The sequence below is a fragment of the Mesobacillus persicus genome, assembly GCF_900109925.1.
In the GTDB taxonomy this organism is placed as follows: domain Bacteria; phylum Bacillota; class Bacilli; order Bacillales; family Cytobacillaceae; genus Mesobacillus_B; species Mesobacillus_B persicus.
In genome coordinates this window covers 230687-281999 of sequence record NZ_FOBW01000004.1, presented here as the reverse complement: position 1 = coordinate 281999, position 51313 = coordinate 230687, and the positions used below count along the sequence as shown (strand labels likewise).

Here is a 51313-nt window from a genome sequence, read left to right as displayed (position 1 = left end):
CGGTCCCTCAAAGGTTACTATAACTACTACTGTATCACGGACAATTTACAGGAAGTGGCGAACTTCTTAGACAGCATTAAGCGGATATTGTTCAAATGGATGAATAGAAGAAGCCAAAGGAAATCGTTCAGTTGGGATAAATTTAATTTATTCCTTAGTAAATATCCGTTGCCTAGACCCAGAATTAAAGTAAACATATATGATTTGAAGAAAAATATTAACTATATTCTGTGAATGATGATAGGAAGAGCCGTGTGCGATAGTACCGCACGCACGGTTCTGTGAGGAGTGAGGAACTTATTATCTATACTAGAAAACAAGTTCCCGCTTACTCGACCGGGAGTACGGAGCTGGGGAGACCCCACAGGCGCATTAGCGCCGAGGAGGCTCCCCGCAACGCCCGCGGAAAGCGAAGTGCCTGGAGCGTAAATCAATAGCTATCTTTAACAGAGCCAAAAATTAAAATAAAAAGCCTGAAATGAGTTCAATTCTCTCATTTCAGGCTTTTTCTGCAGTCTAACTTGAGGACCTGCTAAGGTCGCTAAATCACATTATTTTTAATCCGTCTTAAACTTATAACGTAAAACCGCTGCCAACCCAGCCCCATGGTTAAACTCCCCATCAGAGATCAAGGTTTTTAGCTCATCCATGCTCACACTTTGGAGCTTAATTTGTTCACTGCTTTCTAGCTGTTGTTGGGTTGCTGTTAACCCAGCGGCTGCGAATAAGAAAATTTCTTCGCTTGTTGAGCCAGGGGAAGGGTAAAAACTTCCTAATTCTAGCCAATGCTCTGCCACATAGCCAGTTTCTTCTTCGAGTTCGCGTTTTGCTGTTTCTAGCGGGGAAGCATCCGCGGCATCAATCGCTCCGGCTGGTAATTCCCATTGCCAACTCCCAAGAGAATGGCGGTATTGTTTTAAGCATAATACTTGATGGTCATTTGTGATGGGGAGAATGCAAACTCCTTTTGCGAATTGGACATAAGAAAAGGTCTTCTCTTCTCCATTCGGTAAGGTGACATCCTCAACCTTCACTTCAAAACGATCAACTTTTTGATTAGTAGATTTGTTTACTTTCCAAGTCAAGCTTCTCTTCAACTCCAATTCTACATTTAGCGATACCCTTTACTTGTCCAGATTAGTGTCATCCGGCTCCTTGATTAAGAACTTCAGGACATTCCTTAAAATGAAAGTTCGACTCAATCATTTCAATAAATAACTCAACAAACTCCGAGTCAAACTGCTTCCCGGCACATTCCCTTAACTCAACAATCGCCTCTTCAAACGTTTTGGTTGGTTGATATGGACGTTCGGTTGTCATTGCATCGAACGAGTCGATAATGCAAAGAATCCGAGCAAGTTTAGGAATGTTGTTTCCTTTTAGTCCATATGGATAGCCATTCCCATCATACCGTTCATGGTGGAGCTCCACAAGTGGAATCAGGTCTTCGTGTGTTTTATCCGTTGAAATGATTTCTTTTCCCCAGGTAACATGTTTTTTCATGATGTCCCATTCATGAGGTTCAAGCTTACCCTTTTTAGTTAGTATATCCCTAGGAATCTCAATTTTACCAATGTCGTGTACAAGGGCGCCAAGAATGAGCGTTTTCCTCTCATTAATACTTAGTTGAAGCTTGTTCGAGAAATCGACAGCATATTGATACACGCGTTTACTATGTCGATATGTGTAGACATCTTTTGATAAAAATATCTTCAATTGCTGCTCTGCTTCATCAAGGTCTTTTTCGAGATTCAGAGATTGTTGGGCAGTATAATCGAAATGCTGGTTATATATCTGAACCAAATTCTTTCCTTGATCCTTGGCACTATACAATGCCATATCTGCCTTATTAAGTAATTCTGACGTATTATAGGTCTCTTTTTCCCATTCGGCAATTCCAGCTGAAAAGGATAGGCATTCGTAGGGTAGAACTTCTACCCCATCGAAATAAGTATCATTGGTTGTTTTACGAAGATGGTTGATAAAAGACAGAGCGGCGTTGAGGCTTGTGTTTGGCATGATAATTGAAAACTCTTCGCCACCATATCTAGCGACAATAAAGTTCCTCGCCTCGGTCTCCTTTTTGATTAATGCCCCAAACTTCTTTAATAATTGGTCCCCTTGAATGTGTCCATATAAATCATTATATTTTTTAAAATCATCGATATCGAGGATGGCAACACATACAGGCTGTTCGATTTCCCTTGCGACTGAAAGTTCACTATCTAGTAATTCTTTGAAGTACCCATGATTATTTAATCCTGTTAAATAATCCTTATTCGCTTTGTTAGAAGCCTCATAATATAATTTCAAGTGCTGCTTGAAAGCTATAGATAGTAGTAAAGAGATACAGACAAAGAGAAACAGGCCGAATGTGTTTTGGGCACTTATTAATACAACGAGTACCAAAGAAAATAATAAAGTACTCACATATGTTGCAGCGGTACCTTTTAGCATTCCTTTTAATACTATAATAATATTTTCGGAACCAACCAAAAGAAAGTAAATCCCAATCAAAAGAACATTTAGTGTAAAGTAGCTACTTAATGCCAGGGTGTACGGTAAGAGGTCATTAAAGTCTATATTACCCTGCTCCCCACCAGTAAAAAGAAAAACATTGTAGGCACAGATAATCATTAATGAATATAGCCCAAAATTAAATATATGCTTCCACCATTTAGTTGTTCTTAGAGTGAAGATATATATTATAGAAAATAGTAAGGATGCGGTTAAAGTAACATTAAGTCCAAACATGAAAAGACTTGCCAAAAAGATTGAAGAATCCATAGATATACTATTTCCATGAGGAGGTAGTTCTAAAACGTTGTGGTTAGCTAGTAGTATAGCTCCAGTTAGAGTAAAGATGATATACCAATCATTTATTGTAAGTTGTGAGAAGCTATTTATAGAAATAAATGCAGAGATACCTAAAAAAGATATAATGAAAAGATAGTTATTTGCTGAATTTTTAAACAGACCCATTTTTTATCACTCACATATATAGTTTAAAAGAGAAGTTAGGAAACTCTTAACTTCTCTTTTATTTTACCATTAAATTAATCTGTAACCAGAAGTTAAAGCAATTAAAACTGAAGCAATAATAATTGCATTAAAAAACAGGTTTTTGCCGTTTAACTCTTGAACCTTTTTCTTCATCTTAGTTCACCTCCTTTTGTAGAGGGGAATTTATCTCTACACCATCTTTATCCTTTGCACTGTCTCCGATCATTAGATGTTGGATAAAAAGGAAGATACCAATGTTCATAATGACGTCACCGATTGAAATCACCTGTGTGCGCGGATAGGGAGGAGATAAAGGAATAATATCTCCTAAAAAGCCAAGTTTTGTAGTCTCGGTTAAAAGCATGTGTTTACCATACAAACCATGCTTTAATGCTTCAGTATAACTTGGATCTAATACTGTTGCCGCTTCAATGGATACTGGCATTCTACCACCATTTATAGCCATAACTAAAAAGTTAAGAAATACCCCTATAAAAATGATACTAAATCCAGGATAGTTTCGGTTAATATATAAAAATAGTAAACCAAGGATATAGACTAAGATAAATATGTAGCCGCTAAAATTACCAATCACTTCATATTTATTTTGAAGAAAATATATTCCTATTTGTAATAGTAATAATAGGGGAAAAACCCAACCCCATTTTAGCTTTAAATTAGATAGTCCACTTAAATTCCCTTTACGAAAAAGTCCAACGATAAACGATAAAATTATTCCATCAAATACCACTACGTAACCACCCATCAAGTGAAAAGTGTGAGAGTTCAGAAAACTAAATCTATAAAACGGCCATTGCTATACATATAAAATATAATAGATATAAGAAGGGACTTTTACAATTCCTTTTTTGAAATATTCATAAATTCGCTATATCTTTATTGTTAAATTATGAAAATAAACAATATAGGCTGATTAGGGACATGTCACCTCCGTCTTAAGCCCTAGAGACACCTACCATCTTGGACTGTGGAAAAGAGGAGAATTTTCGTGTATTGTGGAATTAATAAGGGAGTCTTCTAGCTATTATAAAAGAGTCCATTTATGAAAAACTTCACGGATAGACGAAACAATTGGTCCTTATCATACGTATGAAATACAAAGGAAACATAACGCAAGGAGTCGATACTCATGAATCCGTTCTTATCGTTTCTAATTCGATCGACGGTTGCTATTCCATCAGCCATTACAATATGGCTCATCAGTTTTTTTACTTTAAACAATACTTTTCTTGTCTCATCTGGAATTTCTTTAGCCGGTGGCGCACTCATTTATTGGCTAGTATCCATTTATACTGGCTCACGCTTCCTTAAAAAGAATGGATTGACACGCAAAGAATACCGCTATATTAAGAAGAATCTCGATGAAGGTAAGCGCAAAATATCGCGTTTGCATAAATCGCTGTTCTCCATTCGCCACTTGCCATCTCTTAAAGAAAGAGTCGAGCTTCTTCGGATGATTCGGAAAATCCATAATATGACGAAAAAAGAACCGAAACGATTTTATCAGGCAGAGCGGTTTTACTTTTCGCATTTGGATACAGTCCTTGAATTGACCGAAAGATATGCATTCCTATCCGCTCAGCCAAAAAGAAACCGTGAACTTGACTGGTCTTTAGCTGAAACGCGTTCAACTTTGTCGGAAATGAGTAAATTAATTGAAAGTGACCTTTACCGCGTTTTAGAGGAGGACATTGATGATTTGAATTTCGAAATCGATGTTGCCAAATATTCGATTAAAACGGTAACCGATTCGGTAAATGAGCTAGGTGGCAATAATGTCAACCAAACTTCAAAGGAAGAATCGAAAATAAAATCTGAGCAAGCCTCTGAAAAAAATTCAGAAGATAAAGGGCCGAAATATTTTATCAACACAAAAATAGAAGAAAAAGACGAAGTAAAGATTCCGTTAAGTCGAGAGTCTAAAGATAAGGACAATGATAGGAGGTTCAAGGAATGAGCGAAAAGAATCCAGATTTATTAAAAGATACCGACCATCTTATGAATGACCTTCTTCATAACCCGTTTGGTGGGGACAGTCCCGAGTTGGAACTACAGCCAGCGAAACAGTCTACGGATGCGAAGCCTGTGCGGTTAATTGATGTCATCCCTGAAGAAAACAAAGCGAAGGCCATTCAACTTGCAGAGCAGATTGATCCGAAAAACCACCAAGCGATGATTTCTTACGGAACCCAAGCCCAAGGAAAGCTACTGACATTCTCCCATACGATGCTTGAACATGTCCAAAAAGGGGATGTCGGTGAAGTTGGGGACATTATTAATGATCTAATGAAACGGTTGAAGGAAGTAGCCCCTGATGACTTGAAGCAAGAGAAAAAATCATTGTTCGGCCGAATGTTTGGGAAGATTTCAAAGTCAGTTCAAGAAGTGCTTTCAAAGTATCAGAAAACAAGCGCTCAGATTGATCGCATTAGCGTAAAATTAGATCGCAGTAAAAATGTCCTGTTATCCGACATCGGCATGCTTGAAAAACTGTATGAAAATAATAAAGAATACTTCAATGCGTTAAATATCTATATCGCGGCAGGGGAACTAAAGCTTGATGAACTAACAAACAAGACCATTCCGGATTTAAAGCGAGCAGCTCAGTCTACCAACGATCAAATGAAGTTTCAAGAAGTCAATGATATGATTCAGTTTGCCGATCGTTTGGATAAGCGACTGTATGATTTAAAATTAAGCCGAGAAATCACGATACAAAGTGCACCGCAGATCCGATTAATTCAAAATACGAACCAAGCTCTAGTTGAAAAAATCCAATCTTCAATCATGACGGCGATTCCATTATGGAAAAACCAAGTAGCGATTGCCTTAACTCTAATTAGACAACGTCATGCAGTTGAAGCACAAAAACAAGTGTCGAAAACAACCAATGAGCTTTTGTTAAAGAATGCCGAAATGCTGAAAAGCAACACGATTGAAACCGCAAAGGAAAACGAACGTGGGCTTGTTGACATTGAAACCCTAAAGAAGACTCAAGAAAACTTGATTACGACACTAGAAGAAACGATGCGCATTCAACAAGAAGGGCGCACCAAACGCCGCCAAGCCGAGCATGAACTAGCGAATATGGAGAATGAGTTAAAGCAGAAATTGCTTGAGATTAAGGGAGAATAATTCAATATAAAAAAGGGTTCCGAAGCGGCACGAGTGCTTCCGAACCCTTTTTTTATAAAAACTTAATCAATCCTTAGTAGCTAAAAGAGGTTTGAGTACAACCGATAACAACTTGAAAACACCAAACCCAAATATTCCTCCAACCGTATTTAAGATAAGGTCGTCAACATCAAAGCTTCCCACGCGGAAGAAATACTGCAAACACTCAACCGTAAGGGTAGCTAGAATAACAAGTAAAGTTGTATTCCAAAACTTCATATACCTTTTAAATAAAAGTGGCAGAAAAAACCCTAGAGGCATAAAGGCCAGGATGTTTCCAGCTAGATTTGTTACAACGATGCTCGTATTGATAGTGCCCGTTGCATTGATATATCTCATGATTGTATCAAAGGGGATTAGATTGTATTCGGTAAAATATTCGTTTTCACCATATCTAACTGTCTTCCGATATGAACTGAAAAACAATAGAATGGATGCGATCCCAATATAGACTAGAAATAACACATAGCATAGGCCTGATACAAATTTATTCCCTTTAAATTGCAGCAAAGATAACATCCTAAATCACCTATTCCCATAACATTAAGAATTTATTTTAACAGAAAAAAACCTTTTAGCAGAGTGCAAAATCCATTTTTAATAGAATTGTGATAAACTGATATTAAAATTTAAATTTTCAAAAGGTAGGTGTAATATATGAGCGAGGTTTTATCAAAAGAAACATTCTTCTATGCATTTAGTAAGGAGAATCAAGTGGCTAAAAAAGTTCCGTCTGGATCCACCGTACAGATAGAAACCTATGACTGTTTTCAAAATCAAATTCAATCGCAAGATACGCCATTTAATACGGTTGACTGGAATCGAGTCAACCCAGCGACCGGGTGCATCTATGTTGAAGATGCCCAACCAGGCGACATCTTAAAGGTGAGAATCGATGATATTGAGCTGGCCGAACAAGGGCTGTTGGCGACAGGTCCAGGATTAGGAGTCATGGGCCATCGCATCGAGAAATTCACAGTGAAAATGATTCCAATTGTTGACGGAAAAGCAGTCTTTAATGAGCGACTTCACTTGCCACTAAATCCAATGATTGGTGTCATTGGAGTGGCACCAGAAGATGCCGCTGTGAACAACGGGACACCTGGAGCACATGGTGGCAATATGGATACAACATTAATTACTACAGGTGCCACCCTGTATTTCCCAGTGTTCCAAGAGGGAGCTTTATTCGGACTTGGCGACTTGCATGCGGCAATGGGCGACGGAGAAATAGGGGTCTCCGGAATTGAAATCCCAGGCAAAGTCACCGTTACCTTGGATGTGATTAAAGGGAAGAGCATTCCTTATCCATTTGTTGAAAATGAAGAAGGAGTAGCTGTAATTGTTTCTAAGGAAACTCTCGACGAGGCAGCAAAGGCAGCGGTAGAAATATTTGCTGACACGTTGCTCCCGCACACAGATTTAACGTTAGCGGAACTGACCATGCTTTTTAGTGCAGCAGGACAAGTACAAGTATCGCAAATTGTTGACCCGTTAATGACAGCAAGGTTCTTTGTCCCGAAAGCTATTTTAGATGCTTATGGGGTAAAGCTATTTTAGGAAATAGTGTAAGAAAATTAAAAAAACAGTAATTCACTGTTGCCTAGTTGGATTTGGTAAGATACAATTGGTTTGGAATTAAAAATGAATATAAAGCAAAACCACAAGGGGAGCTTGAAGCTGAGAGTGGACAGTTACTACGACTGTTCTGACCCTTTGAACCTGATTTAGATAATACTAGCGCAGGGATGTGGAATTTTTTATAAAGTTCATTCGATTATTTAATGTAGAATGTAACTCCCCTTGAGGTTTGCTGATTACTTCTAAAAAGGGGAGTTTTTTGTATGAAAAAAATTAGTTTAGTAGCATTAATTGAGGCCGCGTTTTTTGCCGTGATTGCGGTCGTACTAGATTTATTACCTGCGATTACCATCGCACCAGCTGTTACAATCTCATTTTCAATGGTTCCCATCTTCATTCTTGCCTTTCGTTGGGGTTTCAGAGTAAGCCTTATTTCAGGTTTCCTGTGGGGGATCTTACAGCTGGTCACAGGTGATTTTTACTTTTTATCTGTTCTGCAATTTCTAATCGAGTATTTCATCGCCTTCGCCTTTATCGGTTTTGCGGGTCTTTTTCACCCTATTATCCAGAAATCATTACAAAAGGGAAAGAAACTATCCGTCTCCGTTTGGGTGGTCGTGGCCATCTTTGTGGGCAGTCTAGCAAGATATTTCTGGCATTTTGTTGCCGGTGTCATTTTCTGGGGAGACTATGCTCCGGAAGGAACGTCACCAGTGATGTACTCCTTAATTGTCAACGGCTTGGCCATGCTTGGGGCCGCAGTACTTTGCTCAATCGTCCTTGTCATTCTTATTTCGGCATCGAATAGGTTGATTATGAAAAAAGGCAATAGCTCTTTGACGACACAATAACTTTGTACTTTAATCAAACGTTTGATTAATAAAATTGATTATAAATACAAAAGGTGTCTAATCCCATGCACTAGGGGTTAGGCACCTTTTTCTATTCATTGTAGTCCCAGACAATTTTCCAATTGTCTTTATGCTTGGTCACATATACCTCTTGCTGAAAATTAAACTTTCCATATTTACCTTTGTAGTGTTGAGTGACGAGATATTTATAGGTCTTATCAAAAGGAGAACGGTCTTTTTCCATCTTCCATCCTTCTACTTTTTCTCCTTCCCCAATGGTGTATGTAAAGGTTTCAGCACCGAAGTGACCGATAAAGACATGGGTACGATCCTGGATATAGGCCGTCTTGGAGAATCTCTCTTGCATAAAAGGATGAAGCAATACCCACGAATTTGAGAATTCTCCCGCTGCCTCATAAGTATAAAAATCCTCAACTACTGCTTGGGCATCTCGCTCACTCGAAAACAGCCAAGACCCTAATCCAAATAAAAGCAGACAAATGACGAATATAATGATTAGTGGAAATAAGAATGGAGGGACTCGTCTTCTTCGCATGTATGGATCCCCCTAATGTAAGTTTTAGTATAAAAATCATATGAACAAGCAGTAGGATTTATGTTTTAAAGTCTTTTTTAGTTTAAAATTTGCTAATTGCCCCCCTGACATAGTCTATATTAATGGTGAATTTGACCAAAAATGAATAAACGGGTTAACTATTTGTATGGATATTGGTTGTTGAATACGGTATGGGGTATATTATATTCCTAGTACTGAGAAAAAAAGAAACCAGCGCACTCCACGCCGGTTTCAATCTTCAAATCTATTTAACATTTGATAAATACTGCCCAGCTACAAAACCTGTCTTTCGTCCGTATTGAATCTTATACCAAGACCCTGTTTTCTGTAGGACAGTGACCGTTTGGTTTCTTCTCACCGTACCGACAATCTTCCCTTTAGTAGACGCAGTCGAACGAATGTTTAATACATTCACATTGACTTTACCAGTCATCTTATTAGGTGCAGGCTTAGGTTTGTTTAACGTATACGCACTCGACGCGGTACCTTTGTTATTGCTACTATCCGCTGCGGTAATAACTATCGTGTATTTTCCGTTATTCACTTTACTAACGTTCCAAACGACAGCTTGATTACCTGCTGCTTTGTTCGAGTTGTTAAGCAAGGTGCTCAAAACTTTCCCCTTTGAATCTTTTACCTGAACCGTGACTTTCGCTGTCTCATTGGTAGCGAAGCTTACTTTAACTTGGTTCTTTTTCGTATCAAACGATGTTTTCACCGTTTTAATCGTTGGAGCCTTTGTATCCTTCTTCTTTGGGGCTACTTTAACAGGAGCTGGCTTATTCAAAGCATAAGAAACCAAAGCCGATCCTCGATTGTTGCTGCCATCGACTGCAATAATCCCAAAACTGTAATTTCCGTTATTCACTTTAGAAACATCCCAAGTCAGTGTTTGGTTCCCAGCAGCCCTTTGTAAATCCTTCACTAAAAAGCCTGTAATAGCTCCCTTTGGATCCTTTACATAAACAGATACTTTTGCTGCTTCATTAACCGCAAAGCTTAGATTGACCTGCTGTTTACTTGAATCAAGCGTTGTTTTCACGGACCCAATGGTAGGGGCTAATGTGTCTTTTACATCAGCTTCAGCCACTGGAGTCACAACCACGGGCGCAGACATAACCGGCTCTGTCACCGGCGTTGGTTCAACTGGAACCGGAGCTGTTACAACTGGTGCAGAAGCAGGCTCTACAACAACAGCCACTGGAGCAACTTGATAAACGCTGGTCACAGTTGTCTTATCGAAGTAAAAACCAAGGATTTCCTTATAGTTTTTTCCTAACTCACCAGCTTTTTTCGCCCCGTATTGGCTCATACCAATTCCATGTCCGAATCCGGCACCCGACACAAGAATTGAATCTCCTGAACTATCAATCTTGTTTACTAAATAACTTTTCATTATGGTTGTGCCGGTCATCGCTCTAATTCTTGAAGCCGGAACATCAATAAGCTTAAGCCGATTTAAAACCGCCTTTTCCTGTTCCTTCACTAAAAATTCAAGCGTGATGCTGCCTTTGCTAACGCGGCCACCCGAACCTTGTGCATGTAGAGATAAAGTAGGTACAGCAGCAATCTTGATGTCTTTACCGGAATAGCCGTTAGTCTTCAACCAGTTTTTGATATTAGTAATAACAGCCGTTTGTTCGCTCTCTTTAACTGTATTCCACCACAAGTTAGCCTTAGAAAGATCTAGCTTAGAAACATCAATCTGTTGCTTTTTTATGCTAAAATTCCAGGCTGTTTTAGGATCAAAAGGATCGTCTTTAATTACTAGGTAAGGAAGAGCAGCATTTCCCCATGCATTAAAGTTAGATTCTGTCTTGCCCCCATTGCTTGATGAAAATAATGCGGCGCTACCAATTGCTTTCCCACCGTAAGTAATGGCTTGTCCCACAGTAGACTGAACTGCTTCTGTTGATCGCTCATGCCAGGCGTATCCACTGTATACTTGATAACCTTGCGTATCATCAATTACGCGATTCGGATAGCCCATTGCATACGTCCGAGCAGTGACAGCCTGTGCCTTTAATGCTTCCATATTCCAGAGCGCAGGCATTTCCGCAGGAACAACACCCTTTAGGTAGTCTTCAAGACCAATAGAGTTAATTGGCCTAAGGTTCCCATTTTCTATTACAAACCTAAAAGTTCCTAGGTACGGACGGGTGTTGATAGAAACTGGCCCATTTCCTTGAAGGGGCTTGATGTCAATCGTCGTCCCACGACCGATTTCGCTTGTTCCTCTAAAAAGAACAATGTTTCCATTATTTATAGTTAGCCTGTACGATTGCTTCGCGACAAGCTTGGTATCTCCTAAATTAGTAGAATAGTCTACTTCAGGATTCAAAGTGATCTCTTTTACATTGCCAAGATAGTTTTTTAATGCAACCTGTAAAACGGGTTCCCCTGCGGCCTGAGCAGGAAGGTTTGGTATTAAAGATAGAATCAACATTAAAGTAATCCCAATCAATAGACCACGCTTAAACGCCTTCATTCCTTGACCCCTTCGCTATTTGATTTTTATAAAATCGGCTCTTTCAAGCTCAATTATCGTCGCGAAAGGTAGATTGGTAAAGTAGTTTTTATTTCCTTTTTTGAAAGTTTTGTAGATTTAGGGGCAATAAAATACCCGAAACATCTACTGGATATCCCGGGTAAGGTTTAAATGATTTTCATTTCAAGGGTGATAATTACAGAGGATAATTATTAAACATGTTCAGGTACATAACAAGGAGAATAATGTTTCCTACCGATTTTTATTCGTGAATCTCTATCGTCTTTCCCTTCACTTTCGGAATTGAAATTTCTAAAAGTCCATCCCGATAAGAAGCTTTGACTTTTCTTTCTTCAATAGGGTGCGGAAAGGAAAGTGTCCTGATAGAGCGCTGCAAGGATTCGCTGCGACGATAGACTTTGTTTTTATCGTCTTCCTCCGTTAGGATATCTTGTTTTTTAACCGAAATTGTTAAAGTATCTCCTATAATGTCGATTCCAATTTGTTCTTTTCTTACCCCTGGTAGTGCTGCAGTAACAAGATGTTTATCTCCCCGATCCTGAACATCTACCTGAAAGGACGACTTTGGAAATAACGGTTGCCGAAAGAACTCATCGATGTTTTCGAGAAGACCTTTTACAGGAGGTTCATTCAACAGTTCCTGAAATGGCTTAAACCATTTCCCAAATGGTTCCGGCTTTTCTGGTAATTTCGAATTATCAGGTCTCTTTGTCATAACCGCTCTACACTCCTTTATGCATAGTCGTTTTCTAATACCTTATGCATGTAGGCGTGGGTGGGTGCCTGCAATGGGGAGGTTAGGTCGAAAAAGAGCACAACCTAATTGCATAGGTAGTGCTCTCTGTTAAACTTATTCAGTAATGCCTAAATGTGCTTTAAGTTCATTTTGGATCCTTTGTTGTTCTTCCTCCGAAATAAGTTGATAAGAAATTCCGTCGATGTAAACCCCGCTGGCCTCAATCTTCATCTGTTCAATATTTCCTGCAGCACTACGGTAGTTACTTTGAATGCCGACCATTTCGTCAAATGTAACGTTAGTTTTTACGTTATTTCCAAGAGCATCAAAAATATTATCAAACTTTGTTAATGAACCAACGCTAACACCTTTGTTTATGACTCCCTGGATGACTTGTCGCTGGCGTGTTTGTCGTCCGAAATCACCAGAAGGATCTTGTTTTCTCATACGAACATAGGCAAGTGCTTCTTCACCATTTAAATTAATGTTTCCTTGTGCAAATTTAATCTTGTCTTCGGTGAATTCAAAACTGTTATTAACTTCTATACCCCCAACGGCATCTACAATATCCTGAAAGCCCTCCATATTCACTTTCACATAATAATCAATTGGAATATCGAGAAGGTTCTCTACCGTATCCATTGACATTTCTACGCCACCAAATGCGTAGGCATGATTGATTTTATCTAATGTATTCCGACCAATAATTTCAGTACGAGTATCACGGGGAATGCTTAACATTTTAATTGAGTTTTTCTTAGGGTTTACGGTTAAAGCTATAATGGTATCTGAGCGCCCTTTGTCCCCCTCGCGTTCGTCGACCCCTAGCATCAGTACTGAGAAAGGGTCGGCCTTTTCGAATGTAATAGGTCTAGGTTCTCGTTCCCTAGTTATAGGTTCATGCATCGTGTCTACTGCCGTTGTTAATGATCTATATACATTAAATACATAAGCTCCAATAGAAACAATTAATAGTAAGAAGATAATTGCAATTATACGTGGCCATTTTCTTTTCTTATTACGTTCAGCTCTCATTTTACTTCCTCCATAACTTTACATTTCCCATTCAAGCTTTAGAATATCAGAAAAGTATTCATTTGAATATAAGAAAAGTATGGTTATAGTCAAACTACTGCTATTTCTATTTTTATACTTCTATATAAACTGTTGCTTTTTTTATAGCGGATTAGCTATCAAGGAAGTATTGTATCTACAAACCGATGAGTTCATGCAGGGGATATGAACCTGACAGGAGAGTAATCAGTAATCTGAACGGAAATCAGTTTTTTATTTTTTATGGTAACTTTGCTATTATTAATTATACAATTGAACACCTAGTTTTCGTTTAAAAGGAATTAAATTTATGTATTAGTAATAAAAGTTAGTTGGTTTATTTTTAATTATTAAAAAGGTAGGAGGGAATGTGTATGGCTATATTAGTAACTGGTGGTGCTGGATATATTGGCAGTCATACTAGTGTAGAGTTGTTAAACAATGGGGAAGAAATTCTAATTGTTGATAACTTTTCAAATAGTAAACCAGAGGTACTAAATCGTATTAAAGAAATTACGGGGAGAGATTTCCGCTTTTATGAAGTGGATTTGCTTGACAAGCAAGCTCTACAAAGAGTTTTTACCGAAAACAAAGTTGAAGCTGTAATCCACTTTGCTGGGTTAAAGGCAGTAGGGGAATCAGTTTCAATCCCTCTAAGGTATTATCACAATAATATTACTAGTACACTAAATCTTTGTGAAGTAATGGACCATTATGGGGTAAAAAACCTTGTTTTTAGTTCCTCTGCAACTGTATATGGAATGCCTGAAAGGATGCCTATAACTGAGGATATGCCATTAAGCGCTACAAATCCTTATGGGCGTTCTAAGTTGATGATTGAAGAAATCTTACAAGATTTATCTGTTTCAGATAATAATTGGAGTATCGCTCTGTTACGATATTTTAATCCTATTGGAGCCCACGAAAGTGGTCGAATAGGTGAGGATCCAAGTGGGACCCCAAATAACCTTATGCCATATGTAACCCAAGTGGCTATAGGTAAACTAAAAGAACTAAAGGTATTTGGTAGTGATTATCCTACAGTTGATGGTACTGGAGTGAGGGATTATATTCATGTTGTAGATCTTGCCAAGGGGCACTTAAAAGCTCTTGAAAAGGTCATCAAATCAAATGGTATTGAAGCATACAACTTAGGAACCGGCAACGGGTATAGTGTATTAGAAATTGTCTCGGCACTAGAAAAAGTATCAGACAAGTCTATTCCATATAAATTAGTTGATAGAAGGCCAGGGGACATAGCTGTATGTTTTGCAGACCCTTCAAAGGCAATGAAAGAATTAGATTGGGTTGCTGTTAAGCAAATAGAGGATATGTGTAAAGATGCATGGAATTGGCAAAAACTGAACCCTAGCGGATATTAGGTTTTTTTTGTATATAATGGTGGTATTGAGTTCTGTTAATGTTTCTAAACGTTATTTATATAAAGTTGCTTAACTCCATGAATAGGATTTAGGCAACTTTTTTTATGCTTTCAGTCACAGTTACAATCAGTTAACTAATAGTAAGTACCTGTAATATAGAAAAAATATTGCAGGCATAATGAATATATATCTGCTATAAACTATGCAATTCCCATATTATGGTTGTTTTGTCACAAGGTTATTACATTAATATACAGTTTTATTGCATCAACCTATTTATATTATTATATACCAATGATATAATGACATAGGTTTTTGTAAGAATTTGTAGAAAAAAATCTAGTAAAGTTGGTGATAGAGTTGGAACCTAAACTAACTGTAATAATGGCCACATACAATGCTGATAAATATTTAGAGGAGGCTTTAAATAGCCTTCTAAACCAAACGTATACAAATTTTATAGTAAAGATAATTGATGATAATTCATCGGATAATACAGTTTCACTTATTAAAGAGTTGAATATTAAGGACGGTAGAATTCAACTTGTACAGACAAATGACAAGAATATTGGATTAACTAAGAACCTAAATATTTTAATAGAGTTGAGTGATACGGAATACATTGCAAGAATGGATGCAGATGATATCTCTCATCCTGAACGTTTTGAAAAACAAATTAGTTTTATGGAAAATAATAAGAATGTATCTGCTGTAGGAACATGGGCCTATAACATTGATGAGAACGGTGGAGAAATAGGGAAGAGGTATGTCCCAACTGACGTGGTTTCAATTGAGAATATGATTGGGAAAGCAAATCCTATGCTTCATCCAACAGTAATGATGAGAACGGAAAAGATAAAATCAGTTAATGGGTACAATGAGAAATATAGGTTAGCTCAAGATTATGATTTGTGGTACAGATGCCTTGCGGTTAATTTAGAGTTAGCCAATATACCGGAATTTTTATTTAGTTATAGAATGATAGATAACCATGTATCAAAACGCAAAATGAAACACCGTTTAATAGATGCTAAAATCCGATGGAATGGGACAAGAGCATTAAACTACGCATTGGCGAAACGGATCATTTATACTTCTATACCCGTAATACTTGGATTAATGCCTGATTTTCTAAAACGAGTTGCTTTAAAGTTTAGCAAACACATTGATCCACGACAGCGTTTAGGGGCAAAAGAAGAGTATCATTCAAAAATGGAGGCATAATATAGATGAGCTTTTCTTTATTAGTTGTGACTTTAATATCTTTATTAACAGCATTAGTAGTGACCCCTTTCATAATAAAATTAGCTTTTAAAATTGGCGCCACGGATAAACCGAATTATCGTAAGGTACACCAAAAAATCATGCCTAGAATTGGTGGAGTAGCCATTTTTATTGGATGTACAGTGGGTTTTCTAGCGAGTGGGGTGGAAAACGAAAAAATGCCTACTATATTAATAGGGGCACTTATTATTGTGGTTTTAGGAATTTTTGATGATAAGTTTGAACTCTCGGCTAAAATTAAGTTTGTCATTCAGTTGACAGTTGCCTCAATCGTTACTGCATCTGGCTTATTGATTGAGTTTATAAATATACCTACGTACGGAGTTGTAGAATTTGGATTATGGTCCTATCCATTGACGATATTTTGGATAGTAGCGGTTACTAACGCGATAAATCTGATTGATGGTTTGGACGGACTAGCAACGGGGATATCAGTTATCTCAATCTCAACAATTGCTGTATTAGCTGCAATGAGTGGTAATACCCTGGTACTAACCTTATCCCTCATCCTGATAGGAAGTTGCTTGGGTTTCTTATACTTTAACTTTAATCCTGCAAAGATTTTTCTTGGAGATACTGGTGCTCTTTTCTTAGGCTATAGTATTTCAATACTGTCTCTTCTGGGGTTATTTAAAAGTGCAACATTATTTAGTATTATAGTCCCGATAATTATATTAGGTGTACCAGTGTTTGATACTACCTTTGCGATTATCCGGAGAATAATAAACAAAAAACCTATATATGAACCTGATAAAGGACATTTACATCACCGTTTACTCTCACTTGGCTTTTCGCATAGGAACACAGTTTTGGTGATATATGGAATGAGTGTGATGTTCAGTTTTATAGCAATCATGTTTTCACGGACTACCTTGCTAGGTTCCATAATTCTGTTATTCTCTTTCTTAATTCTTCTAGAAATTATTGCAGAGATTGTGGGGCTCGTCAATGTAAGATACAGGCCATTTATTTCGTTTTACAGGAAAGTTTTTGGGAGGATTAAAGTTTAAATTCGTTATTTTAATGAAGTCTTTAATAAATTTTAGTTGAATATAGCTTCTAGAAAATGTCGACCCTTTAATTGGTAAATGTTGGTTTTAAATAACGTGATGTTATGATAATAAATTTAAGGGAAGTTAAAAAATTGATTAATAAGTTAAACACCCAATTTACAAGGAATATTACACTACTTATGACAGGGACAGCAATTGCACAAGTTCTTACGCTGTTAGCTGCGCCTGTTTTAAGTAGGTTATATACCCCTGCTTCATTTGGTATTTTGAGTTTATTCACGGCGATTATCAGTGTATTAACAAGTATTTCTACCTTCAAGTTCGAATTATCAATAGTTTTGCCGAAAAAAACAACTGATGCTTCACAGCTATTATATCTTTCTATTATTACTACAGCTGCTGTTAGTTTGTTATCACTCGTTATATCTTTTTCGTTGATTGATAGCGGCCTATTACAGCGTCTTAATATACAAGAAATTGAACCTTTTTTACTGTGGATACCAGTTTCAATTCTGTTAATTGGAATGTATAATAGTTTGAATTATTGGAGTACTAGAAAAAAGAGCTTTAAAAGACTATCTATTTCCCAGACCGTTAGGTCACTAGGTATTGTAGGTGGTCAATTAGCTGGTGGTTTATTAAAACTTGGTCCAGTAGGGTTGATTTTGGGGCAGATTTTAGGACAATTTCTAGCGACATTTATTTTATCTTCTCAAATTTTTAGGGAAGATAGGAGGATTTTTAATAGCCCAAAATTTATCAGAATGAAAGAGCTTTTTAAGGAATATAAGGAATTTCCGTTATATAATGCCCCGCAAGCATTTATTAATTCTATATCCCAGAATGCCCCGGCATTTATTCTTGCTTTATATTTTTCTCCGACAATTGTTGGTTTCTATGCAATTTGCATAAGGTTCTTGATGTTACCATTTAACTTAATTGGAGAGTCAGTAAGACGTGTTTACTTTCAAAAGGCAGCTGAGTTAGAAAATACTCAGGGAAATGTTTTTAATCTATTTAAGAAAGTTACATTAGGTCTTGCTGCAATTGCAGTAATTCCTATTTTTCTTTTAATAACATTCGGTCCTGATTTGTTTTCAGTAGTATTAGGAAGGGAATGGGAAGATGCAGGTATTTATGCGAGATGGATGGCGATAAGTCTCTTCGTTGGCTTTTTTAATATCCCCTCCATAGTGTCAATTCAAATGTATAAGCTTCAGAAATATTTATTATTTTATGAGGTTGGTCTATTGGTGTTTAGAGTGGTTGCTTTAGTTATTGGGGGGATAATAAATAACCCGTTAGTAAGCATAATAAGTTATAGCTTAGTGGGTTTTTTCTTTAATTCATTGTTAATTGCTTTTGTTTTTTATTATTTTAAAGTGAAATATCCCTATAGAGGAGGGAATTCAGAATGAAATTTGTTAGAAGTTCAATATATAAAATGAAAATTAAATCCCAAGGTGGCTCGCTGGAAAAATTAAAACTTATTGAGGATATCCAGTTTTTTCCTCCGGAAAAAATAACAGAAATCCAAGAAGAAAAGCTTAAAAAGATAATTCTTCATTCCTACTATAATGTGCCGTACTATAGACAATTGATGGATAACAAGGGGATTGTAGAAAATAACAAGGTAAATTTAAAAAGGTTTACTGATATACCAATATTAGAAAAATCAGACTTAATAGAACGCTTTGAGGAGCTTAAATCTAACGACCTCAAGAATAGAAAAAGCTTTGTTAATAGCTCTGGAGGTTCAACTGGAGAACCGGTTTCTTTTATTCAAGATAAAGAGTACTATGATTGGATGATGGCGGTAAAGTTCCTATTTAATAAGTGGGCTGGAATAGATTTTGGTGATAGCCTTATAAGGCTTTGGGGTTCAGAAAGGGATCTATTTGTTGGTAAAGAAACGCTTAAAACAATGGTCGGAAGATTAATTAAGAGTGAGAAATGGCTAAACGCTTTTAGAATGAACAATGAAGATATGGAAAAATTCTTAGATGAAATAAATAATATGAAACCCAACCATATCTTAGCTTATGTCGAAAGTATATATGAATTGGCTAGATATATTGAACTGAATAATAAAAAAGTATACTCCCCTGAATCGATTATGACTTCAGCAGGTACATTATATCCTCATATGCGAGATACAATAGAGAGGGTATTTGACACAGAAATATTTAACCGATATGGTTCGAGAGAGGTTGGAGATATTGCTTGTGAATGTAGTAACCACAATGGACTTCATATTTCTAGTCTCACACACTTTATTGAGGTAATAAATCCAGATGGTACTCCTGCGAAAAATGGAGTAGAAGGGGAGCTGATTGTTACTCCTTTAACAAACTTCTCAATGCCGTTGTTAAGGTATCGTATCGGTGATACAGGTACAATTAGTCGAGAAGTATGTAGTTGCGGTAGAGGATTTCCATTGCTTGAAAAAGTATCAGGGAGAATTACTGACAGGTTTATCCGTCCAGACGGTAGTATAGTAATCCCTATATATTTAATTCATATTGTAGGTGTAGTACTGTATGATAAATGGATAAGAAAGTTTCAAATCATACAGGAAGATTATAATGAAGTAAAGGTAAAAATAGTATTACAATCGCCTAATAACGATCCACATCTGGTTTATAAAAATCAGTTAAATGAGATTACTGATAAAATTAAATTTGTTATGGGTAAAGAATGTAATATTAGTTACGAGTTTGTTAACAATATCCCCCCTACTTCATCTGGGAAATACAGATATATTATCTCAAAGGTGGAAGGATAAATGGATAAAATAGATTTGGTAATAAGCTCTTTAAGAGGTGGGGGAGCTGAAAGAGTTTGTACTACGGTTGCTAATGAATTAGTAAGTAGGGGATTTAATGTTCGACTAACTGTCCTAAACTTAGAAAACTCTATTTACGATAGTCATCTCGATAATAAAGTTGAATTAGTTAATTTGAATAAGCCAAATGCAAGGAAAAGTGCTTTAAGTTTACTACAATTTTTAATCAAAAATAAGCCTAGTAAAATCTTAGTATTTAATCATGAGTTGGCTGTAATATTGGTGTTTTTTAGAACATTTTTTAAATTTAAATTTGAAATTATAGCTAGGAATATAAATGTGCTAAGTGTTAAAAGGAGTAATGAGCAATCGGTGTGGCATAAGTACTTTGTTCATATCATTATAAAAAGGTTATATAATAATGTTGACAAAGTTATTGCTCAGTCCAATGGTATGAAAGAAGATTTGGTTCAATATTACAATTTTAAACCTGAAAAAATTAATGTTATTAATAACCCAGTTTCTAATAAGTTGGAGAATTATGGGGATTCTTGTAGTGTAGTTAAAAAAAACGATGAAATATTGTTTGTCGGGAGACTGTCGAAACAAAAGGGAATACAAAATTTACTAGAAGCCTTAAAAATCTGTTTAAAAGAAGTGCCTGAATTAAAACTAAGGATAGTGGGAGAAGGTCCATTAGAAAAGGAAATTTCCAGCCTGATAAAAAAAATGGGTATTGAAAAAAGTGTTATTATGGAGGGATTCTGTAACGACATAGCACCCCATTATGCCAATGCAAAGGTAACTGTCCTTTCCTCGTTATATGAAGGATTCCCTAACGTATTAGTTGAGTCAATTTCAGTAGGAACCCCTGTCGTTTCTTTTGATTGTCCTTCTGGACCTAGTGAAATAATAAGGCATGATATTAACGGGTATTTGGTTGAATATTTAAATATTCAAGACTTAGCTAATAAAATAATGCTAGCACTTAGAAAAGAATGGGACATTGAGATAATAAAAAATTCCTCAACGCCGTTCAAAAAGGAAAGTATAGTGGATAAATATTTAGCAGTTTTGGAGGGTTCGGATGTTTTCTCAAAATAACTTTATTGGAAATAAGTACTTTTTATTACTGATGGGAATGGCTGTTTTATTTACATTTGGAATGGATGCGCCATTTTTTTATATTAACTGGTTTGCAGGGGTTATTTTGATTTTCTGTTTCTTTATTAAGATATATAAAGGGGATATTAATGTTAAAGTAAATATATTACCGTTTACTTTATTAACTTTTTGGGTATTATTCCCTTTGCTCTTTACATTTTTTGCAACTGATATTGGGCTGCATTTAAAGTACATTATAATATCTGTTTTTTATATAACAGTGTCTTATAGTCTGATAAAGCTGTTGTTAAATAATAAAGACAATTTACTTTTCTTTTTATTGAATGTAAATGTAATTTGGATATCGATTAGTATAATCACACTTGTTCTATTCTTTTTAGGTATCGTTACCTATGATAATGGGTATTTTTCAGGAATATTCTATAATAGAAATCAGTTTGCGGTATTAACAGCAAGTTTATCTGGGGTCCTTTTATACTTTTTGAAAGAATATGATTTTAAACAAAGAGTGGTTGCGATAGCTTTAGTATTCTTCTCTCTAGTATTAATTCTTATTAGCTCCTCGTTAAAGGGCCTGATAATTATATTGCTTTTAATAGCACTGTATGGATTTATAAGAGCTGATAGAAAACAAAAGATAAGCTTGGTTATTTTAGCAATAATAACATTGGTAACTATAATGGTAATTGATAATCCAATTTCTGAAAGGCTTAATAGATTTATTCTTGTTTTTTCGGATCCCAACCAACTTAAAGCAACAGAGAGTGCTTATAACAGAGTATGGCTTATAAAAGAAAGTTGGGGGATAGTTAAAGAGAACCCCTTCATGGGTGTAGGGGTAAATAATTCAATTCTAATGTTGTTCCCTCCTTATTTGTACTTTTTCGATAATACACCAGATATAGGAACATATTCACATAATAACTATTTGGAAATGTTACTGAATGGAGGTTTTATTACCCTAATTATATATTATCTGCCTATAGTTTATGTTCTCGTACAGTCAATTAAAAAATTAGGGATAAATTCAAGACTAAATATAGTAGTCGCTCTGCTGTTTTTGAAATTAATTATTGATTTTGCACAGGTAAGCTATTTCGATTTTGGTGTTATATTTTTTACTGTATTTGGATTCTTGATTTACTTCTTTAGTAATTATCAGGATGGAAATTTAAATAGGAATACATGAGGGATAAACATGATTAATGTATTATATGTTGTTTCAACATTAAAAAGATCTGGACCAATGCATATTCTTTTAAATATTGTGAAGTTTTTGGATAGAGATAAATTCAACCCTAGAATTTTAACAATGTCAGAAGAAAGTGGTGATAGCCTAAAGCCTGACTTTGAAAAAATGAATGTTGAAATTATTTCGTTTAGGCTTAGTAAAGGAAAAATAGATAGTAAATCTAAAATGTCTTATCTAAAAATTTTGGAGGATAAAAAAATTGACATTATTCATTCTCATGGTATTAGGGCGGATACTTTAGCGGTAATAAGTAAAACATATATCCCTACAGTATCAACACTTCATAATTATGTTTATTATGATTATCCTATGAGATACGGCAAACTTAAAGGTATGTTAATGGCCTATATGCATACCAAAATAATAAAGAAGGTAGACTATCCAATTTCGTGTTCGGAGAGTATAAGTAAAGAATATAGCACCAGAAAAATCAATACGTCATGCATACAAAATGGTGTGGACCAGCAAGTATATTTTCCTGTTGAAACTAATTCAAAAATAACACTCAGAAAAACCCTTGGTCTACCGATAAATAAAACTATAATTATTTCTGTAGGGCATATGTCAAAATTTAAAGATCCACAAACCATTATACAGGGTTTTATGTCAAGTGAGCATGCTGAGAAAGAAGGGCATATTCTTGTATTCCTAGGCGATGGTCCAGAATTAGATAAATGCAAAGTGCTTGCTAGAGATAAAGATAATATCCTTTTTCTTGGAAGAGTTAATAATGTGGTTGATTACCTAAGATGTGCAGATTATTTTGTGTCAGCATCTTTAGCGGAAGGGCTCCCAAATGCTACGTTGGAAGCCCTTGCATGTGGTATTCCGCCGATTTTATCAGACATCCATCCACATAAGGAAATATTAGGGTTGAACCCTAATGGTGGCTTCATTTTTAGGGTAGGGAATTCAGGATCATTATCAGCTGTTTTTAATAACCTTGATGGAAGTAAAGGTTTTTCAAATGAGGCTCTTTCTATAGTTGAAAATAGTTTGAATGCGAAAAACATGTCCAATCAATATCAAAAATTATATAAAAGGATAAGTAATTAAGCACATTAGTATGTAGTTAACTTTTACTTTAAGGCCAATTTTATCGGATCGTGTTAACAAAGAAGTTTATACGATAGAATTATTAGAGGAGGAAGTTCAAGTGAAAATACGTAAGGCTATTATCCCTGCGGCAGGGCTGGGTACTCGCTTCCTACCTGCAACTAAAGCTCAGCCAAAGGAAATGCTACCAATTGTTGATAAACCAACAATTCAGTATATTGTTGAAGAGGCTGTTGCGGCAGGAATTGAAGATATAATTATTGTGAGTGGCAGAGGAAAACGAGCTATAGAAGATCACTTTGATAAATCCTATGAACTTGAGGAGACCTTAGCCCAAAAGGAAAAATGGGATTTACTCAAAGAGGTTCAATCCATTTCAAACTTGGTTAACATCCATTACATTAGACAGAAGGAACCAAAAGGTCTTGGACATGCTATTTTTTGCGCTAATCGTTTTATTGGGAACGAACCTTTTGCTGTGCTTTTGGGCGATGATATTGTGCAGTCAGATAAACCATGTCTAAAACAGTTGATTGAAGTCTACGACCAATTTAAGACATCAATTGTGGGGGTTCAAAAGGTTCCAACGGAAGATGTATCTAAATACGGCATTATTGCGCCGAAACAAGAAAGTATTGATGATTCAGTAATTTCTATTGAAACACTAGTTGAAAAGCCATCGGAAAAAGAAGCACCTTCAAACTATGCTATCTTAGGGCGTTATATTTTGCGACCTGAAATTTTTAATATCCTAGCTACTTTGGAGCCTGGTGCTGGTGGTGAGATTCAACTTACGGATGCAATTAATCGGTTAAATGAAAATCAACCTGTACTAGCTTTTGAATTTGAAGGCAATCGCTATGATGTTGGGGATAAATTTGGTTTTGTAAAAGCTACTGTCGATTTTGCACTTACTAGAGAAGATTTACGGGAAGATGTAGTGAAGTATTTGAAAACAGTGGTAGACAACCAATTAATTAATCGCAGATAATATTCCGGAACCTTATTCTGCGGTTTCCGGGGTAAACAAGTGGAAAATACATTATTTTTCACTTGTTTATGTTGCAGAGATTTTACTTCCTAATTAGACGTAGGTATTGGTTTTAATTATAATTGTCCGGTAAATAAGTAATACAACTTTTACTGAAGTATCTGTAGGTGAGAGCTGACTTCAAGTGTAAATTCTTCTAGACTAACAATAATTTACTAGAATAGGAATAAATCTATACTACCTTCTACATTGAACTAGTTGTAGTATATAATAGGTTGATGATCGAATTAGGTTAACCAATGTTTCTATGAAAAGTTAAAATTGAAAATATGACTATAAATGATTAATAAAATAGCATTAAATACTTAATCTAAAGCACTTGAATAAATTATAAATTAGTTAGTAGGAGGATGAATGCGAATGTTTAAGATAGCAGTAGCAGGTACTGGCTATGTAGGGTTAGTAGCAGGAGTATGTTTTGCTGAGGTCGGACACCAAGTAACGTGTGTTGATATAGATGAAGAAAAAGTGGATTTAATGAAATCTGGTAATTCTCCAATCTATGAAGAGGGATTGGAAGAGTTAATGAAGAAGAATTATGTTGCCGGAAGAATCGACTATACTACAGATTATAAGTCTGCTTATAAGGATGCAGATGCAATTTTTATCGGAGTAGGTACTCCAGAGCAGCCAGATGGTTCTGCAAATCTTTCATATATAGCTACTGTTGCCAGGCAGATTGCGGAATCAATAGAAAAAGACTGTCTTGTTGTTGTAAAGTCTACTGTTCCTGTTGGCACAAATGATAAAGTTGAGCAGTTTATTAACGATTTTTTAGTCAATGATGTCAAAGTAGAAGTGGCGTCAAACCCTGAATTCTTGGCACAAGGATCTGCTGTACATGATACGCTTTATGCAGAACGAGTTATTATTGGAACGGAAAGTAAATGGGCTGAAGAACTTATGATGAATATTTATGAGCCATTTCATTTACCTGTAGTGTCAGTAAACAGGAGATCTGCGGAGATGATTAAATATGCTTCCAACGACTTCCTTGCCCTTAAAATTTCCTATATGAATGACATTGCTAATCTTTGTGAACTTGTTGGTGCTGATATTCAGGATGTTGCAAGAGGAATGAGCTTTGACGAGCGAATTGGAAGTAAGTTTTTAAATGCAGGTATTGGCTATGGAGGGTCCTGCTTCCCTAAGGATACAAAAGCACTTGAAAACATTGCAAGACAAAATGGATATGAACTTAAAACGGTTAAGGCAGCCATAGATGTAAACCAAGAACAAAAAACGATGTTATATAAAAAGGCAAGTAAAAGGCTAATTACCTTTAATGGTCTAAAGGTGGCAGTGTTAGGGTTGACCTTTAAACCAGGTACAGATGATTTAAGAGAAGCAGCGTCCCTTGAGAATATTCCGTTATTATTAGAACAGGGGGCAAATATCTATGCCTTTGATCCAGTTGGAGCTGAAAATTTTGCGAAAGTATACCCAGAAGGTCATAACGGAAAAGGTAGAATTACTTATGTCGCGAATATAGAGGAAGCATTAGAAGGAGCGAATGTTTGCTTTGTTTTTACTGAGTGGGGAGAAGTGAAGGCTGTAACGCCTGAGAGTTATAAGAAGTTGATGAGAACACCATTAGTATTTGATGGTAGAAATATTTATGAAGTCGACGAAATGGGAAGAGCAGGAGTGGAGTACCACTCAATTGGAAGGAAAGAATCGAAAGTAATAAATAAAACGAATGCAAAGGGGACGAGTCAATTTGACACAAGACTTCAACCAGTTGGACAATAAGAAAACCTATCTCATTACCGGAGCAGCTGGGTTTGTGGGCTTCTTTCTTTCTAAAAAATTGTTAGAACAAGGCTGCAAAGTAGTTGGGATTGACAATCTAAATAACTATTACGATGTAAATCTTAAGCATGCTAGACTAGAACTATTGAAGCCCTATGATAAGTTTGCCTTTATTAAAGCGGATATTTCGGATAAAGAGGCAATTACAAATGTATTTGAAACGTACAAGCCTAATATTGTTGTAAACCTTGCTGCACAGGCTGGTGTTAGATACTCTATTGAAAACCCAGATGCCTATATCCAGAGCAATGTAGTTGGGTTTTATAATATTCTTGAAGCATGCCGACATCATCCAGTAGAACACTTAGTCTATGCTTCATCTAGTTCAGTCTACGGAGCAAACAAGAAGGTCCCATTCGAAGAAACTGACTTTGTGGATACCCCTGTTTCACTTTATGCTTCCACAAAAAAGTCAAACGAGTTAATGGCCTATACCTATAGCCATCTTTATAAAATTCCTGCGACGGGTTTGCGCTTTTTTACTGTTTATGGCCCATTGGGTCGACCGGATATGGCTTATTTCGGATTCGCTAACAAGTACTTTGAGGGAAAACCAATTAATATTTTTAACAACGGTGACTTTAATAACGATTTATATCGTGACTTTACTTTTATTGATGACATCGTCGAGGGTATAGAGCGTTTAATGAGCAATCCTCCCGCTATTGGAGAAATGGCACCTCATAAGGTTTTTAATATTGGAAATAATAGCCCTGAGAAATTGATGGTATTTATTGAGACTCTAGAGAAATGTTTAAGTAAGTCTTTAGGTAAAGAGGTCTTATTTGAAAAAGTGTTTGAGCCGATTAAACCAGGTGATGTTCCAGCAACTTACGCTTCGACTGAGTTGCTAGAAAAAGCTATAGGGTTTAAACCAAAAACATCTATAGAAGCAGGACTTCAACAGTTTACGAATTGGTATTGTGAATATTACAATAAGAAATAATTTATAAGAGATCCCCAAAAGGGGGTCTTTTATTTGTATTTAAATAAAAGATTTTTAGTCAAAAGAGCTTAGAATTCCGTTATACTATGATGATAAACTTTGAAATTAAGAGGTGAATATAACTGATGAAAGACCTTATTGTTTTATTAGCAGAAATTATAAATACGATGCATGACCTAATTGGGGATTTCAGCAAGAATGCTGGTTGGGAACTCTCCGATAAGGATTTGCACCTTTGGGTGTTTGGGATAGTTGGTATTATTGCTTTTTTATTTGTACATGTTTTCTTTAAATTTCTAGCGCAGTATAGTGTTACGGCTATATCATTTATCTATACTTTTACGGTAATCCTAGTTATTGTTTTTGCTATAGAAATTCAGCAAAAAATAACAGGGCGAGGACAAATGGAACTTGATGATGCGGTGATTAGTCTTTGGGGATTCCTATTATTTTTTACATGTTTTCTGCTGATAAAGGGTCTATATTTATTAACAAAAAAATTACTTAAAAGAACTTTTAATACTGGTACTAATGTACCTAAAGATTAATGACCACTTTAGTAAGGTTTGAGTAATTTAATTATCAGTTTTTAGCCTGGTATTTTCAAGAAATAGCAGGAGCACTTTGGTTCGGTTTTTGTGTAAAATTCTTACAATGTCTAATAGAGTTATGAGCTAAAGTATGGTATAAATGTAGAGGGAATTCAAAACTAGTGATATAAGTTAACATCTAAATTTAGAACCTAATGGTAAGGGAGGAGAAAATATACAAGTAAATAACAGGGATGAATTAATCTAGAGAGTAGAATATCAGAAAGTCCAACTAGGAACGGTACTAAAGGAGATAATCATGAAAAGTGTTTTACTAAAAGTTATTATTCTATTAAGTTTCTTTGTTTTTTTTACAAATTTTAACGTAAATGCAGAGGTTGTGACTCAACGGTTTGACGGAAAGGATCGCTTTCAGGTGGCGGTCGCGGTCTCAAAAGAGGGTTGGCCGAATGGCGCGAATACAGTTGTGTTAACAAACTATAAAGCATTTGCCGATGCATTATCAGGTGCCTCGTTGGCATATAAGGAAAATGCACCAATCTTGTTAACTACTTCTAATAAGTTGGAGACTGCTAGTTTAAATGAAATTAAAAGGTTAAATCCGTCAAAAGTCATTCTTATCGGTGGTTCTGGTAGTGTATCTGATGAGGTTGTTACAACTTTAAAAGAATTAGGAATTCAGGATATAGAAAGGATTGGTGGAAAAGACCGTTTTGAGGTTGCGTACCATATTGCAAAAAGATTAGGTACAACACAAAAGGCAGTAATAGCAAATGGAATGAATTTCCCTGATGCATTAGCAATCGCACCATATGCTGCAAAAAGTGGATATCCAATTTTGCTAACTCGAAATAATGAGCTCCCTATACAAATGGGTAAAGCCATTAAAGAATTAAACATTAGAGAAACGATTATCTCTGGTGGTGAAGCAAGTGTCTCTAAATCCGTAGCTAATCAATTACCTAATGTGAAAAGAATAGGTGGAAGTGACCGCTATGAGGTATCTGTTAATATTGTTAACCAGTTAACACCTTCATCAACTAAAGTTTTTTTTGCTACAGGGACGACTTTTGCTGATGCTTTAACAGGATCCGTATTGGCTGCAAAGCAGGATGCTGCTTTACTTCTAACTCACCCGACCTATATTTCGCCCACAACTCAAAAATTAATTGTGGATAAAAGTTTAAATGATTTTGCCATCCTAGGTGGAACAGGATCAATCCCAGAAAGTACTTTCTTGAAATTAGTTGGACAAGCACCAATACCTCCTCTTGAGGGAAAAACTATTATCTTAGATGTAGGACACGGAGGCAGTGATCCAGGAGCAGTTCAAAATGGGATTTTGGAAAAGGATGTAAATAATAAATTTTCCTTAAAATTAGCCTCTAAATTGGAAGGTATGGGAGCGAAGATTCTCTATACTAGAAATCCAAAACAGGACGTTTATATATCCTTACCGGACCGAGCAGTAATTGCCAATAAAAGCGGAGCCGATTTGCTCATTAGTATTCATCATGATTCAAACAATTCATCCCAACCAAGGGGATTGAGTACCCACTATAGTTCATATCGACCTGCTATCAATACAAAGGATGTTTATGTATTGTCAGGAGGTAAGAAATATCCGTTCGTTAAAGAAATTACAGAAAAGAAGGTTTTTGTTGTAAAAGATGGTTCAACACAAAGGTCACTCAGTTATATGGGGAATAATATAGCCTATGACCCAACACCTACAGCCGAAGCACAAGTGAGTAAGGTATTAGCTGAGAGATTTGCAAATGCTCTTATCTATCCTGGAATTGGGATATCAAAGATTTATTCTTCTACCGGAACTAAGGATCATAATCTTTATATAACCAGGTGGACTAATATGCCTTCAGTATTAATCGAGTTAGGATTTATCTCTAATCCAGATGAGGCAAAACTATTAAAAAATGAATCGATTCAAGAAAAAAGAGCAAAGGCGTTAGCCGAAAGTGTAAGAGAATACTATTCTAAATAAAGAGTGAGATAAAACCTCGCTTTTGAATCATAAGTAATATATTGTTTAGGGAATCCGGACTAATAGTTCGGATTTTTTAATTACTAAAAAACTGCAAAAATTGGTCGAAATACCCGGAAACATGGTAATATAAGTAAGTGTATGTAGGATGATAGATAAATCTTCCTATACGCTTATTTTATATTTACCTATTTTTATAACTTTATATTGTGGTAGTGGGGGATTCGACATGATCAAAAGGCTTATTTTTAGTTTTACAATTAGCTTAATAATAATCACATTTATACAACCAACAATCTCAAATGCGATGATAACACCAGAGAGATTAGGAGGAAAAGACCGGTTTGAGGTTGCTACCAACATTTCAAAGAAATGGGAAGTTTCAGAAACTGTTTTAATTGTTAATTATAATGCCTTTGCTGACGCACTTACAGCGGGACCATTAGCTTATAAACATAACGCTCCGATATTACTCACTCAAGGTAACCAATTAACACAGGAGACTAAGAAGGAATTAATCCGTTTAAACCCTTCAAGGGTCATTGTAGTAGGTGGTGAAGGAAGTGTTTCGGCCATGGTTATTAAGGCAATTGAATCATTGGGAATTTCTCAGATAGAAAGGATAGCTGGAAAGGACCGGTTTGAAGTATCAGCAAATGTTGCTAAAAAATTTGAAACGTGGGACACGGCTATAGTGGCCAACGGTTTAGTCTTTCCAGATGCATTATCCATCTCACCGTATGCCGCAAGAAATGAATTACCTATTTTACTTACACAGGCTGGGAAATTACCAAGTCCCATTGATCAACTAATTAAATCAAAGGGGATAAAACAATCAATTATTGTTGGAGGAGAGGCAAGTGTGGGAAGAGCAGTTGAGGGCTCCTTGCCAACCCCAAAGAGAATAGGTGGAAAAAATCGCTTTGAAGTAGCTGCAAAGGTTTATCAACGATTAATGCCAACTGAAAAAGTTTATGTAGCTACAGGGATGACATTTGCTGATGCATTGACTGGATCAGTCCTTGCGGCTAATGAGAATGCGTCTATCTTACTCACACATGGTCAATTTTTGCCAAAGGAAAGTTTAGATATTTTTAAGAATAATAGTGTAAAGGATTATGCTATTCTTGGTGGTCCTGCATCGGTGAGTGAAAATACTGTATCAGATATTGAATTTCACAAGAAATCTAATCAACCTATCTTTTACTTGGTTCCCCACGCAGATGACGAGGTCTTAACCTTCGGGGTAGATATTTTAAACCAACTTAAAAATAATCGAGAGGTCTTTTTAATCCTATTCTCTAAGGGTGCCGATTCAGTTGCAAGGGAAGTAATAAATGGTCACTATGACTATGAATCAAGATTGGGACACACCAATAATACCTTAGTAAACTGCTGGTGGCACGGGGGTTATCACAGTCCTGAAAATGAACATTATCAACATGGTCATATAGATCTAGAGGAATTCGGTGACATTCGTGTAGGCGATTATATAAGTGCTTCTGCTGCCTTAGGGGTTAGGGAGGATCATATTTTAACAGAAACACTATCGAGTGGGATGCTTACAGAAGGGAATATCCAAGGGGTGATAAAAAAGTATTTATCCCAATACCCTGACGCGCAGTTTAGGTCTATGTCTTGGTTTGATGGTCATCCACCTCATGCTGCTATAGGGGCCGCCTTAAAAGGGTTGGAAAAGAGTGGAGAAGTTAATCCACTTACTACAACTTACTTTGTTTCCATTTACACGGACCGATTTGCTAAAAAGGAAATTGGCCTTCCGCTAAGAAGTATAACTATTGAAGAAGCCTCATCTCGAAATGACTTAACTGATTCAATTAATATATATAAAAAGTTTGACCCGTCTAATGGTTTTTATGCAAGTGGATATCATTCAGTTAAAAGTCAATTTGACAGTTTACAAACCAATCCGTATGTAAAGGTTCACTACTGAAAAAGTTTATAGATTTCTCTTAAAATGGGAAATTGGAGTTTTTAATCAAAATAACTCTAATTTCCCATTTACTATCTTTACATAATTTGATAGATTGTTAGTTGTAAAATAATTGTTAAAAAAGGAGGCATCTTGTAATATTTTGTTTTCTCACATGGGAGGTATAAAAATGAATAACAGAAAGAGATTTCCATTCATTCTAATTTTTACTATTTGTATTTCTTTATTATTGCCGGTTTCTTCAGTTGCTGAGGCGTCAACTATCTCGGTAAAATTGAGCAATTATGTCGGCAATACTAAATCAATTAATGTCTCAACGATTGGGAATTATAGGCTTGCAAATGGGAACATTAGAATGGCAGGAAAGGATCGTTTTCAGGTTGCAAATAATGTAGCTTCTAGCGGTTGGAATAAAGCAGAGTCAGTAGTCGTTGTGAATTACACTGCCTTTGCGGATGCACTCGCAGCTGCACCATTCGCTTTTCATAAGGATGCTCCTATTTTGCTTACTGTACCAGCTACGCTAACTAGTGATACAGAGAGTAAAATTAAACAACTATCTCCTAAGAATATTTATATAATTGGTGGGACAGGCAGTGTTTCTAGTAAGGTGGAAAGTCAGTTAAAAAGGTTATCTCCTAATGTAATTAGAATTGGTGGTAGTGACCGTTTTGAAGTTGCTAGAAATCTTTCGTCAAAAATCCCGAATAACGGAAAAGCAATCTTAACAAATGGGATGGTATTTGCGGATGCATTATCAATTGCTCCATATGCAGCGGAGAATGGGATACCTATCCTGTTAACAACAAAGGATAAGCTACCTAGTGCTACAAGCTCGGCATTAAATGATCGAAATAGTACATTGGTAATTGGTGGAACGGGGAGTGTCTCTAGCACAATTGCCTCAAAACTTCCTAAAGTACAACGTATAGGGGGGGCAGACCGGTTTGAGGTTTCGGCTAATATCATAAGAGATTTAAATTTATCAGCTGAAACTGCCTTTGTTTCAACAGGTCTTACATTTGCAGATGCACTCACTGGTTCTGTTCTGGCTGCCAAACAAGGTGCTCCAATGCTCTTAACTCGGCCTGAAAAGATATCAGATTCAGTTAAAAAAGTAATTAACGAAAAAAGCATTTCTAGTTTTACTATACTAGGTGGAACTGGTTCTGTAAGTGAGGCTGTTGTTTCTAGTCTACCCAATGAATTAAGGCTTGCGGAGAACACAACCTATGCTGTGAAAAGTGAGAATGGTAGGCTACGCTTATACAACGGTACTACTAGAATAAAAGATTTCGGTTCAGATTCGTTTACTCTAGTTCCTGCTGGATATGGAAGCTCTAATCAAATTAAAATAAATAATAAACCATATTTAGGAAAAATGGACTTTTTCCTTGAGAATGGGAATGTTCGTCCGATTAATCGAGATATCCCTTTTGAAGATTATTTAAAGGGCGTTGTTCCAAGAGAAATGCCTGCTAGCTGGAGTTTAGAAGCTTTAAAGGCTCAGGCTGTTGCAGCTAGAACATATTCAATAGATGATATGGGTAAAACCGTTGCTGATACCCAAGGGTACCAAGTCTATGGTGGTTATAGTTGGGGAACTGACTTTTACGAGCAGAGAACTAACCAAGCTGTGGAAGAAACCGCTGGAAAGGTCTTGAGGTATAACGGGAATTTAATCGCTGCTGTATTTTCCTCTAGCAACGGAGGTTACATTGAATCAAATGCAAATGCATGGGGAACAAGTCAGGTTGGTTATTTAAACTCAAAAGAAGATCCGCACGACCCAAAAAACCCTTGGAAAATTGAGATGAAAAAGGCGCAAATTGATACAAGTAGTCTTGATTTAAAAAATCCTGGTCACTGGTGGTCTTCTTTAAAAGAGGCTGATACGCTTGTTACAAATAACCTGAAAATTTGGCTGAAGAAAAATGGTTACTCAAACATGGACTTTAGAGTCGTTTCAATAAATGACTTCACTATCTCACCTGAAAGAACTTCGGGGCAAAGAAGTGTTAAAGCTACTATTGATTTTGACTTTTTTGTGCGAGATCCAAAAACGAATGAGTTCAGGTTTGATAGTAATAATGAAATTGAGAAAATAAATTTAAAGCGAACTATGAGTATTGAGGACTTCCGGTCTATGTTTGGAACAAGTGTCTTTAAGAGTACCTTACTCGACCCTGTACTATATGATTCAAAGACTGATATACTAACAATTAGAGGTCGGGGTTACGGTCATGGTGTTGGTATGAGTCAATTTGGAGCAAAGGCAATGGCTGACAAAGGTCTAAAGTATGACCAAATTTTATCACACTACTATCCTAAAACAGTATTAGGTAAGTAATAGTAAAAGGACTGCTGTTTTTCAGTAGTCCTTTTACTATGCCAGATTCAAAAATGAATATTCACTTTAAATAAACGGCAAGAATTGAGCTGTAACCGTGAGGATAAAGTAATCAACTATTATAGTGAATAGAATTATACCAACTATATAGAATGCTAATTTAATTCCTGCCACTTTAAAAGGACATTTTGCCCAGATTCATTAGTGAAAAATTCTATTTCTGCATTGGCTCCTGCATCGATTGTACTAAAGTCAACGCCTGTAAAATCGATTGTTCGTAATACAAGTGGTGTGCCATCCTTTTGCATTACTTCAATGGATGTTAAATCTGCTTGACCGGAAAACTCCACAACCGCTGAGATGCTCTTAAACTCCTCTTCTTCTTCCTTAGCTCCTGTCTCACCGGCAACTTCTGTTGCTGTTTCTAACTCAGAAGAATTCGCTTGCTTATTGGATGCTGAGTCAGTACTCCCTGTTGTTTGACTTTCAGTGTTTACACTTGTTCCACATGCAGTCATTAGGAGAATGACAACTAAAAGGGAGAAAATTACCTTTAATCTGCACATTACAATTCACCTTCCTTATACCGAAATATACAATAAAATGGTGTATTTTGTCGATATCAAGTGTTAATATACAATAGGAAGATTTTAATCCTTATTTAATAGATAATCCTATTAAATTAGTAAAAAGTAAAAAAACGTAGAAATATGTCTAATTTATTCGATAAAATAGAGAAGTGAGTGTTTACATCTAGGAGGTTAGAAAATGAAGAAATTTTTTGTAGGTTCGTTGTTTGTGATAATACTGTATTTCATGCTTTTCAACCAGGCTTCAGCTGAGGGGTACACTTCAAGAATTGGTGGTGAAGACCGATTTGATGTAGCCGCTAACGTTGCGAAAAGTGGATGGTCCTCTGCTAATACAGTTATTATTGCGAATTACAAGGCTTATGCAGATGCTTTAGCAGCAGCTCCGTTGGCGTACAAATATGATGCTCCTATTTTATTGACTCAACCTAACGTTTTAACTTCGACAACTAAAAATGAGATTGTTAGATTAAATGCTAAATCTGTTATAGTTGTTGGTGGAAGTGGAAGTGTTTCGGACCAAGTGGTTAGCCAATTGAAATCATTGGGAGTTTCAGTTGAAAGGATTTCTGGCAATAACAGATTTGAAGTAGCGAATAATATTGCAATGAAAATAGGTAAGAGTAGTAAGGTAGTCTTAGCTTATGGACTTAATTTTCCAGATGCACTGGCTATAGCACCATATGCTGCAAGAAATGGCTTTCCAATCCTACTAACCAATAATGATGCTATCCCTCAATCTACGAAAAATCTTGTCCATAACTGGAATGTTAGCCAAACCATTATTGTTGGCGGGGAAGGAAGTGTATCAAAGAACGTTTTTAATAGTGTTCCTAATCCGCACAGAATAGGTGGGAAAAATCGCTTTGAGGTTGCAGCTAATATTGCAAGTAAATATTTTAGTACACAATCAGAGTCAATTGTGGCAACGGGGATGACATTTGCGGATGCACTAACAGGCTCCGTTTTGGCAGCAAAAACCAACAAACCAATCCTTCTAACGTCTTCAACCTCAATCCCAAACGAAACAAAAAATGCAATAATGAATAATGGGTTTGAAAGCTTCACTATTCTTGGGGGGATAGGATCAGTATCTACTGGTGTCGCTAACGATTTAAAGGTACTTGGTGGAGGCTTAGTTATAGTGATTGATCCTGGTCATGGAGGAAGTGATCCAGGTGCAAGCGGCTACGGGGAAGTTGAGAAGGAATTAGTTCTTGATATTTCAAAACGATTGGAGAAAAGACTGGTTAATTCCAATTATGGTGTCTTAATGACGAGAACAGACGATACCTATCCTACTCTTGATGAACGAGTAAAGTTGGCGAATGAATCAGGGGCAAATGCTTTTGTGAGTATTCACGTTAATGCTTTTACTTCCTCGTCAGCTCATGGAACCGAAACCTTTTGGAATGCAACGAATGCATCTTCTGACAGTAAATTACTTGCTGAGGAAATTCAAAAACAGTTAGTAGCAGCTTTAGGAACATATAACCGTGGTGTTAATGGTAAACAAGGCTTTAAAGTGATCAAGGATACAGAAATTCCAAGTGTTCTTGTAGAGGTAGCGTTTGTTTCGAACCCTAATGAGGCTCAATTATTAAGTGACCCAGCTTTTAGACAAAAAGCAGCTGATGCGATTTATAATGGTATTATTAATTATTTCAATAAACAATAAAAAAATCCCTTTTGGTTGCAAAAAGGGATTTTCCTTTAATTTCAATACATTAAGATTAGCAAATACTTAACAATAATAGTAATTGACAAAATTTGATTATGGGTGAACAATAAGTATGGGTATTTAGAATATGAAAAGTCTCCAGCTATTAAGTGATTGATATCACTCCGAAATAAATGTAATCCAATGGTAAATTGTATAACCATAAAAATATGGTAAACTGACTAATAGGCTAATACCTTTAAAGGGGATTTTTGAATGACATCACAATTAATTATAGCCTTTATTGTTTCTTTTATAACAGTTTTAGCTTGTACACCTCTAGTTATAAAATTGGCTTATAAAATAAACGCCACGGATAAACCGAATAATAGGAAAGTTCACAGTAAAATTATGCCTAGGCTAGGTGGATTAGCTATCTTTGCTGGTGTATTGACCGGTTCTCTTGCTTCGGGACTGTATAAAGAAAATTTGACAGGTATTACATTAGGTGCCGTAATTATAATCTTGATAGGAATATTAGATGATATCTACGAATTATCGGCCAAGATAAAGCTATTGGGCCAGCTAGCTGCTGCAGGGATCGTTGTAAGTACAGGGTTAACAATTGATTTCATTAGTATACCTTTTATTGGTAAATTCGATTTAGGGATGTGGGCAATTCCGGTTACTATACTCTGGATTGTGGGTATTACAAATGCAATCAATCTAATTGATGGTTTAGATGGCCTTGCTGCCGGTATTTCTGCTATAGGTATAGCTACTATTGCTTTTATGGCCTTTGGAGCAGGGAAGATTTTAATTTTACCTTTATCAGTTATTTTACTAGCAAGTACGCTTGGTTTTCTATTTTATAATTTCCATCCCGCTAAAATTTTCATGGGTGATACAGGAGCTTTGTTTCTCGGTTATTCGATTGCTATTCTTTCGCTATTGGGACTTTATAAAAGTGTTACATTATTTAGCTTTGTAGTGCCGATACTAATTTTAGGTGTACCTATTTTTGATACATCTTATGCGATTATTAGAAGGGTTATCAATAAACAACCTATTACGGCCCCTGATAAATCTCATTTGCATCATAGAATCCTTTCGTTAGGTCTTTCACATCGCAATACTGTATTGGTGATTTATGGATTAGGGATTCTATTTAGTGTTTGCGCAGTAATATTTGAGTCCACAACCTTGTGGGGTTCTTTACTGCTTATATTGGGACTACTAATATTCTTTCAATTAATTGCAGAATTTATTGGGTTAGTAAACGACCATCATAAGCCTTTTCTTAAGATGTTCAGGAAAGTGACTGGAAAACAGTAAGAAAGATGAATGAAATCCGTTTGTGACTCTTGTTGCAAGCGGATTTTCAAATAAGGATTGATTTGAGTGATAAGTGTGAAAACAGAGAAAGAATTAATTCTAATAACAAACAGATATCCCTTTTATCCCGGGGAAGAGTTCTTAACTTTAGAATTAGATTATTTGTGTGAAACTTTTAACAAAATACATATAATCCCGGTTAATGCACGAGATTTTTCTCGTAAAAGGGATCTTCAATCAAAGGTTGAGGTGCACATTCCTCATTCTTTTAGAAGGAAGACTAATTTATGGGGAAAACTTATGTCGCTCTCTGAATCTCAAGGGAGAACCTGGTTTATTGATGAACTTCCAAATGCGATAAAGCATGGCCCAAAGGGAGTTGGTAAACTACTTTCCTGGGTATCGAATGCTGTAATACTAAGAGACTACATAGAAGGAAGTATTTTTTCCGAACGAAACATCAATGAGTTTGTTTTATATTCCTATTGGTTTACACTCGCGCCAGGTATTAGTTTAATAAAGGAGCGTAATTCTTCACTTCCAGTCTACTCTCGGGGACACGGTGGGGATATCTATGAGGAAAGGCATCATCCGCCGTACCTCCCTATTAAGCAAAAGATGACTAGCCTCCTGGATAAGATATATTTAGTTTCAACAAATGGAAAAGAATACTTAGCTAATCAGACTCCGGAATATTCGGATAAGTTAACTGTTTCTCGTCTGGGAACTTTAAAACCGTTGAAGTTATGTAAACCGTCAACGGATGGTATAACAAGACTCGTTAGTTGTTCTTATATGGTCCCTGTCAAACGGCTGAAATTGTTGGTTGAAGTACTTGGATACTGTAAGGCAAATATTCAATGGACTCATATCGGGGATGGTCCTGAACGACATAAAATCGAACAGCTGGTTCAGGACCTACCGAAAAATATTGAGGTACACTTTACTGGAAGTTTGAAGAACGAGGAAGTGATGAGTTATTATATGCAAAATACAGTGGACTTTTTCATAAATGTTAGCTCTAGTGAAGGGATTCCTGTATCCATTATGGAGGCATATAGCTGTAGTATTCCAGCAATTGCAACGGATGTTGGTGGAACAGGAGAGTTGGTAAATAGCCAGAATGGAGTGCTTGTTCAAAAGGATATAAAGCCTTTAGTACTAGCGTCAATATTAGATGAGTTAGCTTCTAGACCACAAGGTGAAAAACTTAAGATGCGAGAGGCTGCACTAGAAACATGGAACAAGTGTTTTAATGCTGATACAAACTATACCAAGTTCGCCAAAGAAATTGGTAGGTAGGATATGAGTAGGAAAAATAGCTTTCTAAAAGACAGTTTCATTACCCTTGTCAGACAAGGAACAAGTATTGTTATCGGCACTCTTCTAATTGTAATAATTGCAAGGGTTTTAGGTGGTGAGTTGCAAGGGCAATATGCACTTATTATTACTTTTCCGACCCTGTTAGTCACCTTTATCAATTTCGGTTTAAATACCTCAACGGTATATTATGTTAGTAAAGGGGAAATTGACCCCCGAGAGGCCTTTGTTAATAACTTTATTATTGGGATCATTCTTGGTTTTGTTGGGGTGGCAGCAGGGGCATCTTTTATTTATTTGTACGGAGGGTTAGCTTTTCCGAACGTCCCCTTTAAAGCTCTGTATTTAATACTACTGGTTGTTCCTGTTATGGTATTAAACTCACTTTTTCAAACAATTTTTCAGGGGATTCAGGATTTCAAAATTTTTAATACTATTTTAGTGATAACTCAAGTTACAAACTTATTGCTAGTGATTGTACTTATAGTTCTACTGGACTTTGAATTAATTGGCGCTTTAATGGCATTTACGTTTGGACATTTGGCTACATTGATATTCATACTCGCCTTTTTTATAAATAAGTACAAAATTCCGTTGACTAGTATTAGGTTAAATTTCTCTTATATTAAAAAATCATTTCGTTACGGTTTCAAGTCTTATTTAAGTAATCTTGTCACATTCCTAAATTACCGTATAAATATCTATATTCTCGGTTTTTTCGTTAATCCACTTGCTGTTGGGGTGTATTTTACAGCTTTAAACCTTGGGGAAAAACTTTCGGTTTTCACCCAATCTATATCTACTGTCCTCCTACCAAGAATTGCGTCTATGGCGACAAAAGAGGAAAGAAACAAACTAACTTCCATTGTCAGTAGGTTCACACTAATCTTTATGATTTTATTTGCTGTGTTTGTTTTCCTAATTATTGATTTTATTACACCTATCTTAGGGAATGATTATATAGAGACTCCTTTTCTATTGAAGATTCTTCTACCAGGTATATCACTCTTAGCGGTCGAAAAAATTCTATCTAATGATATTGCAGCAAGAGGAAAACCTGAGGTTAATATGTATGTTTCCATATTTAACGTCATTACTAGTACTGCTTTAAACATTATGCTAATCCCTGAGTTCAAGGCCGTTGGTGCAGCTATTGCTACGTCAATCTCTTACAGTCTTAGTTTTCTAATCAAAGCCTTTCTTTTTAGAAAGATTTCCGGTGAGAACTTTATCAATTTTCTTCTAATTAAAAAGGAAGACTTTAATCTTATTTCAAGTTTGTTAAAACGACAAAATTTTGTTAATAAAATGAAAAGACAATAGGGAACAATTTATGATAACTTATAGAATGGTGTTACAAAGTTAAGCAATTTAAATTTATTGACTAAAAAGGAGTTTTTCCTATGGTGAATTTTGCAATTGTCGGATGTGGTCATATTGCCAAAAAACATGCTGAGGCAATCCAAAAAGCTAATGGGGCAGATCTGTTAGCTGTTTGTGATACTGACCCTTCAAAGATGAGGGAGTTTATCGATTTATATAATATAGAAGGATACGTTAATTTAGAGGATTTACTAAAGAACAATGAGGTTGATGTTGTTAATATCTGTACACCTAGCGGGTTTCATGCTTCAATTGCTGTTAGTGTAGCTGAGGCAAAAAAACATATTGTGGTTGAAAAACCAATTGCTATGACGCTTGAAGATACAGATTTAATGATTGATGCTTGTCGTAAAAATAATGTGAAATTATCTGTTGTACATCCCAATCGTTTTCGTCCAGTAATGATCAAACTTAAAGAAACAATGGATAAGCAAGAACTTGGAAAATTGAGTCACGCCAATGCTACTGTTAGATGGAATCGCAACCAGGAATATTATGACCAAGCCGGATGGCGAGGAACGAAAGAGTATGATGGCGGAGTGTTAATGAATCAGGCAATACATAATCTCGATCTTATTCTATGGTTAATGGGTGATGTAGAAGAGGTCTACAGCATGGAGGCCACTAGACTTAGAAATATTGAATCAGAGGATGTATCAACAGGTGTTATTCGGTTCAAAAATGGTGCTTTAGGTGTAATAGAAGCAGCCACAACTATTTATCCTAATAATCTAGAGGAGACAATCAGTGTCTTTGGAGAAACAGGATCTGTAAAAATTGGCGGGAAAACTGCTAGTCTTGTCGAACATTGGAATGTCGAAAACATGAACGATGAGGAGACAATCGATATTATCGAGACGGTAAAAGCAGATCCGATTGGGAAACCTGGTCATGAATGCATTATTGAAGATATGGTGGAGGCTGTAACAGAGGACCGTGAACCGATTGTAACTGGTCTGGACGGGAGAAAGGCTCTAGAACTAGTACTTGCCTTTTATGAATCTGCAAAAACAAATAGGCCAATTAAAATTAACTAATAGAAGAGGGATATTATATGACTGATCACCTTGAATTGAATCATAATGGAACAGAGTTGCTTGAGAAAATAAAAAATAGGTCAGCTACGATAGGGGTAGTTGGTCTTGGATATGTTGGTTTGCCATTAGCGGTTGAAAAGGCTAAAGCAGGTTACCGGGTAATTGGTTTTGATGTTCAGCAAAAAAGAGCTGACATGGTGAACCAAGGAATTAATTATATTGGTGATGTTGTTGATGAAGAGTTGAAATCAATTGTAAAAGAAGGAAAACTTGTCGCTACAACAGATTACTCTAAAATTGAAGAAGTTGATGCTGTTGCTATTTGTGTCCCTACACCGTTAGATACATATCAACAACCTGATACTTCTTATGTGGAAAGTTCTGGGAAAGAGATTGCTCGATATCTTCACGAGGGTATGTTAATTGTGTTGGAAAGTACTACGTATCCAGGGACTACAGAAGAGGTACTAAAACCAATTCTTGAAGCCGGTGATTTGAAATGTGGAGAAGATTTCTTCTTAGCTTATTCTCCTGAACGTGTAGATCCGGGAAACAAATTTTATAATACTAAAAATACGCCAAAGGTTGTTGGTGGTATGACGCAAGCATGCACAGCTATTGCCTCTGAACTATATAGAGGAGTCCTTGAAGGTGATGTCCATCAGGTTTCTAGTCCTGCTGTTGCAGAGATGGAAAAGATTTTAGAAAACACCTTTAGGCATATTAACATTGCTCTTGCTAACGAAATGGCTATTTTATGTAATAAAATGGGGATTGATGTATGGGAAGTTATTGATGCTGCAGCAACAAAGCCCTATGGGTTTATGGCATTCTATCCTGGTCCAGGACTCGGTGGACACTGTATTCCAATCGACCCATTTTACTTAACTTGGAAAGCTCGTGAATATAATTACCACACCCGTCTTATTGAACTAGCTGGTGAAATTAACAATGGAATGCCTGAATTTGTTGTTAATAAAGCGATGTATGCTTTAAATGGTGAAGGAAAGGCATTGAGAGGCTCGAAAATTGCTATACTGGGTGTTGCTTATAAAAAAGATATAGATGATGTCCGAGAATCCCCGGTTCTTAATATCATCGAGATGTTAAATAATGAGGGAGCAGAACTCATTGTCTGTGATCCACATGTAACTTCATTCCGTTCTTGTAATACGGTGCTTGAGTCTGTTGCCCTTACTCAAGAAGTACTAGAAGAGGCTGATTTAGTAATGATTACTACAGACCATTCAGCATTTGATTATGAAATGATTAGTCAGAAGAGCAATGTTGTTTTCGATACAAGGAACGCTTTAAAGAATTATCCAAAACCAAATAAATACGTGAAGCTTTAATTAGGGGAAGTAGCATAGAGAAAATCTATGCTACTATTCCCATTTTCTAAAAGGAGGGATACCAAATGAAATTTCTAACTGTCATTGGTGCAAGACCACAGTTTATAAAAGCAGCTCCGGTATCAAGGGAGCTACGGAAAACTCATGAAGAGATCTATGTCCATACGGGTCAGCATTATGACAAAAATATGAGTGATATTTTTTTTGAAGAGTTAAAAATACCTAAACCAGATTATCACTTAAATGTGGGATCCTCCTCTCATGGAAAACAAACGGCTAATATGCTTGAGGAAATAGAAAAAATTATTATTGAAGAAAAGCCAGATTACCTTCTTGTATATGGTGATACAAACTCTACTCTTGCCGGAGCACTGGCAGCAGCTAAGCTTCATATACCTGTGATACATGTCGAAGCGGGCTTGAGAAGCTTTAACAAGAAAATGCCTGAAGAAATTAATCGAATTATGACAGATCATATTTCAGAATATTTATTCTGTCCAACTCATACAGCCGTAAAGAACTTGGAGAACGAAAATATTACAAGAAATATACTGAATGTCGGGGATGTCATGTGTGACGCTGTTCTATACAACAGTACTCTTTCTGAAGGTAAAACTTCCATCTCAGATAAGCTTGGTTTAGAGAGAAAGGGCTATTATCTTATCACGGTCCACAGAGCTGAAAATACTGATGAGCCCGAAAATATTCGAAATATCATTGAGGCCTTTTCAAAGATAGAAGGGAAAAAGGTATGGCCGATTCACCCAAGAACAAGAAATGTTCTTAGTAATATAGGGATTGATCTAAATTCTGTTTCGGATCTAATCGTGATTGACCCAGTAGGATATTTGGATATTCTTGCGCTTGAGAGCAATGCAAAGAAAATTATCACAGACTCAGGTGGTATTCAGAAGGAAGCCTATTTCCTTCAAGTTCCTTGTGTCACTCTTCGAGAACAGACAGAGTGGATAGAAACATTAGAGGACAACGCCAATATTCTTGTTGGTACAGATGTTGATAAAATACTCAGTGCCATAAAGCTAGAGGTTGCCCCATCTTACAAAGATTATTTTGGGGACGGAAAAGCGTCTGTTAAAATTGCGGAGTATTTCAATAAAGAGGTTTAAATATGAAAATCACATTACTAAGCGAAAACTTTCCACCAGAGACAGGGGCTCCACAGATACGCCTATACGAAGTTAGTAAAGAGCTCATAAAGAGGGGATATGAAGTAGAGGTATTGACCGCTTTCCCCCACCACCCCAATGGTGTAATACCAGATGAATATAAAGGGAAGTTTTATCAATTTGAAGTCTATGAGGGGATACCAGTGCATCGAAGTTGGATTTACCCCAGCCCAAAGGGGAGCTTCTGGAAAAGACTTGCATCCTATTTATCTTTTACCTTTAGTGCATTCTATTCCATTTTTAAATCAAAGAAATCAGATGTTATTATTTGTACTTCACCCCCATTATTTCTAGGGATTACCGGTTATTTTGGTGCCAAGATTAAAGGTGCTAAATTTGTATTTAATGTTGCAGATATATGGCCAGAATCAGCAGTTGAATTAGGAATTTTAAAGAATAAGACGTTTATTAGACTGTCAGAGTGGCTTGAAAATTGGCTATACAGGAAGTCTTGGAAGATAGCTACTGCCACAGAAGGTATTCGTGATTATATGATAAACAAAGGCAATGATAAAGATAAGGTTTTTATGCTCCCAAACGGTGTTAATACCGAGACTTTTTCTCCTAGAGAACCAGAAAGTTCATGGAAATCTAAGTTAGGCTTTGAAGGCAAGAAGGTATTTACTTTTGCAGGGAGGATTGGACATGCTCAAGGGCTAGATTCAGTATTAAAGGCAGCAAAAATTGTTGAAAAATCTCACCCTAGTGTACGCTTTTTAATTATTGGGGATGGTCCTGAAAAAGCAAATCTTCAAAAGCTAAAAGAAACACTAAATTTAAACAACCTTATCTTCCATGACTCGGTACCAGTAACAGAAATGCCAAATGTTTTCTCAATCACTGATTTTTCAATTGTATCTTTAAAAAACCTTGAATTATTTAAAGGGGCAAGGCCTTCTAAAATTTTTCCTGCGTTAGCAAGTGGGGTTCCAGTTTTATATTGTGGGGCTGGTGAAAGTGTGGAGCTTATAGAAGAGAATCATTGTGGGGTTATCGCAGAACCCGAAAATCCAGATTCTATAGCTGCCAAAGTCATGGAGTGTGCGGAAATGAGTGACCATAAATATAATGAATACGCCAAATCAGGAAGGGCATTTGTTGAGGAATTTTATTCTTGGAAGTACATTGTAGACGATTTATTAATAAACATTCAAGAACGAGAATATTCCCAAGGTAGTGAGACAGTATGAGAGTATGTCATTTAACTTCAGTGCATTCTGCCAACGATACAAGAATTTTTATCAAAGAGTGTCAATCTCTAAAAAAAGCTGGTCATGAAGTTTTTTATGTAGTTCCGAATATGAAGGATACAGTAGTTTCTGGGGTTAAGATTATTGGTGTCCAATCAGACGCCAAGGGGCAGATAGAAAGAATGCGGAAGACAACAAAATTGGTCCTTTCAAAGGCGATTGAAATTAATGCAGATGTTTATCACTTCCATGATCCAGAGCTCATTCCTATCGGTCTAAAGTTAAAGAAACAAGGAAAAAAGGTCATATACGATGTCCATGAGGATGTACCTGAGCAAATCTTATCCAAGCAGTGGGTACCGAAACCACTAAGAAAATCTTTGTCAACATTGGTCAGAAGGTATGAACGCTTTGCATCGAGAAGGTTTGACGGGATCTCAGCTGCTACTCCATATATTGCGGAACGGTTTAAAACCCATAATGAAAATACAATAACTATTCACAACTACCCTCTGTTAGATGAATTAGCGTCGAATTATAATGACAGAGTGGCTAAAACTAAAAACACCGCGGTATATATAGGTGGTATTTATGTACTCCGTGGGATTAACGAGATGGTGAAAGCCATGGAAAAAGTTAACGAAGAAATGCCAGCAACCTTTGTGCTTGCAGGATCTTTTGCGCCTCCTTCCCTTGAACAAGAGGTGCAAAGCCTACCTGGCTTTAAATTTACTGATTTTCGTGGGTTTCTTAACCGCGATGGTATTAAGGAGTTATTGACTGAGGCAGATATGGGTCTGGTGTTGCTTCATCCTGAACCTCGCTTCGTGGTATCTTTGCCGATTAAGATGTTTGAATATATGTCAGCGGGGGTTCCTGTTATTGCCTCAAACTTTCCATTATGGAAGGATATAGTGCAAGAGAATCAGTGTGGAATTTGTGTGGATCCTTTGAATGTTCAGGAAATTGCTGATGCAATGAAATGGATATTAAATCATCCTGAAGAGGCAAAACTAATGGGTGAAAACGGACGTAAGGCGGTTGAGACAGTTTTCAACTGGGAGACCGAAAGTCAGAAGCTAGAAGAACTTTATAATAGGTTGTAATACTCTAATTGGCATTTCTAATCTTGAACGAAAGAGGGAAAATTATAATGAAAGTACCAATGCTTGATTTATCTGAACAATACCAAACATTAAAGGGAGAGATTATTGAAGCTCTTGATGGTGTCATGTCAAGGTCACAATTCATTTTGGGTGACAATGTTAAAAGGTTGGAGAAAGATGTGGCGGAATATAGTGGAGTTTCACACGGTATTGGCGTAGCAAACGGCAGTGATGCTTTACATATATCATTACAAGGTTGTGGTGTTGGGCAAGGAGATGAGGTAATTGTTCCATCCTTCACTTTTTTTGCAACAGCAGGGGCTGTTGCTAGAACTGGAGCAACTCCAGTTTTTATAGATATTGATCCGAAAACTTTTAATATTGATCCTAGCAAAATTGAGGCGGCAATTACAGAAAAAACGAAGGCGATTGTCCCAGTACATTTATACGGCCAAATGGCAGATATGGATGCAATTGTAGAGATTGCAAAAAAGCATAATATCGCCATTATTGAGGATGCTGCTCAGGCAATCGGGTCATTATATAAAGGAAAAAAGGTGGGCGAGATGGGGACCACCGCTTGCTATAGTTTCTTCCCAACCAAAAACCTTGGTGCATACGGTGATGCTGGTATGATCGTTACAAATGGTGACGAAATTGCTGAAAAAATGCGCGTAATTCGTGTTCACGGTAGTAAACCTAAATATTACCACCATGTTTTAGGCTACAATAGTCGCTTGGATGAATTGCAAGCAGCGATTTTAAATATTAAATTTCCTCATTTAAATGATTGGAGCGAACTTCGTCGTGAAAAAGCTGAAAATTACACGAAGCTTCTAAATGAGACAGTTAAGGAAGTTACTACACCTTTTATTGAAGAACATAATTATCATGTATTTCATCAGTATACAATTCGTGTCCCTAAAAGAGATGAACTCCAAGCTTTCCTAAAAGAAAATGGTGTAAGTACTATGGTTTATTATCCAAAGCCACTTCATTTACAACCAGTTTTTCAAGAGCTAGGGTATAATGAAGGTGATCTCCCTGAAACTGAGAAAGCATGTGCTGAAGCTATTTCGCTTCCTATGTTTCCAGAATTGAAGCTGGAACAGCAGCAATATGTTGTAAGTAAGATAGCTGAATTTTATTCAAAGTAAGGGGTGAGGGCAATATGAATAATCCAAACACGGGGAAAAATGTGGTAATTGGAGAAAATGTAACGTTTGGAGAAAATGTTGTTATCGGTCATAATGTGGTAATTTATGATGGAGTTCAAATCGGAAGCAATACTGTAATTCAGGATAATGCTGTAATCGGGAAGCAACCAGCAAGGGCGAAAAATTCCATCCTTCCAGATGTAAAAAAATTACCTCCTTCCATCATTGGTTCAGGTTGTACAATTGGGACATCCTCAATTATTTACGCTAATGCTGTTCTTGCTGATGACGTGTTCGTTGCAGATTTAGCAACAATACGTGAAAGAGTAATCATTGGAGATAAAACCATTGTTGGTCGTGGTGTAGCTGTCGAGAATGATTGCAAGGTTGGAGTTAAATGTAAGCTTGAGACGAATTGCTATATAACCGCTTATTCAGAACTAGGTGACTTCGTTTTTGTGGCACCAGGAGTTGTGACTACGAATGATAATTATATGGCTCGTTCAAAAGAGCGGTTTGATAAATTCAAGGGTATAACAATTAAAGATGGCGGCAGAATCGGTGCGAATTCAACGATCCTACCTGGAAGGACGATTGAAGAGGACGGTGCAGTGGGTGCTGGAAGCATTGTTACAAAAGATGTTAAACAGGAAGAACTTGTTGTAGGTACACCTGCAAAGGTCATCCGACGAGTTCCTAACGACCAATTGCTTAGAAATCAATAAAATGGTATACAGGAGGTTGATATTGCTAATCAACCTCCTGTAAACTATTAAGAGCTTTATTATGTGTAGCATAAGGAGTATTAAAAATGCAGAACAAGTTTGGGTACAAGCCCATAAACCAAGTGATAGCCGCTTTTCTCATCTCTATCACCACAGGGTGGCTCATCACTTATGAATTAACTAACGCAGACCCGGTGGATCTAATATTGTCGGTAATTGTTTTCCTGGTTGTAATGGTTTCAGCTATTTGGATTACGCGCTTTTTTCTTAAAAAGTATCCACTTTCAAAATTAATTATATATGCTTTTATCATTTCGTCTTTTTTGGGATCAGGAATCTTATCTCTTAAGGTAGGTCCAGTTTCTTTGTTTCCATATCGGGTGTTATTACCTTTAGCAATGTTAATCTTTTTGTTTCGGTGGGTGAAGAGTAAGAGGATATCCATATATGGAAGTGAACCATTAAAACCTATTTTAGGTTTTGTTTTTTTCTGGATTGCTTTCGCTCTATTATCCTTAACGTGGGCTGAATCATTTACTGATGGGGTTAAGGACATTATATTTCTAATTTCAGGTGTATTCTTCATCTTCCTTTTTGTTTACTTATTTCAAAAACAGAATGACTATATGAATTTAGACTATATTTGGCTGCTAGTTCTAACATTTATGGTCATACTCGGCTTTTGGAATCATTTCTCTTTGCAGCATTTGCCTGTCTCGAGACTGTACGACGCTGCTGCCTATGTAAGACATCGACCAACAGCCGTTTTTACTAATGAAAACGACTATGCAAGTTATCTTGCTTTAAGTTTCTTTTTTGCATTAGGTGTACTGCATAGGTCAAAATACATAATTATAAAGTTCTTTAGTGGTTTTCTACTGATATCTTGTCTTTATCAAATTCTTGTTTCCTCATCAAGAGCAAATCTCTTGGCGTTATTGATTGGGGGGGCTATATGGTTTTTGTTTTTTACGAGTAAAAGGGAAAAAAGGTTTTTGCTTTTTTTTGGAGGCTTCAGTTTTATCATTGCTAGTCTTTTATTTCCGGATAGGATTTTATCTGCTTACAGTGAAGTTATAAGTCAATTTTCAAGTTTTTTTGTACCTGCAGATTATGCGGATGCTTCAAATGATATTCGAATCAATCTCCTGAAAAATACCTTGTTATTTATAGCTAATTCTGTTGGAATGGGAATCGGGGCAGGTAATGTTGAATCTTATATTGAAAAGTATGCTCTTTTTCCTACAGCAGGTACGCTGAATGTTCATAATTGGTGGGCTGAAGTTTTTCTGCATTATGGGTTTTTTGTTTTCGTTGGATATCTTCTTGTCTATTTATGGTTAATGGTCAAATTATATAGGATCTTTAAAGAGAGCATAACATGGGAGGATAAATTAATAGCACAGTCACTTTGTACGAGTCTGGTTGCTTTTTCTGTAGCTAGTATTAGTCCAAGTTCCCTCATGACCTTAAACTATGCATGGATTTTGTTTGCATTAGCAATAGCCTTTATAAATTATTGGATGAAAAAGAATTTATTGGATAAAAAATAATATATATTTGAAGGAGCAAATTAATGAAAGAGTTTATAAATAGAATTGTTGGACGTGCTAAAAAGTTGGTTTGGTTGCTGATTCTAATTCCTGTCTTTACTGCCGGTATCGCTTTTATTTTTGCGAATAAAGCTCCTAGTAGTTATCAGGGGTATTCCCAAATTATCCTTGGTAATTTTGAAAATGAATATATGACAAATGGAACATTTTTAAAAGATTTTTATACATCAGAAGGTGGGTTAGAAAGTATTAATCAAAAATACAACTTAAATATTGATATTAATGAAGTAAAGTCTAGTTTTTCGATAATCCCTTCCTCTTCTAAACCAGTAGAACTTACCTATAGCGGGTCTAGCCGTGAAGAGGTAGAAGAAACATTAACTAAATTAACAGACGCAATCCTTGAAGAAACTACAATTAAATACCAAACTAAAGTAAATGGAGTTGAGGAAAGGATTAATAGTATTGAAGAAATCGAAACAGATACAGAACCTGTAACTAAGCACTACTTTCTATATAATTTAAGTACTGATGAAACGAATCTTAGAAATTCAGAATTAATTCAGGAAGTCAAAGTGTCAGAGATTACAACGATTCCACCTCAACAAAGGGCCGTTTTAGGCTTACTAATTGGTCTTATTCTAAGTGTGTTTATTGTAGTTGTACCAGAGTTGTTTAGAGAAGAAGAAAAAGCTGCCAAATAAAGGCAGCTTTTTCTAAGATTGAATTTGATTCGTCGTTATTTCTTGAGACGTATCTATTTCATTTGTATTTTCAATTAGCTCTAGGTGCTCCTTTAGTGTTTGCTTCAAACCATTTACACTTTCTTTATCAGGAGTAAAGTAATAAATATTATTAATATATTCATCATAACCCTTAATTTCTTGTTGTTCTATTGATGAAGCATTAAAATCAGGATATTTTTTAATAAAAGCCAATGCTTCTCTCATACGCATGTTCGTCCCAATATTGTCTGATATTACTTCAACAATATCATCTATCTTCAGAAAGGTAGAAGGTGAAGAGATTTTATCAATTACTCCTGCGACAATTTGCCTCTGGCGCTCGTTACGACCAAAATCACCTCGTGGATCTTGCTTTCTCATACGTGCATATACGAGTGCTTCATCTCCATTAAGAGTTTGAACACCCTCATAAAAGTAAAATCGTTCCCAATCTCTGTTTATATCGTTAAAATCAAAAGGGACATCGACTTTTACACCGCCTAGAGTATCAATAATATTAGTGAACCCTTGAAAATTAACTGTGACATAATAATCAATTGGTACTTCTAGAAAATCCTCAACAGTGGCGATAACCTTCTCCTTGCCACCAATTGAATATGAGTGATTAATTTTGTCAGACTTATAGTCTGGAATATTAACTAGAGTATCCCTTGGAATACTTACAAGTTTCATAGTCTGTTGCTCAGGGTTAAATGTCGCCACCATAATGGTATCTGATCTTCCTCGGTCATTTTCATCTGTATAATTTTCAATTCCTAGGATTATTACTGAAAATGGATCGTTTGAAACAAAAACAGGTTCTTCTCTAAGCTCTGATTTTTCCTCACGGCCATCAATTACCTCATAAGAATTGGTAGCAGCAACATATGTTTGTAAGGCGAAATACCCGGTAATACTAATTACA

The 51313-nt window shown here is 36.3% G+C and carries 43 protein-coding genes and 1 riboswitch (1 of these 44 only partly in view); of the genes, 32 read left to right on the top strand and 11 right to left on the bottom strand.

What is annotated here, in order from left to right:
• Nucleotides 1–557 precede the first annotated feature (557 nt).
• From BMX30_RS08250 to BMX30_RS08240, 3 genes are all read right to left on the bottom strand, one after another.
• Complete coding sequence (locus BMX30_RS08250) at nucleotides 558–1085, bottom strand: NUDIX domain-containing protein (RefSeq protein ID WP_090743512.1); 528 nt, start codon at nucleotides 1083–1085, stop codon at nucleotides 558–560.
• A 58-nt stretch (nucleotides 1086–1143) separates the two neighbouring features.
• Nucleotides 1144–2496 (bottom strand): diguanylate cyclase, encoded by a 1353-nt coding sequence (locus tag BMX30_RS08245; RefSeq protein ID WP_244532532.1) that lies wholly within the window; start codon nucleotides 2494–2496, stop codon nucleotides 1144–1146.
• A gap of 661 nt (nucleotides 2497–3157) precedes the next feature.
• Nucleotides 3158–3754, bottom strand: coding sequence for a DUF5317 domain-containing protein (locus tag BMX30_RS08240; protein ID WP_090743507.1), 597 nt, complete (start codon nucleotides 3752–3754; stop codon nucleotides 3158–3160).
• Between the two features lie 399 nt (nucleotides 3755–4153).
• On the opposite strand from BMX30_RS08240, the gene BMX30_RS08235 reads away from it, so the two are divergent.
• Both BMX30_RS08235 and BMX30_RS08230 read left to right on the top strand, forming a co-directional pair.
• Nucleotides 4154–4981 carry a 5-bromo-4-chloroindolyl phosphate hydrolysis family protein gene (locus BMX30_RS08235; RefSeq protein ID WP_090743504.1) on the top strand — a complete coding sequence of 276 codons (828 nt, stop codon included), beginning with the start codon at nucleotides 4154–4156 and terminating at the stop codon, nucleotides 4979–4981.
• A complete protein-coding gene (locus BMX30_RS08230) occupies nucleotides 4978–6159 on the top strand; it encodes a toxic anion resistance protein (protein ID WP_090743501.1) in 1182 nt (393 codons plus the stop codon). Before BMX30_RS08235 ends, BMX30_RS08230 begins: the two co-directional genes overlap by 4 nt.
• A 66-nt stretch (nucleotides 6160–6225) precedes the next feature.
• Here the strand turns inward: BMX30_RS08230 and BMX30_RS08225 are convergent, their stop codons facing one another.
• Complete coding sequence (locus BMX30_RS08225; RefSeq protein ID WP_090743499.1) at nucleotides 6226–6717, bottom strand: VanZ family protein; 492 nt, start codon at nucleotides 6715–6717, stop codon at nucleotides 6226–6228.
• Nucleotides 6718–6855: 138 nt separating this feature from the next.
• On the opposite strand from BMX30_RS08225, the gene BMX30_RS08220 reads away from it, so the two are divergent.
• A complete protein-coding gene (locus BMX30_RS08220) occupies nucleotides 6856–7758 on the top strand; it encodes an acetamidase/formamidase family protein (protein ID WP_090743496.1) in 903 nt (300 codons plus the stop codon).
• A 96-nt stretch (nucleotides 7759–7854) separates the two neighbouring features.
• A riboswitch (TPP riboswitch) is annotated at nucleotides 7855–7964 on the top strand.
• 78 nt (nucleotides 7965–8042) lie between these two features.
• Nucleotides 8043–8630, top strand: coding sequence for an energy-coupled thiamine transporter ThiT (gene thiT / locus BMX30_RS08215; protein ID WP_090743493.1), 588 nt, complete (start codon nucleotides 8043–8045; stop codon nucleotides 8628–8630).
• A 91-nt stretch (nucleotides 8631–8721) separates the two neighbouring features.
• Here the strand turns inward: thiT and BMX30_RS08210 are convergent, their stop codons facing one another.
• The 4 genes from BMX30_RS08210 to BMX30_RS08195 form a co-directional block, all read right to left on the bottom strand.
• Nucleotides 8722–9186 (bottom strand): hypothetical protein, encoded by a 465-nt coding sequence (locus BMX30_RS08210; protein ID WP_090743490.1) that lies wholly within the window; start codon nucleotides 9184–9186, stop codon nucleotides 8722–8724.
• Nucleotides 9187–9451: 265 nt separating this feature from the next.
• A complete protein-coding gene (locus BMX30_RS08205) occupies nucleotides 9452–11695 on the bottom strand; it encodes a SpoIID/LytB domain-containing protein (RefSeq protein ID WP_090743488.1) in 2244 nt (747 codons plus the stop codon).
• A 262-nt stretch (nucleotides 11696–11957) separates the two neighbouring features.
• A complete protein-coding gene (locus BMX30_RS08200; RefSeq protein WP_090743485.1) occupies nucleotides 11958–12431 on the bottom strand; it encodes an Hsp20/alpha crystallin family protein in 474 nt (157 codons plus the stop codon).
• A 135-nt stretch (nucleotides 12432–12566) separates the two neighbouring features.
• Nucleotides 12567–13487 carry an LCP family glycopolymer transferase gene (locus BMX30_RS08195; RefSeq protein ID WP_090743482.1) on the bottom strand — a complete coding sequence of 307 codons (921 nt, stop codon included), beginning with the start codon at nucleotides 13485–13487 and terminating at the stop codon, nucleotides 12567–12569.
• Nucleotides 13488–13879: 392 nt separating this feature from the next.
• Between BMX30_RS08195 and galE the strand changes: the two genes are divergently transcribed.
• From galE to BMX30_RS08120, 15 genes are all read left to right on the top strand, one after another.
• A complete protein-coding gene (gene galE / locus BMX30_RS08190) occupies nucleotides 13880–14887 on the top strand; it encodes a UDP-glucose 4-epimerase GalE (protein ID WP_090743479.1) in 1008 nt (335 codons plus the stop codon).
• Between the two features lie 360 nt (nucleotides 14888–15247).
• Nucleotides 15248–16111: a glycosyltransferase gene (locus tag BMX30_RS08185; protein WP_090743476.1), complete on the top strand. Its 864-nt coding sequence runs from the start codon at nucleotides 15248–15250 to the stop codon at nucleotides 16109–16111.
• A 5-nt stretch (nucleotides 16112–16116) separates the two neighbouring features.
• The gene (locus BMX30_RS08180; protein ID WP_090743473.1) at nucleotides 16117–17181 is read left to right on the top strand and encodes a glycosyltransferase family 4 protein; all 1065 of its coding nucleotides are present in this window, start codon (nucleotides 16117–16119) and stop codon (nucleotides 17179–17181) included.
• A 134-nt stretch (nucleotides 17182–17315) separates the two neighbouring features.
• On the top strand, nucleotides 17316–18602 hold the full coding sequence (locus BMX30_RS08175) for a lipopolysaccharide biosynthesis protein (protein WP_170843825.1): 1287 nt from the start codon (nucleotides 17316–17318) through the stop codon (nucleotides 18600–18602).
• Complete coding sequence (locus BMX30_RS08170; RefSeq protein WP_090743467.1) at nucleotides 18599–19969, top strand: phenylacetate--CoA ligase family protein; 1371 nt, start codon at nucleotides 18599–18601, stop codon at nucleotides 19967–19969. The genes BMX30_RS08175 and BMX30_RS08170 overlap by 4 nt, the downstream gene beginning before the upstream one ends.
• The gene (locus tag BMX30_RS08165; protein ID WP_090743464.1) at nucleotides 19970–21073 is read left to right on the top strand and encodes a glycosyltransferase; all 1104 of its coding nucleotides are present in this window, start codon (nucleotides 19970–19972) and stop codon (nucleotides 21071–21073) included.
• Nucleotides 21057–22283: an O-antigen ligase family protein gene (locus BMX30_RS08160; protein ID WP_090743463.1), complete on the top strand. Its 1227-nt coding sequence runs from the start codon at nucleotides 21057–21059 to the stop codon at nucleotides 22281–22283. The genes BMX30_RS08165 and BMX30_RS08160 overlap by 17 nt, the downstream gene beginning before the upstream one ends.
• Before the next feature lie 9 nt (nucleotides 22284–22292).
• Nucleotides 22293–23402 (top strand): glycosyltransferase, encoded by a 1110-nt coding sequence (locus BMX30_RS08155; protein ID WP_090743460.1) that lies wholly within the window; start codon nucleotides 22293–22295, stop codon nucleotides 23400–23402.
• A gap of 100 nt (nucleotides 23403–23502) precedes the next feature.
• Nucleotides 23503–24393 (top strand): UTP--glucose-1-phosphate uridylyltransferase GalU, encoded by an 891-nt coding sequence (galU, locus tag BMX30_RS08150; protein ID WP_090743457.1) that lies wholly within the window; start codon nucleotides 23503–23505, stop codon nucleotides 24391–24393.
• A gap of 420 nt (nucleotides 24394–24813) precedes the next feature.
• Nucleotides 24814–26205: a UDP-glucose dehydrogenase family protein gene (locus BMX30_RS08145; protein WP_090743454.1), complete on the top strand. Its 1392-nt coding sequence runs from the start codon at nucleotides 24814–24816 to the stop codon at nucleotides 26203–26205.
• Complete coding sequence (locus BMX30_RS08140) at nucleotides 26174–27211, top strand: SDR family NAD(P)-dependent oxidoreductase (RefSeq protein ID WP_244532531.1); 1038 nt, start codon at nucleotides 26174–26176, stop codon at nucleotides 27209–27211. The genes BMX30_RS08145 and BMX30_RS08140 overlap by 32 nt, the downstream gene beginning before the upstream one ends.
• A gap of 125 nt (nucleotides 27212–27336) precedes the next feature.
• Nucleotides 27337–27759, top strand: coding sequence for a hypothetical protein (locus BMX30_RS08135; protein WP_090743449.1), 423 nt, complete (start codon nucleotides 27337–27339; stop codon nucleotides 27757–27759).
• A gap of 301 nt (nucleotides 27760–28060) precedes the next feature.
• A complete protein-coding gene (locus tag BMX30_RS08130; protein ID WP_090743446.1) occupies nucleotides 28061–29764 on the top strand; it encodes an N-acetylmuramoyl-L-alanine amidase in 1704 nt (567 codons plus the stop codon).
• A gap of 229 nt (nucleotides 29765–29993) precedes the next feature.
• Nucleotides 29994–31718 (top strand): cell wall-binding repeat-containing protein, encoded by a 1725-nt coding sequence (locus BMX30_RS08125; RefSeq protein ID WP_170843824.1) that lies wholly within the window; start codon nucleotides 29994–29996, stop codon nucleotides 31716–31718.
• Nucleotides 31719–31887: 169 nt separating this feature from the next.
• Nucleotides 31888–34068, top strand: coding sequence for a SpoIID/LytB domain-containing protein (locus BMX30_RS08120; RefSeq protein WP_170843823.1), 2181 nt, complete (start codon nucleotides 31888–31890; stop codon nucleotides 34066–34068).
• Nucleotides 34069–34223: 155 nt separating this feature from the next.
• Here the strand turns inward: BMX30_RS08120 and BMX30_RS08115 are convergent, their stop codons facing one another.
• Entirely contained in the window at nucleotides 34224–34634 is a 411-nt protein-coding gene (locus tag BMX30_RS08115) for a hypothetical protein (RefSeq protein WP_090743437.1), read from the bottom strand.
• A 202-nt stretch (nucleotides 34635–34836) separates the two neighbouring features.
• Between BMX30_RS08115 and BMX30_RS08110 the strand changes: the two genes are divergently transcribed.
• From BMX30_RS08110 to BMX30_RS08060, 11 genes are all read left to right on the top strand, one after another.
• Entirely contained in the window at nucleotides 34837–36336 is a 1500-nt protein-coding gene (locus BMX30_RS08110; RefSeq protein WP_090743434.1) for an N-acetylmuramoyl-L-alanine amidase, read from the top strand.
• Nucleotides 36337–36594: 258 nt separating this feature from the next.
• Nucleotides 36595–37653: a glycosyltransferase family 4 protein gene (locus tag BMX30_RS08105; protein ID WP_090743431.1), complete on the top strand. Its 1059-nt coding sequence runs from the start codon at nucleotides 36595–36597 to the stop codon at nucleotides 37651–37653.
• A gap of 300 nt (nucleotides 37654–37953) precedes the next feature.
• Nucleotides 37954–38955 carry a glycosyltransferase gene (locus BMX30_RS08100; protein WP_139195385.1) on the top strand — a complete coding sequence of 334 codons (1002 nt, stop codon included), beginning with the start codon at nucleotides 37954–37956 and terminating at the stop codon, nucleotides 38953–38955.
• A 3-nt stretch (nucleotides 38956–38958) separates the two neighbouring features.
• The gene (locus BMX30_RS08095) at nucleotides 38959–40296 is read left to right on the top strand and encodes a flippase (protein ID WP_090743425.1); all 1338 of its coding nucleotides are present in this window, start codon (nucleotides 38959–38961) and stop codon (nucleotides 40294–40296) included.
• An 80-nt stretch (nucleotides 40297–40376) separates the two neighbouring features.
• The gene (locus tag BMX30_RS08090) at nucleotides 40377–41393 is read left to right on the top strand and encodes a Gfo/Idh/MocA family protein (RefSeq protein WP_090743422.1); all 1017 of its coding nucleotides are present in this window, start codon (nucleotides 40377–40379) and stop codon (nucleotides 41391–41393) included.
• Between the two features lie 17 nt (nucleotides 41394–41410).
• Nucleotides 41411–42745 (top strand): nucleotide sugar dehydrogenase, encoded by a 1335-nt coding sequence (locus tag BMX30_RS08085; RefSeq protein ID WP_090743420.1) that lies wholly within the window; start codon nucleotides 41411–41413, stop codon nucleotides 42743–42745.
• Between the two features lie 65 nt (nucleotides 42746–42810).
• Entirely contained in the window at nucleotides 42811–43872 is a 1062-nt protein-coding gene (wecB, locus tag BMX30_RS08080; RefSeq protein ID WP_090743417.1) for a non-hydrolyzing UDP-N-acetylglucosamine 2-epimerase, read from the top strand.
• Between the two features lie 2 nt (nucleotides 43873–43874).
• Nucleotides 43875–45122 (top strand): glycosyltransferase family 4 protein, encoded by a 1248-nt coding sequence (locus BMX30_RS08075; protein ID WP_090743414.1) that lies wholly within the window; start codon nucleotides 43875–43877, stop codon nucleotides 45120–45122.
• Entirely contained in the window at nucleotides 45119–46228 is a 1110-nt protein-coding gene (locus tag BMX30_RS08070; protein WP_090743411.1) for a glycosyltransferase family 4 protein, read from the top strand. Before BMX30_RS08075 ends, BMX30_RS08070 begins: the two co-directional genes overlap by 4 nt.
• Nucleotides 46229–46275: 47 nt before the next feature.
• Nucleotides 46276–47385 carry a DegT/DnrJ/EryC1/StrS family aminotransferase gene (locus BMX30_RS08065; protein WP_090743408.1) on the top strand — a complete coding sequence of 370 codons (1110 nt, stop codon included), beginning with the start codon at nucleotides 46276–46278 and terminating at the stop codon, nucleotides 47383–47385.
• Between the two features lie 14 nt (nucleotides 47386–47399).
• Nucleotides 47400–48110, top strand: coding sequence for an acyltransferase (locus tag BMX30_RS08060; RefSeq protein WP_090743405.1), 711 nt, complete (start codon nucleotides 47400–47402; stop codon nucleotides 48108–48110).
• Between the two features lie 169 nt (nucleotides 48111–48279).
• On the opposite strand, the gene BMX30_RS23480 is transcribed toward BMX30_RS08060, so the two are convergent.
• Nucleotides 48280–48696 carry a hypothetical protein gene (locus tag BMX30_RS23480; protein ID WP_170843822.1) on the bottom strand — a complete coding sequence of 139 codons (417 nt, stop codon included), beginning with the start codon at nucleotides 48694–48696 and terminating at the stop codon, nucleotides 48280–48282.
• A 40-nt stretch (nucleotides 48697–48736) separates the two neighbouring features.
• Here BMX30_RS23480 and BMX30_RS23475 point away from each other — a divergent pair, with 40 nt between their 5' ends.
• On the top strand, nucleotides 48737–49663 hold the full coding sequence (locus BMX30_RS23475) for an O-antigen ligase family protein (protein WP_170843821.1): 927 nt from the start codon (nucleotides 48737–48739) through the stop codon (nucleotides 49661–49663).
• Between the two features lie 23 nt (nucleotides 49664–49686).
• Nucleotides 49687–50367 carry a hypothetical protein gene (locus tag BMX30_RS08050; RefSeq protein WP_090743399.1) on the top strand — a complete coding sequence of 227 codons (681 nt, stop codon included), beginning with the start codon at nucleotides 49687–49689 and terminating at the stop codon, nucleotides 50365–50367.
• A gap of 12 nt (nucleotides 50368–50379) precedes the next feature.
• Here BMX30_RS08050 and BMX30_RS08045 read toward each other — a convergent pair whose 3' ends face one another.
• On the bottom strand, nucleotides 50380–51313 hold the 3' portion of the coding sequence (locus BMX30_RS08045; RefSeq protein WP_244532529.1) for an LCP family protein. The gene runs 110 nt beyond the window's last position; only the last 934 of its 1044 coding nucleotides appear in the window; its start codon lies off the right edge, out of view; its stop codon occupies nucleotides 50380–50382.

Coding starts and splice junctions, on each gene's coding strand:
- BMX30_RS08050 (WP_090743399.1), top strand. CDS start 49,687: ATGAAAGAGTTTATAAATAGAATTGTTGGACGTGCTAAAAAGTTGGTT.
- BMX30_RS08160 (WP_090743463.1), top strand. CDS start 21,057: ATGTTTTCTCAAAATAACTTTATTGGAAATAAGTACTTTTTATTACTG.
- BMX30_RS08195 (WP_090743482.1), bottom strand. CDS start 13,487: ATGAGAGCTGAACGTAATAAGAAAAGAAAATGGCCACGTATAATTGCA.
- BMX30_RS08120 (WP_170843823.1), top strand. CDS start 31,888: ATGAATAACAGAAAGAGATTTCCATTCATTCTAATTTTTACTATTTGT.
- BMX30_RS08085 (WP_090743420.1), top strand. CDS start 41,411: ATGACTGATCACCTTGAATTGAATCATAATGGAACAGAGTTGCTTGAG.
- BMX30_RS08145 (WP_090743454.1), top strand. CDS start 24,814: ATGTTTAAGATAGCAGTAGCAGGTACTGGCTATGTAGGGTTAGTAGCA.
- BMX30_RS08165 (WP_090743464.1), top strand. CDS start 19,970: ATGGATAAAATAGATTTGGTAATAAGCTCTTTAAGAGGTGGGGGAGCT.
- BMX30_RS23475 (WP_170843821.1), top strand. CDS start 48,737: ATGAATTTAGACTATATTTGGCTGCTAGTTCTAACATTTATGGTCATA.
- BMX30_RS08075 (WP_090743414.1), top strand. CDS start 43,875: ATGAAAATCACATTACTAAGCGAAAACTTTCCACCAGAGACAGGGGCT.
- BMX30_RS08070 (WP_090743411.1), top strand. CDS start 45,119: ATGAGAGTATGTCATTTAACTTCAGTGCATTCTGCCAACGATACAAGA.
- BMX30_RS08125 (WP_170843824.1), top strand. CDS start 29,994: ATGATCAAAAGGCTTATTTTTAGTTTTACAATTAGCTTAATAATAATC.
- BMX30_RS08135 (WP_090743449.1), top strand. CDS start 27,337: ATGAAAGACCTTATTGTTTTATTAGCAGAAATTATAAATACGATGCAT.
- wecB (WP_090743417.1), top strand. CDS start 42,811: ATGAAATTTCTAACTGTCATTGGTGCAAGACCACAGTTTATAAAAGCA.
- BMX30_RS08155 (WP_090743460.1), top strand. CDS start 22,293: ATGATTAATGTATTATATGTTGTTTCAACATTAAAAAGATCTGGACCA.
- BMX30_RS08210 (WP_090743490.1), bottom strand. CDS start 9,186: ATGCGAAGAAGACGAGTCCCTCCATTCTTATTTCCACTAATCATTATA.
- BMX30_RS08205 (WP_090743488.1), bottom strand. CDS start 11,695: ATGAAGGCGTTTAAGCGTGGTCTATTGATTGGGATTACTTTAATGTTG.
- galE (WP_090743479.1), top strand. CDS start 13,880: ATGGCTATATTAGTAACTGGTGGTGCTGGATATATTGGCAGTCATACT.
- BMX30_RS08200 (WP_090743485.1), bottom strand. CDS start 12,431: ATGACAAAGAGACCTGATAATTCGAAATTACCAGAAAAGCCGGAACCA.
- BMX30_RS08065 (WP_090743408.1), top strand. CDS start 46,276: ATGAAAGTACCAATGCTTGATTTATCTGAACAATACCAAACATTAAAG.
- BMX30_RS08220 (WP_090743496.1), top strand. CDS start 6,856: ATGAGCGAGGTTTTATCAAAAGAAACATTCTTCTATGCATTTAGTAAG.
- thiT (WP_090743493.1), top strand. CDS start 8,043: ATGAAAAAAATTAGTTTAGTAGCATTAATTGAGGCCGCGTTTTTTGCC.
- BMX30_RS08060 (WP_090743405.1), top strand. CDS start 47,400: ATGAATAATCCAAACACGGGGAAAAATGTGGTAATTGGAGAAAATGTA.
- BMX30_RS08180 (WP_090743473.1), top strand. CDS start 16,117: ATGAGCTTTTCTTTATTAGTTGTGACTTTAATATCTTTATTAACAGCA.
- BMX30_RS08090 (WP_090743422.1), top strand. CDS start 40,377: ATGGTGAATTTTGCAATTGTCGGATGTGGTCATATTGCCAAAAAACAT.
- BMX30_RS08230 (WP_090743501.1), top strand. CDS start 4,978: ATGAGCGAAAAGAATCCAGATTTATTAAAAGATACCGACCATCTTATG.
- BMX30_RS08100 (WP_139195385.1), top strand. CDS start 37,954: ATGTCGCTCTCTGAATCTCAAGGGAGAACCTGGTTTATTGATGAACTT.
- BMX30_RS08170 (WP_090743467.1), top strand. CDS start 18,599: ATGAAATTTGTTAGAAGTTCAATATATAAAATGAAAATTAAATCCCAA.
- BMX30_RS08235 (WP_090743504.1), top strand. CDS start 4,154: ATGAATCCGTTCTTATCGTTTCTAATTCGATCGACGGTTGCTATTCCA.
- BMX30_RS08225 (WP_090743499.1), bottom strand. CDS start 6,717: ATGTTATCTTTGCTGCAATTTAAAGGGAATAAATTTGTATCAGGCCTA.
- BMX30_RS08130 (WP_090743446.1), top strand. CDS start 28,061: ATGAAAAGTGTTTTACTAAAAGTTATTATTCTATTAAGTTTCTTTGTT.
- BMX30_RS08095 (WP_090743425.1), top strand. CDS start 38,959: ATGAGTAGGAAAAATAGCTTTCTAAAAGACAGTTTCATTACCCTTGTC.
- BMX30_RS08115 (WP_090743437.1), bottom strand. CDS start 34,634: ATGTGCAGATTAAAGGTAATTTTCTCCCTTTTAGTTGTCATTCTCCTA.
- BMX30_RS08110 (WP_090743434.1), top strand. CDS start 34,837: ATGAAGAAATTTTTTGTAGGTTCGTTGTTTGTGATAATACTGTATTTC.
- BMX30_RS23480 (WP_170843822.1), bottom strand. CDS start 48,696: ATGAAGAATACACCTGAAATTAGAAATATAATGTCCTTAACCCCATCA.
- BMX30_RS08105 (WP_090743431.1), top strand. CDS start 36,595: ATGACATCACAATTAATTATAGCCTTTATTGTTTCTTTTATAACAGTT.